This is a genomic window from Sphingomonas sp. ABOLH (assembly GCF_003951715.1).
GTDB classification, from domain to species: domain Bacteria; phylum Pseudomonadota; class Alphaproteobacteria; order Sphingomonadales; family Sphingomonadaceae; genus Sphingomonas; species Sphingomonas hankookensis_A.
Window position 1 is genome coordinate 1 of record NZ_QQWV01000013.1, and the last position, 53,688, is coordinate 53,688.

59 protein-coding genes, 2 tRNA genes and 1 pseudogene are annotated in these 53,688 nt (G+C 67.0%); 31 read left to right on the forward strand and 31 right to left on the reverse strand.

Annotated elements, in window-relative coordinates:
* From CA237_RS08345 to CA237_RS08365, 5 genes and pseudogenes are all read right to left on the reverse strand, one after another.
* Positions 1-170, reverse strand: a pseudogene (locus CA237_RS08345) (hypothetical protein); the annotation flags it as partial.
* Between the two features lie 317 nt (positions 171-487).
* Positions 488-955: a cyclic pyranopterin monophosphate synthase MoaC gene (moaC, locus tag CA237_RS08350; protein WP_269746904.1), complete on the reverse strand. Its 468-nt coding sequence runs from the start codon at positions 953-955 to the stop codon at positions 488-490.
* On the reverse strand, positions 952-1,728 hold the full coding sequence (trpC, locus tag CA237_RS08355) for an indole-3-glycerol phosphate synthase TrpC (RefSeq protein ID WP_066689797.1): 777 nt from the start codon (positions 1,726-1,728) through the stop codon (positions 952-954). The genes moaC and trpC overlap by 4 nt, the downstream gene beginning before the upstream one ends.
* Positions 1,725-2,717, reverse strand: a complete 993-nt coding sequence (trpD, locus tag CA237_RS08360) for an anthranilate phosphoribosyltransferase (protein WP_066689798.1) — start codon at positions 2,715-2,717, stop codon at positions 1,725-1,727. The genes trpC and trpD overlap by 4 nt, the downstream gene beginning before the upstream one ends.
* Positions 2,714-3,298 carry an aminodeoxychorismate/anthranilate synthase component II gene (locus CA237_RS08365; protein WP_066689799.1) on the reverse strand — a complete coding sequence of 195 codons (585 nt, stop codon included), beginning with the start codon at positions 3,296-3,298 and terminating at the stop codon, positions 2,714-2,716. Before CA237_RS08365 ends, trpD begins: the two co-directional genes overlap by 4 nt.
* A 112-nt stretch (positions 3,299-3,410) precedes the next feature.
* On the opposite strand from CA237_RS08365, the gene CA237_RS08370 reads away from it, so the two are divergent.
* On the forward strand, positions 3,411-3,815 hold the full coding sequence (locus tag CA237_RS08370; protein WP_066689800.1) for a hypothetical protein: 405 nt from the start codon (positions 3,411-3,413) through the stop codon (positions 3,813-3,815).
* A gap of 4 nt (positions 3,816-3,819) precedes the next feature.
* On the opposite strand, the gene CA237_RS08375 is transcribed toward CA237_RS08370, so the two are convergent.
* From CA237_RS08375 to CA237_RS08390, 4 genes are read right to left on the reverse strand one after another with little or no spacing between them, the layout of a single operon-like run.
* On the reverse strand, positions 3,820-4,980 hold the full coding sequence (locus tag CA237_RS08375; protein ID WP_066689801.1) for a GGDEF domain-containing protein: 1,161 nt from the start codon (positions 4,978-4,980) through the stop codon (positions 3,820-3,822).
* Positions 4,981-5,039: 59 nt separating this feature from the next.
* A complete protein-coding gene (locus CA237_RS08380) occupies positions 5,040-5,189 on the reverse strand; it encodes a DUF2256 domain-containing protein (protein WP_084401491.1) in 150 nt (49 codons plus the stop codon).
* Positions 5,189-6,289 carry a 3-dehydroquinate synthase gene (gene aroB, locus CA237_RS08385; RefSeq protein ID WP_066689802.1) on the reverse strand — a complete coding sequence of 367 codons (1,101 nt, stop codon included), beginning with the start codon at positions 6,287-6,289 and terminating at the stop codon, positions 5,189-5,191. The genes CA237_RS08380 and aroB overlap by 1 nt, the downstream gene beginning before the upstream one ends.
* Positions 6,286-6,837: a shikimate kinase gene (locus CA237_RS08390; RefSeq protein ID WP_066689803.1), complete on the reverse strand. Its 552-nt coding sequence runs from the start codon at positions 6,835-6,837 to the stop codon at positions 6,286-6,288. Before CA237_RS08390 ends, aroB begins: the two co-directional genes overlap by 4 nt.
* A gap of 91 nt (positions 6,838-6,928) precedes the next feature.
* Here CA237_RS08390 and CA237_RS19635 point away from each other — a divergent pair, with 91 nt between their 5' ends.
* From CA237_RS19635 to CA237_RS08405, 4 genes are read left to right on the forward strand one after another with little or no spacing between them, the layout of a single operon-like run.
* Positions 6,929-7,066 carry a hypothetical protein gene (locus CA237_RS19635; RefSeq protein ID WP_164523848.1) on the forward strand — a complete coding sequence of 46 codons (138 nt, stop codon included), beginning with the start codon at positions 6,929-6,931 and terminating at the stop codon, positions 7,064-7,066.
* Positions 7,047-8,861: a hypothetical protein gene (locus CA237_RS08395; protein ID WP_066689804.1), complete on the forward strand. Its 1,815-nt coding sequence runs from the start codon at positions 7,047-7,049 to the stop codon at positions 8,859-8,861. The genes CA237_RS19635 and CA237_RS08395 overlap by 20 nt, the downstream gene beginning before the upstream one ends.
* Positions 8,861-9,766, forward strand: coding sequence for a tyrosine-type recombinase/integrase (locus CA237_RS08400; protein WP_066689805.1), 906 nt, complete (start codon positions 8,861-8,863; stop codon positions 9,764-9,766). Before CA237_RS08395 ends, CA237_RS08400 begins: the two co-directional genes overlap by 1 nt.
* 11 nt (positions 9,767-9,777) lie before the next feature.
* Positions 9,778-10,725, forward strand: coding sequence for an acetyl-CoA carboxylase carboxyltransferase subunit alpha (locus tag CA237_RS08405; RefSeq protein WP_066689806.1), 948 nt, complete (start codon positions 9,778-9,780; stop codon positions 10,723-10,725).
* 84 nt (positions 10,726-10,809) lie between these two features.
* Here CA237_RS08405 and CA237_RS08410 read toward each other — a convergent pair whose 3' ends face one another.
* Positions 10,810-10,977, reverse strand: coding sequence for a Flp family type IVb pilin (locus tag CA237_RS08410; protein WP_055793027.1), 168 nt, complete (start codon positions 10,975-10,977; stop codon positions 10,810-10,812).
* Between the two features lie 129 nt (positions 10,978-11,106).
* Positions 11,107-11,298, reverse strand: coding sequence for a Flp family type IVb pilin (locus CA237_RS08415; RefSeq protein WP_066689807.1), 192 nt, complete (start codon positions 11,296-11,298; stop codon positions 11,107-11,109).
* 102 nt (positions 11,299-11,400) lie between these two features.
* On the opposite strand from CA237_RS08415, the gene CA237_RS08420 reads away from it, so the two are divergent.
* A complete protein-coding gene (locus CA237_RS08420) occupies positions 11,401-11,769 on the forward strand; it encodes a (deoxy)nucleoside triphosphate pyrophosphohydrolase (protein WP_066689808.1) in 369 nt (122 codons plus the stop codon).
* Here CA237_RS08420 and CA237_RS08425 read toward each other — a convergent pair.
* Positions 11,766-12,605 carry a class I SAM-dependent methyltransferase gene (locus CA237_RS08425; protein WP_232307935.1) on the reverse strand — a complete coding sequence of 280 codons (840 nt, stop codon included), beginning with the start codon at positions 12,603-12,605 and terminating at the stop codon, positions 11,766-11,768. The genes CA237_RS08420 and CA237_RS08425 overlap by 4 nt on opposite strands.
* Before the next feature lie 45 nt (positions 12,606-12,650).
* On the opposite strand from CA237_RS08425, the gene CA237_RS08430 reads away from it, so the two are divergent.
* Genes CA237_RS08430 through CA237_RS08445 form a run of 4 tightly spaced genes read left to right on the forward strand, consistent with a single transcriptional unit; the run spans position 12,651 to position 14,917 of the window.
* Positions 12,651-13,382 (forward strand): ComF family protein, encoded by a 732-nt coding sequence (locus CA237_RS08430; protein WP_066689809.1) that lies wholly within the window; start codon positions 12,651-12,653, stop codon positions 13,380-13,382.
* 31 nt (positions 13,383-13,413) lie between these two features.
* Positions 13,414-13,668, forward strand: a complete 255-nt coding sequence (gene grxC, locus CA237_RS08435; protein WP_066689810.1) for a glutaredoxin 3 — start codon at positions 13,414-13,416, stop codon at positions 13,666-13,668.
* On the forward strand, positions 13,665-14,492 hold the full coding sequence (locus CA237_RS08440) for a carbon-nitrogen hydrolase family protein (RefSeq protein WP_084401495.1): 828 nt from the start codon (positions 13,665-13,667) through the stop codon (positions 14,490-14,492). The genes grxC and CA237_RS08440 overlap by 4 nt, the downstream gene beginning before the upstream one ends.
* Positions 14,489-14,917: a DUF1178 family protein gene (locus CA237_RS08445; RefSeq protein ID WP_066689811.1), complete on the forward strand. Its 429-nt coding sequence runs from the start codon at positions 14,489-14,491 to the stop codon at positions 14,915-14,917. Before CA237_RS08440 ends, CA237_RS08445 begins: the two co-directional genes overlap by 4 nt.
* A 289-nt stretch (positions 14,918-15,206) precedes the next feature.
* Here CA237_RS08445 and CA237_RS08450 read toward each other — a convergent pair.
* From CA237_RS08450 to folE, 3 genes are all read right to left on the reverse strand, one after another.
* Positions 15,207-15,283: transfer RNA gene (locus CA237_RS08450), tRNA-Arg, on the reverse strand.
* Between the two features lie 46 nt (positions 15,284-15,329).
* Positions 15,330-15,890, reverse strand: coding sequence for a hypothetical protein (locus CA237_RS08455; protein ID WP_066689812.1), 561 nt, complete (start codon positions 15,888-15,890; stop codon positions 15,330-15,332).
* Between the two features lie 35 nt (positions 15,891-15,925).
* Positions 15,926-16,549 carry a GTP cyclohydrolase I FolE gene (folE, locus tag CA237_RS08460; protein WP_066689813.1) on the reverse strand — a complete coding sequence of 208 codons (624 nt, stop codon included), beginning with the start codon at positions 16,547-16,549 and terminating at the stop codon, positions 15,926-15,928.
* A gap of 202 nt (positions 16,550-16,751) precedes the next feature.
* Between folE and CA237_RS08465 the strand changes: the two genes are divergently transcribed.
* The 4 genes from CA237_RS08465 to CA237_RS08480 all read left to right on the forward strand — a co-directional run bounded on the left by CA237_RS08465 (position 16,752) and on the right by CA237_RS08480 (position 21,237).
* Positions 16,752-19,415, forward strand: coding sequence for a TonB-dependent receptor (locus tag CA237_RS08465; protein WP_126013697.1), 2,664 nt, complete (start codon positions 16,752-16,754; stop codon positions 19,413-19,415).
* 159 nt (positions 19,416-19,574) lie between these two features.
* The gene (locus tag CA237_RS08470) at positions 19,575-19,847 is read left to right on the forward strand and encodes an SWIB/MDM2 domain-containing protein (protein ID WP_055761337.1); all 273 of its coding nucleotides are present in this window, start codon (positions 19,575-19,577) and stop codon (positions 19,845-19,847) included.
* A 215-nt stretch (positions 19,848-20,062) separates the two neighbouring features.
* Positions 20,063-20,509, forward strand: coding sequence for a hypothetical protein (locus CA237_RS08475; RefSeq protein WP_066689816.1), 447 nt, complete (start codon positions 20,063-20,065; stop codon positions 20,507-20,509).
* Positions 20,506-21,237 (forward strand): TorF family putative porin, encoded by a 732-nt coding sequence (locus CA237_RS08480; RefSeq protein ID WP_066689817.1) that lies wholly within the window; start codon positions 20,506-20,508, stop codon positions 21,235-21,237. Before CA237_RS08475 ends, CA237_RS08480 begins: the two co-directional genes overlap by 4 nt.
* A 321-nt stretch (positions 21,238-21,558) precedes the next feature.
* Here the strand turns inward: CA237_RS08480 and leuA are convergent, their stop codons facing one another.
* The 6 genes from leuA to miaA form a co-directional block, all read right to left on the reverse strand.
* Positions 21,559-23,235 (reverse strand): 2-isopropylmalate synthase, encoded by a 1,677-nt coding sequence (gene leuA, locus CA237_RS08485; protein ID WP_066689818.1) that lies wholly within the window; start codon positions 23,233-23,235, stop codon positions 21,559-21,561.
* Between the two features lie 224 nt (positions 23,236-23,459).
* Positions 23,460-24,065 carry a YceI family protein gene (locus CA237_RS08490; protein WP_066689819.1) on the reverse strand — a complete coding sequence of 202 codons (606 nt, stop codon included), beginning with the start codon at positions 24,063-24,065 and terminating at the stop codon, positions 23,460-23,462.
* A 356-nt stretch (positions 24,066-24,421) separates the two neighbouring features.
* Positions 24,422-25,441: a ketol-acid reductoisomerase gene (gene ilvC / locus CA237_RS08495; protein ID WP_066689820.1), complete on the reverse strand. Its 1,020-nt coding sequence runs from the start codon at positions 25,439-25,441 to the stop codon at positions 24,422-24,424.
* 53 nt (positions 25,442-25,494) lie between these two features.
* Positions 25,495-26,010, reverse strand: a complete 516-nt coding sequence (gene ilvN / locus CA237_RS08500) for an acetolactate synthase small subunit (protein ID WP_055756359.1) — start codon at positions 26,008-26,010, stop codon at positions 25,495-25,497.
* 113 nt (positions 26,011-26,123) lie between these two features.
* Positions 26,124-27,869, reverse strand: coding sequence for an acetolactate synthase 3 large subunit (locus CA237_RS08505; protein ID WP_066689822.1), 1,746 nt, complete (start codon positions 27,867-27,869; stop codon positions 26,124-26,126).
* A gap of 85 nt (positions 27,870-27,954) precedes the next feature.
* Positions 27,955-28,893, reverse strand: a complete 939-nt coding sequence (miaA, locus tag CA237_RS08510; protein WP_206432963.1) for a tRNA (adenosine(37)-N6)-dimethylallyltransferase MiaA — start codon at positions 28,891-28,893, stop codon at positions 27,955-27,957.
* Here miaA and serB point away from each other — a divergent pair.
* Positions 28,886-29,764, forward strand: a complete 879-nt coding sequence (gene serB / locus CA237_RS08515; RefSeq protein WP_066689824.1) for a phosphoserine phosphatase SerB — start codon at positions 28,886-28,888, stop codon at positions 29,762-29,764. The two genes, miaA and serB, sit on opposite strands and share 8 nt — an antisense overlap.
* A gap of 4 nt (positions 29,765-29,768) precedes the next feature.
* On the opposite strand, the gene CA237_RS08520 is transcribed toward serB, so the two are convergent.
* Positions 29,769-30,680, reverse strand: coding sequence for an SPOR domain-containing protein (locus tag CA237_RS08520; RefSeq protein ID WP_066689825.1), 912 nt, complete (start codon positions 30,678-30,680; stop codon positions 29,769-29,771).
* A 155-nt stretch (positions 30,681-30,835) separates the two neighbouring features.
* Between CA237_RS08520 and CA237_RS08525 the strand changes: the two genes are divergently transcribed.
* From CA237_RS08525 to CA237_RS08535, 3 genes are read left to right on the forward strand one after another with little or no spacing between them, the layout of a single operon-like run.
* Positions 30,836-31,543: an AAA family ATPase gene (locus tag CA237_RS08525; RefSeq protein WP_066689826.1), complete on the forward strand. Its 708-nt coding sequence runs from the start codon at positions 30,836-30,838 to the stop codon at positions 31,541-31,543.
* 4 nt (positions 31,544-31,547) lie between these two features.
* Positions 31,548-31,943 carry a hypothetical protein gene (locus CA237_RS08530; protein ID WP_066689827.1) on the forward strand — a complete coding sequence of 132 codons (396 nt, stop codon included), beginning with the start codon at positions 31,548-31,550 and terminating at the stop codon, positions 31,941-31,943.
* On the forward strand, positions 31,940-33,241 hold the full coding sequence (locus CA237_RS08535; RefSeq protein WP_066689828.1) for an SPOR domain-containing protein: 1,302 nt from the start codon (positions 31,940-31,942) through the stop codon (positions 33,239-33,241). The genes CA237_RS08530 and CA237_RS08535 overlap by 4 nt, the downstream gene beginning before the upstream one ends.
* 40 nt (positions 33,242-33,281) lie before the next feature.
* Here CA237_RS08535 and CA237_RS08540 read toward each other — a convergent pair whose 3' ends face one another.
* Genes CA237_RS08540 through CA237_RS08555 form a run of 4 tightly spaced genes read right to left on the reverse strand, consistent with a single transcriptional unit; the run spans position 33,282 to position 37,087 of the window.
* A complete protein-coding gene (locus CA237_RS08540; protein WP_066689829.1) occupies positions 33,282-34,484 on the reverse strand; it encodes an amidohydrolase family protein in 1,203 nt (400 codons plus the stop codon).
* A complete protein-coding gene (locus CA237_RS08545; protein WP_066689830.1) occupies positions 34,481-35,470 on the reverse strand; it encodes an aspartate carbamoyltransferase catalytic subunit in 990 nt (329 codons plus the stop codon). The genes CA237_RS08540 and CA237_RS08545 overlap by 4 nt, the downstream gene beginning before the upstream one ends.
* A 40-nt stretch (positions 35,471-35,510) precedes the next feature.
* Positions 35,511-35,981 carry a Holliday junction resolvase RuvX gene (gene ruvX, locus CA237_RS08550; protein ID WP_066689831.1) on the reverse strand — a complete coding sequence of 157 codons (471 nt, stop codon included), beginning with the start codon at positions 35,979-35,981 and terminating at the stop codon, positions 35,511-35,513.
* Positions 35,978-37,087 (reverse strand): DUF3089 domain-containing protein, encoded by a 1,110-nt coding sequence (locus CA237_RS08555; RefSeq protein WP_066689888.1) that lies wholly within the window; start codon positions 37,085-37,087, stop codon positions 35,978-35,980. The genes ruvX and CA237_RS08555 overlap by 4 nt, the downstream gene beginning before the upstream one ends.
* Before the next feature lie 107 nt (positions 37,088-37,194).
* Here CA237_RS08555 and gatC point away from each other — a divergent pair, with 107 nt between their 5' ends.
* Genes gatC through CA237_RS08575 form a run of 5 tightly spaced genes read left to right on the forward strand, consistent with a single transcriptional unit; the run spans position 37,195 to position 41,236 of the window.
* Positions 37,195-37,482 (forward strand): Asp-tRNA(Asn)/Glu-tRNA(Gln) amidotransferase subunit GatC, encoded by a 288-nt coding sequence (gene gatC / locus CA237_RS08560; RefSeq protein WP_066689832.1) that lies wholly within the window; start codon positions 37,195-37,197, stop codon positions 37,480-37,482.
* Entirely contained in the window at positions 37,482-38,963 is a 1,482-nt protein-coding gene (gene gatA, locus CA237_RS08565; RefSeq protein WP_066689833.1) for an Asp-tRNA(Asn)/Glu-tRNA(Gln) amidotransferase subunit GatA, read from the forward strand. The genes gatC and gatA overlap by 1 nt, the downstream gene beginning before the upstream one ends.
* Entirely contained in the window at positions 38,954-39,130 is a 177-nt protein-coding gene (locus CA237_RS19640; protein WP_164523849.1) for a hypothetical protein, read from the forward strand. The genes gatA and CA237_RS19640 overlap by 10 nt, the downstream gene beginning before the upstream one ends.
* A 1-nt stretch (position 39,131) precedes the next feature.
* Positions 39,132-40,610: an Asp-tRNA(Asn)/Glu-tRNA(Gln) amidotransferase subunit GatB gene (gene gatB, locus CA237_RS08570; RefSeq protein WP_126013699.1), complete on the forward strand. Its 1,479-nt coding sequence runs from the start codon at positions 39,132-39,134 to the stop codon at positions 40,608-40,610.
* A complete protein-coding gene (locus CA237_RS08575) occupies positions 40,607-41,236 on the forward strand; it encodes a peptidylprolyl isomerase (RefSeq protein ID WP_084401498.1) in 630 nt (209 codons plus the stop codon). The genes gatB and CA237_RS08575 overlap by 4 nt, the downstream gene beginning before the upstream one ends.
* A 141-nt stretch (positions 41,237-41,377) precedes the next feature.
* On the opposite strand, the gene CA237_RS08580 is transcribed toward CA237_RS08575, so the two are convergent.
* A complete protein-coding gene (locus CA237_RS08580) occupies positions 41,378-41,596 on the reverse strand; it encodes a hypothetical protein (protein ID WP_126013701.1) in 219 nt (72 codons plus the stop codon).
* Between the two features lies 1 nt (position 41,597).
* The gene (locus CA237_RS08585; protein ID WP_066689836.1) at positions 41,598-41,828 is read right to left on the reverse strand and encodes a hypothetical protein; all 231 of its coding nucleotides are present in this window, start codon (positions 41,826-41,828) and stop codon (positions 41,598-41,600) included.
* Between the two features lie 137 nt (positions 41,829-41,965).
* On the opposite strand from CA237_RS08585, the gene CA237_RS08590 reads away from it, so the two are divergent.
* The 5 genes from CA237_RS08590 (at position 41,966) to clpX (ending at position 46,897) form a co-directional block, all read left to right on the forward strand.
* Positions 41,966-42,050, forward strand: a tRNA-Leu gene (locus tag CA237_RS08590).
* A gap of 67 nt (positions 42,051-42,117) precedes the next feature.
* Positions 42,118-43,734 carry a trigger factor gene (gene tig / locus CA237_RS08595; RefSeq protein ID WP_066689837.1) on the forward strand — a complete coding sequence of 539 codons (1,617 nt, stop codon included), beginning with the start codon at positions 42,118-42,120 and terminating at the stop codon, positions 43,732-43,734.
* A 105-nt stretch (positions 43,735-43,839) separates the two neighbouring features.
* Complete coding sequence (locus CA237_RS08600; RefSeq protein WP_066689838.1) at positions 43,840-44,778, forward strand: glycosyltransferase family 2 protein; 939 nt, start codon at positions 43,840-43,842, stop codon at positions 44,776-44,778.
* Between the two features lie 94 nt (positions 44,779-44,872).
* Positions 44,873-45,502 carry an ATP-dependent Clp protease proteolytic subunit gene (locus CA237_RS08605; protein ID WP_055756397.1) on the forward strand — a complete coding sequence of 210 codons (630 nt, stop codon included), beginning with the start codon at positions 44,873-44,875 and terminating at the stop codon, positions 45,500-45,502.
* 129 nt (positions 45,503-45,631) lie between these two features.
* Complete coding sequence (gene clpX, locus CA237_RS08610; RefSeq protein WP_066689839.1) at positions 45,632-46,897, forward strand: ATP-dependent Clp protease ATP-binding subunit ClpX; 1,266 nt, start codon at positions 45,632-45,634, stop codon at positions 46,895-46,897.
* A gap of 7 nt (positions 46,898-46,904) precedes the next feature.
* Here clpX and CA237_RS19645 read toward each other — a convergent pair whose 3' ends face one another.
* Complete coding sequence (locus tag CA237_RS19645; RefSeq protein ID WP_157092716.1) at positions 46,905-47,054, reverse strand: hypothetical protein; 150 nt, start codon at positions 47,052-47,054, stop codon at positions 46,905-46,907.
* A 79-nt stretch (positions 47,055-47,133) separates the two neighbouring features.
* On the opposite strand from CA237_RS19645, the gene CA237_RS08615 reads away from it, so the two are divergent.
* A complete protein-coding gene (locus tag CA237_RS08615) occupies positions 47,134-47,832 on the forward strand; it encodes an HAD family hydrolase (RefSeq protein ID WP_126013703.1) in 699 nt (232 codons plus the stop codon).
* A 68-nt stretch (positions 47,833-47,900) separates the two neighbouring features.
* On the forward strand, positions 47,901-49,067 hold the full coding sequence (locus CA237_RS08620; protein WP_232307936.1) for an ionic transporter y4hA: 1,167 nt from the start codon (positions 47,901-47,903) through the stop codon (positions 49,065-49,067).
* Here CA237_RS08620 and CA237_RS08625 read toward each other — a convergent pair.
* A complete protein-coding gene (locus tag CA237_RS08625) occupies positions 49,051-49,263 on the reverse strand; it encodes a hypothetical protein (RefSeq protein WP_241215452.1) in 213 nt (70 codons plus the stop codon). The two genes, CA237_RS08620 and CA237_RS08625, sit on opposite strands and share 17 nt — an antisense overlap.
* Before the next feature lie 26 nt (positions 49,264-49,289).
* Entirely contained in the window at positions 49,290-50,969 is a 1,680-nt protein-coding gene (locus CA237_RS08630; RefSeq protein ID WP_066689842.1) for a M1 family metallopeptidase, read from the reverse strand.
* Positions 50,970-51,063: 94 nt separating this feature from the next.
* On the opposite strand from CA237_RS08630, the gene lon reads away from it, so the two are divergent.
* The gene (lon, locus tag CA237_RS08635; RefSeq protein WP_126013705.1) at positions 51,064-53,547 is read left to right on the forward strand and encodes an endopeptidase La; all 2,484 of its coding nucleotides are present in this window, start codon (positions 51,064-51,066) and stop codon (positions 53,545-53,547) included.
* The last annotated feature ends 141 nt before the right edge of the window (positions 53,548-53,688 follow it).

Genomic DNA, 53,688 nt, shown 5'->3' on the forward strand with positions numbered 1-53,688 from the left:
TCGGAACGGGCAAGCGTGCGCAGCATCGAGCTGTCCTGAATGGCGGCGGTCGACACCTGTCCGTCGATCAGCGTGGCGCGCAGATAGTCCTGGCGCGGGCCGTTGGCGGGGAGCGGGTGGGCGAGCGCGAGGACGCGGGTCTGGGCTTCGGCGACGGGGAGGAGGGTCATGCGCTTGGCCTTATGGCTTACAGGGCGGGTGGCAGTCACTCTTCGTCACCTCGGACTTGATCCGGGGTTCCGCTTTCTCTCTCGATAGAAGTAAGAAGCGGGACCCCGGGTCAAGCCCGGGGTGACGTTGGGGGTGGGGTTGGTTGTGCGTTCGCCGTGGTCTGCTCGATGGTCGATAGAATGTGAGCCGCGGTCGATCGATTTTCTCGTCGTCATTCGCGCGAAGGCGGGAATCCATAGGCGCTGGCAGTGAGGATTATCAGCGGCGTTGCGTCTATGGATCCCCGCCTTCGCGGGGATGACGATAATGGGGGTGCTCAGCCTCTTACCCAGTCTCCCGACTTGCCGCCCTGCTTTTCCAACAGGCACACGCCGTCGATCACCATCGCCTTGTCGATCGCCTTGGCCATGTCATAGATGGTGAGGAGTGCGGTAGAAGTAGCTGTCAATGCTTCCATTTCCACGCCGGTCTTGCCGTCGGTGGCGGCGGTGGCGGTGACGCGGATCGCGTCTTCCTCGAACGCGAAGTCGACCGAGGCCTTGGTCAGTGGCAGGGGGTGGCACAGCGGGATCAGGTCGCTGGTGCGCTTGGCGGCCATGATGCCGGCGACGCGGGCGACGGCGAGGACGTCGCCCTTCTTTACCAGCCCGTCGCGGATCGCGGAGAGGGCGTCCGGCGACATGGCAATGCGGCCGGTGGCGACGGCGACGCGGCGGGTCGGGGTCTTGTCACCGACATCGACCATGCGGGCGCTGCCATCGGCGTCGAGATGGGTGAGGCTCAAGCGATCATCGCCCGCGTCGCAGCCTCGACATCGGCGTGCCGCATCAGCGCCTCACCGATCAGGAAGCAGCGGACGCCGTGCTGCGCCATCGCGTCGAGATCGGCACGCGACGTGAGGCCGCTTTCGGCGACGAAGGTGCAGCCGGCGGGCGCGTGGCCGACCAGTTCATAGGTTCGCTCAAAACTGACCGTGAAGTCCTTCAGATTGCGGTTGTTTACGCCAATCAGTCGCGACTTCAGGTTCAGCGCGCGGTCGAGTTCGGCGCGGTCGTGGACCTCGACCAGCACGTCCATACCGCGTTCGATCGCTGCCGCCTCGATCTCCGCCATCTGGGCGTTGGAGAGCGCAGCGACGATGATCAGGATCGCGTCGGCACCCAGCGAACGGGCCTCGGCGACCTGCCAGGGGTCGACGTTGAAGTCCTTGCGCAGGACCGGCAGGTCGCATGCCTGCCGGGCGGCGACCAGATAGTCGTCGGCCCCCTGGAAATACTCGACATCGGTCAGGACGGAGAGGCAGGCGGCACCGCCGGCCTGATAGGCGCGGGCATGGGCCGGGGGATCGAAATCGGGGCGGATCAGGCCTTTGGACGGGCTGGCCTTCTTGATCTCGGCGATCAGCGCGTGGCCGGGCTTGGCGTCGAGGGCGGCGCGAAAGCCGCGTGGCGCCGTTTGCTCGGTCGCGCGGGCGTCGAGGGCGGCGATGCTGGCGCGGGCACTGCGGTCGGCGACCTCGGCGCGCTTGGTGGCGAGGATTGTGTCGAGCATCGTCATGCGTAGGCGATCCATTGGTCGAGCAGGCGGTCGGCCGCGCCCGAATCGATGACCTCGGCGGCGCGTTCGGCGCCGTCGCGCAGGTCGGTGGCGGTGTCGGCGATCAGCAGCGCGGCGGCCGCGTTGAGTAGGACGGCGTCGCGATACGGGCCTTTTTCACCGCGCAGCAGGGCGCGCAGGGCTGCGGCGTTATGGACCGCGTCGCCGCCGCGGATCGCGCTGATCGGATGGCGGGTGAGGCCGGCATCCTCGGGCACGATGCGGTCGGCCATGGCCATGCCGACCGGCACGACGATGGTCGGACCGGCGCCGGAGATTTCGTCCAAGCCCTCCTCGCCCGACACGATCAGCGCGGTTTCGGCGCCCAATAGCTCCATCGCCTCGGCATAGACGGTCGCGTAATCGGGGCGGGCGATGCCGATCAGCTGGCGGGTGGTGCGCGCCGGATTGGCGAGTGGGCCCATGAGGTTAAAGATGGTGCGCCGCCCGATCCGCTGGCGGATGGGGGTGATGCGCTTCATCGCCGGATGATGGTTGGCGGCGAAGAGGAAGGCGATGCCGATGTCGTTCAGCGTCGACTCCGCCAACGCACCCGCCGCCCCCATGTCGAGCCCGAGCGCTTCGAGGGTGTCGGCGGCACCGGCCTTGCTGGAGGCGGCGCGGTTGCCGTGCTTGGCGACCGGTACGCCGCTGGCTGCGACGACGAGGCTGACGGCGGTGGAGACGTTGAGGGTGTGGTGGCCGTCGCCGCCGGTGCCGCAGACGTCGATCGCACCCGCCGGGCCGTTTATCGGGATCATGCGGTGGCGCAGCGCGCGGGCGGCCTCGGCAATCTCGATGCTGGTTTCGCCGCGGATGGCGAGGTCGGTCAGGAAGGTGGCGATGGCGTCGTCGGATACCGTGCCGTCGAGGATCGCGGCGAAGGCTTCGGCCGCGCTCTCGTGGCTGAGCGGCGTCGAGGGGTCGGGGAGCAGCGTGGTGACGGTCATGCCGGCACCGTCGCGGCGATGCCGGCGTCGTTCAGGAAATTGGCGAGCATGGCGTGGCCATGTTCGGTGGCGATGCTTTCCGGGTGGAACTGCACGCCGTGGATCGGCAGGGCGCGGTGGCGGAAGCCCATGACGCTGCCGTCCGACGCGGTGGCGTTGACCGCCAGCGTATCGGGAATGTCGGTGACGATCAGCGAGTGATAGCGGGTCGCGGTGAAGGGCGTGGGCAGGCCGGCAAAGACTCCGGTGCCGTCATGGTCGATCGGCGAGGTCTTGCCGTGCATCAGCCCGCCGCGCACGACTTTCCCGCCGAAATGCTGGCCGATCGCCTGGTGGCCTAGGCACACGCCGAGCAGCGGGCGCTGCGCATCGGCACAGGCGGCGACGAGGTCGAGCGAAACCCCTGCTTCGGTCGGGGTGCAGGGGCCGGGCGAGATCAGGAAGCCCTGCGCGTTGCTGGCCAGCGCCTCCGCCGCGCTCAGGTTGTCGTTGCGTTCGACGCGGACCTCGACACCCAGTTCCATCAGGTAATGGACCAGGTTCCAGGTGAAGCTGTCGTAATTGTCGATGACGAGGATCATGGCACCGCCATAGCGTCCTGCGGGCGCGGTGCAACGGCCACAAAAGCTCATGCGTTCAGGTGCTGGTCATCGGGGCGGTCCGCTTAGTGGGTGGCTTGCAGGAGATACGGGTATGGCGCGTTGGGTTTTGGCGGGACTGGCATTGGCGTTCGCGGCGCCCGTGCTGGCGCAGGATGCCCCCGCCGACCCGCCGCAGCGCGTGCGCAATGCCACCGTCTATGGCGACGAAGCCTGTCCCAAGCCGAGCAGCGACGACGAGATCGTGGTGTGCGCGCGGCTGGGCGAGAATGAGCGCTATCGCATCCCCAAGCGGTTCCGGAACCCGCCGGACAAGTCGTCGGCGGGTGCCAGCTGGGCGATGCGGGCGGACAGCGCGATGGAGGAGGCGCGGATCGGGCGGCCGAACAGCTGTTCGGTGGTCGGGACCGGCGGGCAGACCGGCTGTACCCAGGCGATGCTGCGCCAATGGTTCGCGTGGCGCCGCGACCAGCAGGCGCAGGAACGCGCCATTCCGTAACGGATCAGGCCGCGTCGCTCACCCGGCCGACGTCGGGGCCGTAGCGCCGCAGCCGGCCCGAACGCTTCGCGGCGTAGAGCGCGGCATCGGCGCGCTGGCGCAACTGGTCGAGGGTGTCGGCGTCTTCGGGAAAGCAGGCATAGCCGAGGCTCGCCCCGACATTGGCGCGTGCGGTGTCGTCCATCGCATAGCTGCGCGCGGACAGGGCGTGGTGGAGCCGTTCGGCCAGTCGCCCGGCGTCGGCGACGGTCAGGCCGGTGACCGCGACCAGGAACTCGTCACCGCCCAGCCGTGCGATCAGCGCCTCGTCCGGAGCGGCCTGGCGCAGGCGTTCGGCGACCTCGACCAGAACGCGGTCGCCCGCGGCGTGGCCGTAGCGATCGTTGACCGGCTTGAACCGGTCGAGGTCGATACAGTGGAGCGCCAGCGAGCCCTGCGGCGCATTCATCATGCCGCGCAGGATATCGTCGAGGCGCTGGCGGTTGACGAGGCCGGTTAGCGGGTCGTGGCCGGCGAGGTGGCGATGCTGTTCCGCGACCTGCAGCGACAGCGAAAGCATCCGCCCGAAACTGCCCAGCAGCGCCCGCACGCCGATGAAGAACGGAATGGTCATCGGCAGCAGCAGCCACAGCAATGGATCGCCGGACATCGCGAGGCCGAGCTTGAACGGCAGATCGCACAGCATCACCATCAGGGTGGCGAGGCGCGGCATGGCATAGTTGCGCGCGCAGATCGGTGCGGTCAGGCCGAGGATGAAGGCCATGGTGACGATCAGCAACGGTTTGTCGTCGGTCAGGGCGATGGTGAACGCCATTACCCCCTGCAACGCCGCCCAGGCGATCGACCAGCGGATCGCCGGATCGATCGCAGGCACGTGTCCCGCGCTATCGGCGCGGCGGGCGCGAAAGATGGTGCGCAGCCGCACGCCGAGCACGACGATTTCGCACAGCACCAATATCCAGAAGATCGACTGCCCGGTGCGCAGTGCAGCAGTGACGCTGACCATCAGGCTGGCCAGCGCGGCCATGACGACGACCGACGGCGTGGCCAGCACGGCGGCATAGACGGAGGGCCGCGCCGCGTCGGGAACCGGCACGACGGGATCGCCAAGCCATGCGAGCGCCGGGTTACCGCCGGCGAGGCGCGCCTGTCGCTGATGGTTCATGCCGTTGATCCCGAACGCGGTCGATCAGACGGGATAGCCGGTAATTAACTGTAATTTCGTTAATTCGCCTTGCCCGTCCGGCGGCAGCGGTCGGAACAATAGACGACATTGTCCCAGTCGCGCGCCCATTTCTTGCGCCATGCGAACGGGCGTTCGCACACCGGACAGACTTTGGTGGGAAGGTCGCGCTTGGCGACACCCTGCGGCATCAGCGGGGGCAGCGGTCGAGGAAGGTGGCGACCTGTTGCAGGTCGACCGAGCGGTCGAGATAGGTCTGACCGATGCCGCGCGCGAGCAGGAACGGCAGCGTGCCGCCCTCCCGCTTCTTGTCGTGCAGCATGTGGCCGACCAGCGTTTCGCCAGAGGCAGTGATACCGGCGGCGGCAATCCCGTCGGGCAGGCCGGCGTCGCGCAGATGCCGCGCGACCCGATCCGCATCCTCGGCGCGGCACAGGCCCTGTTCGGCGGAGAAGGCGAAGGCGAGCGCCATGCCGGCGGCGACCCCCTCACCATGCAGCAGCGATCCGTCGAAGCCGGCTTCGGCCTCCAGCGCATGGCCGAAGGTGTGGCCGAGGTTGAGCAGCGCTCGGGTGCCGGTCGTCTCGCGCTCGTCGGCGCCGACGATCCTTGCCTTGGCCGACACGGAACGGGCGATGGCATGGGCGCGGGCCAGCGGATCGCCGAGCAGCAGCACGGTGCCGTTCGATTCGCACCACGCGAAGAAGTCGGGATCGTCGATCAGGCCGTATTTCACGACCTCGGCATAGCCGGCGCGGACTTCGCGGGGCGGCAGCGTGTCGAGCGTGGTCGGGTCGATCAGCACCAGTGCGGGCTGATGGAACGCGCCGACCAGGTTCTTTCCGGCGCGGGTGTTGATCCCGGTCTTGCCGCCGACCGACGAATCGACCTGTGCCAGCAGGGTCGTCGGCACCTGTACGAAGCCGCAGCCGCGTTTCAGGATCGATGCGGCGAACCCGACCAGATCACCGATCACGCCGCCGCCCAGCGCGACGATATGGTCGCCGCGCTCGACACCCAGCGCCAGCAGCGAATCGAGCAGCAGTTCCAAGGTCGCCCAGCTCTTCGAGCCTTCGCCCGCCGGAATCTCGATCGCTTCGCTGGCGATGCCGGAGGCTGTCAGCGACGTGCGCAGCGTGGCGAGGTGCATCGGCACCTGCGCATCGGCGACGATCACCATCCGCCTTCCGCGCGCGATCGGCCCCAGATAGTCCCCGGCCCGCGCCAGCACGCCGTCCTCGATCACGATGTCGTAGCTGCGGTCGCTCAAGGGAACGGTGATGACGGTCATTGGCCGATGGCTTTCAGGATGGCGGAGACGGTGGCGTCGTGCGGCGCGTGCTGGCTGACGATATGGATCGGCGCAAGGGCGTAGACGGGGTTCCGGACGCGGGCGAGTTCGGTCAGTACCTTTTGCGGGTCCTTGCCGCGCAGCAACGGGCGGGTGTCGCGGCGGCGGACCCGTTCGGCAAGCACGGCGGGCGAGGCGTCGAGCCAGATCGCCAGCGCCTGTCCCAGGATCAGTTCGCGGGTTTCGGGCTGCATGAACGCGCCGCCGCCGGTCGCGATCACCTTGGGCGAGCCATCGATCAGCCGGGCGATGACCCGCCGTTCGCCGTCGCGGAAATGATCCTCGCCGAAGCGTTCGAAGATTTCGGCGATGGTCATGCCGGCGGCATGTTCGATTTCGTTGTCGGCATCGACGAAATCGAGCTTCATCCGCTGCGCCAGGCGGCGGCCGACGGTGGATTTGCCCACGCCCATCAACCCGACCAGCACGATCGGGCGGCCGGTCCAGCGAGGGGCGGGGTGGGGCAGGGAGTCTTGAATTTGCAGCATTGCGGGAGGGGCTATACAGCCGCCCCGCCGATCGGGCAAAAGGCGCGTCGCCGTCTTTTTCCTGGCCAAAATATTCGGGACGATTTGATCCATGTCGCGTTCGCTTGTCATTCTTCTCGTCGTCCTCGTCGCGCTGGTCGCGGGCATGTTCGTTCTGGCGGGACGTTCGACCGAGCAGCAGCCGACCCAGATCGAAAAGGCGGTCTCGCTTGAAAACCTCGCCAACTGACCGGTTGCGCGTCGGGATCGCCGCTGCCGCGCTGATCGCGGTCGCGGTGCCGGCGATCGGACAGGACGTGCCCGAATCGCTGTTGCCGCCCGGCTTCGGCGATGCGCCGGCCCCTGCACCCACGCCGACCCCGCGCGCCAGCCCGCGCCCGACCGCGCCCGGCGCGCCGAACTTCGCGCCGGCCGCGCCGATCGTGCAGCCCTTGCCGGGCGTGCCCGGCGTCCCGGGGGGGACCCCGACGCCGCAGCCCAGCGCGTCCGCGACGCCGAGCCCGATCAGCCCAGAGGCGCTTCGGCAATATGAACTGCCGGATTATGCGCGCCGTTCGACCGCCAGCATCGGCATCGCCGGACGGGGCGGGGCGTTCGACGGCAAGGCCTTCGGCACCGGCGACGGGCCGTGGCTGCAACGGATCATGCGCTCGCTCGATGCGCCGGTCGTCTCGCGCTGGGTCTCGATCGGGCTGCGTCGCGCGCTGGTGTCCGACACCGCCACCCCGGCGGGCGTCGATGGCGCGGACTTCGCCGCCGAGCGGGCATGGCTGCTGGTGCGGATGGGCGAGGCGGCACCGGCCCGCGCGCTGGTGCAGTCGGTCGATATCGACAACTATACCCCCAAGCTGTTCCAGATCGCGATGCAGGCGATGCTGGCGACCGGCGATCCGGGCGGGCTGTGTCCGCTCACCGCACCGGCGATGCAGGTGTCGAACGAACGCGGCTGGCGACTGGCCAATGCCATCTGCCTCGGCCTGAAGGGCGAAGCGCGCGAGGCCGGGCGGATCGTCGATCAGGCAAGGCGGCAGGCGCCCGGTGGCGGCGCGATCGACGTGGCGCTGGCGGAAAAGCTGGTCGGCAAGGGCGCGCAGGGCCGCCGCGCCGCGACGATCGAATGGGATGGCATCGACCGTCTGACCGCATGGCGATACGGCATGGCCGCCGCCAGCGCGACGCCGGTGCCCGCCGGGCTGTTCGGCGGGGTCGGGCCGCAGGTCCGCTACTGGCATGCCACCGCGCCGCAATTCGCGCCGAACGTCCGGCTGGCGGATGCCGATCTGGCCGCTGCGCAGGGCGTGTTGTCCAGCGAGGCGCTGGTCGACCTCTATGCCCAGCTGTCGAGCGACGAGGATGCGACGAGCACGCAGACCGCGCTCGCCACCGACCTTCGCACCGCCTTTACCGGGAACGATGCGGGGCGGCTGGCGATGCTGCGGCAGTTCTGGGAACCGGCAATCACCACCGAGCTGGGCTATGCGCGCCGGGTGCTGACCGCGCGGGCGGCGGCCATGATCGCGCCGGTCGCGGATCATGCGGGCGATGCCGATCAGCTGATTGCGTCGATGCTGACCGCCGGACTGGATCTGCCAGCGCTGCGGTGGCGCGGGATCGTTCCCGTCGGCAGCGACGGCTGGGCGATGCTGACGGTCGCCGATCCGATGGGCCGGTCGGTCGCGCCGGGTACGGTGTCGGACTATGCGGGGCAGAATGCCCGCAAGGGGCAGTTGCTGTTCGCGGCGCTGGCCGGGCTGGGGCGCCTGCCGCGCGACCAGGTGGCGGCGATGGCGCGCGACCTGAACGTCGCGGTCGGGGCGCGCAACGCGTGGACCGATGCGATCGACCGGGCGGGCGTGAATGGCGAGGGCGGCACGGTGCTGCTCCTCGCCGCGACCGGCATGCAGACCCGCGACTGGCGCGGGGTGCCGGCCGAGGCGCTGTTCCATATCGTCGCGGCACTGCGTGCGGCGGGGCGCGAGGGCGAGGCGCGGATGATCGCGGCGGAAGCGATCGCGCGGTCGTGATGGCGCCCGGCAGCGACCGGGTGCTGATCGACCGCTTTCTGGAGATGATGGCGGCGGAGGCGGGAGCGGCGCGCAACACGCTGTCCGCCTATCGCACCGACCTGTCGCTGGCGTCCGAGGTGTTGGGCGGGCGGCTGTCGGGGGCGGATACGCAAGCGATCGGGCGGCTGGCCGATGGCTGGGCGAGCCTTGCCAAGGCGACGGTCGCGCGGAAATCGGCGGCGCTCCGGCGGTTCTTCGCGTTTCTGGCGGAGGAGGGGCTGCGGGCGGACGATCCGGGGGCGGCCTTGCCCCGGCCGGGCACGTCGCGCGGATTGCCCAAGACGCTGTCGAGCCGCGACATCGATGCGATGTTCGCCGCGATCGACGCGCGGATCGCGCGGGTGCCGCCCGACCGTAACGACCTGCGCCTCTCGGCCCTGTTCGAGCTGCTCTATGGATCGGGCTTGCGCGCGACCGAGCTGGTGTCCCTGCCGCGCGGGATCATTGCGCCCGACCGGCCGTACATGATCCTGAAGGGCAAGGGCGGGCGCGAGCGGATGGTGCCGCTGTCGGACCGGGCGCGTGCCGCCGTGGCGCGGTGGCGGGCGCATGTCCCGGCGGACAGCCCGTGGCTGTTCCCGTCGGGCAAGGGGCATCTGTCGCGGATGCGGCTCTACCAGATCGTCCGCGCGCTGGCCGGGGAGGCAGGGATCGCCCCCGACCGGATCAGCCCCCACGTGCTGCGCCATGCCTTTGCCACCCATTTGCTGGAGGGCGGGGCGGACCTGCGCGCGCTACAGGCGATGCTGGGCCATGCCGATATTGCCACGACCGAAATCTACACCCATGTCGATGCTTCGCGGCTGGTGCAGCTGGTCGGCGAACTCCACCCGCTGATTGACGCCGGGCGGACACGGCCATAGGGCGCGGAACCATGGCTACCTTCCTTGATTTCGAAAAACCCATCGCCGAGCTGCAGGCGCGCATCGACGAACTGCGCGATACCGCCGCCGATGGCGAGCTGGACATCGCGACCGAGATCGGGCGGTTGCAGACCAAGTCCGACCGGCTGCTGCGCGAAACCTATGCGAAGCTGACCCCGTGGCAGAAGACGCAGGTCGCGCGGCATCCCGAACGCCCGCATTTCAAGCATTATGTGGCGGCGCTGGTCGAGGATTTCATGCCGCTGGGCGGCGACCGCGCCTTTGCCGACGATCAGGCGATCCTGGGCGGGATCGGCCGGTTTCGGGGCCGTAAGGTGATGGTGATCGGCCATGAAAAGGGCGACGACACCGCGACCCGGCTGCGCCACAATTTCGGCATGGGCAAGCCCGAGGGCTATCGCAAGGCGATCCGCCTGATGCAGCTGGCCGACCGGTTCGGTCTGCCGGTCGTCACGCTGGTCGATACGTCGGGCGCGTTTCCCGGCATCCAGGCCGAGGAGCGCGGGCAGGCCGAAGCGATCGCGCGCTCGACCGAAGCGGCGCTGAACCTGGGCGTACCGATGGTATCGGCGATTTTGGGCGAGGGTGGATCGGGCGGCGCGATCGCGCTGGCGGCGGGCAATCGCGTGCTGATGATGGAGCACGCGGTCTATTCGGTGATTTCGCCCGAAGGCTGTGCGTCGATCCTGTGGCGCACTGCCGACAAGGCACCTGAAGCGGCCGAGGCGATGCGGGTGACGGCGCAGGACTTGAAGACGCTGGGCGTGATCGACCGGATCGTGGCCGAACCGCTAGGTGCGGCGCATCGCGATCCTGCCGCAGCGATCGCGGCGCTGGGCGATGCGATCGATGGCGAGCTGAGCGAACTGGCCGCGCAGCCGGCGGTCGCGCTCAGGCAGTCGCGGCGGCAGAAGTTCCTGGCGATGGGGCGGCTGTAACGGCGTTTGTCGCCAGTTACGCGGGCAAACAAAAAGGGCGGCGGGACCCCCGTCCCGCCGCCCTCTTCGCGATTGTGAAGTGTCTTACGACGCCTTCATGTTCGACGTGACGTTGCCGAAGGTCAGCTTCAGCTGGTTGCCGAGGCCCTGCATCGCGGCGATGGCGGCGACGGCGATCAGCGCTGCGATCAGGCCGTATTCGATGGCGGTCGCGCCCTTGCTGTTCTTCAGGAAGGTACGGATCTTCTGCATAATCTGCTCCATGGTTCTGCGTGCTTCAATTCCCGGTCGTTCGAAACCAGGTTCCGTTCGACAGGAGCAGAGTAACGGGAGCGCGGTTGACAAAAGTTTAAAGGAATCCTTGCGGAATCACTATGATGGTTAACCGCGCGGTCCGGTTTCGGTAACGTTGTGTGCCACGCCGTTCCACATGGCGCTGGTCGTCTTTCCCAATTGGGCGACGACGGCGATAAGGCCGATTACGATCAGCGCGAGGATCATGCCATATTCCACGGCGGTCGCACCGCGCCGGTCCCGCCACAGGCTGCGCAACGAGCGCAGAGTTGAACGCATGACGGATGACTCCTGTTGAACGTCGCCCCCATCCCTAAGCCCGACGAGGTTAAGAAAGTGTCGTCCAACCCGGCCCCGATATTACTGGTAACCGCCGCCGCGATGATCGACGCCGACGGGCGCGTGCTGGTGCAGCAGCGTCCGCCGGGCACGGCGATGGCGGGGCTGTGGGAATTTCCCGGCGGCAAGGTCGAACCGGGCGAGACGCCGGAGGCGGCACTGGTCCGCGAACTGGACGAGGAACTGGGGATCGTCGTCGATCACCAGTGCCTCGCCCCCGCCGCCTTTGCCAGCGAAGCGCTGGGCGAGCGGCATTTGTTGCTGCTGCTCTATGCGCTGCGCAAATGGAACGGCAGGCCGGTCGCGCGCCATGCGACCGCGCTGCAATGGCTGCGCCCGGTGCAGCTGCACGCGCTGCCGATGCCGCCGGCCGACCGTCCGCTGATCGGCCTGCTGGAGGCGTTGGTCTAGCGCGGTTCCGGCGGGCGGAGCGTGTCGGCGAGCGAGGCAGTGGCGCTGCCGCGACGGGCGGGTTGCGGCTGGCTGGGGGCGGGTGCCCAACCGGTCAGGTAGATGACCTCGAATTGTTCCGCCGTACGGCCATCGGCATCGGCACGCTCGGCAAAGGCGGATGCGGCGCCCATGAGGCCCGCCCGGCCGAGCGGGGCCGGCTCCAGCAGCCCGGTCGCCCCCATGCCGCGCAGGTCGTCGACCAGCTTGCCCAGTCCCGAATAGCGTACGGTCAGCGTCTCCGAATCGGCGACCGGCAGCGCGAAGCCGGCGCGGACCAGCAGGTCGCCGGCCGATCGCAGGTCGATTTGCGGATGGACCCGGGCCGCCGGGCGATCCGCCTCTGCGGCCAGCAGTGACTGGCGCAGGGTGGCGAGGCTGTGGCCCCCGGTAAAGGCGGCGAGGAACAGGCCGTCGGGGCGCAGGCTGCGGCGGATCAGCGTCAGCGCGCCGGGCAGGTCGTTGACGCTGTCGAGCACGCCGACCGAGACCACGAGGTCGAACGCGCCATCGGCGAAGGGCAGGCGATCCTCATCACCCTGCACGCCGCCCGCCGCACGGGCGAAGGCGAAACCGGGATCGAACCGCACCACGCGCGCGCCGGGCGGCGGGGTGAAGGCGGCGTCGGCGCATCCCAGGTCGAGCACGTCCGAAAAGCTGCGCGTCACCGCCTGCAACCGGTCCTCGACCCCCTCCAGCATATAGCGGTGGAGGAAGTCGGCGCGGGCGAAACCGGGCTGGGCGCGGTCGCGGTGGAGGCGGCGGCGCGGGCGGGCGAAAAGATCGGGGGCACTCACGCGGCGCCTTGTGCCGGGCGGCGGGCGCGGCGACAAGGGCAAGCGATGCGCCTTGCCACCATACCCGTCGCTGCGATCGCGCAACTGGTCGCCCTGGCACTGCCGCCGCGTTGTCCGGGGTGCGGGGTGGTGGTGGAGGCGGACCATCGTTTCTGTGCAGGCTGCTGGTCGGGGCTGCGGTTCCTGGGCGATCCGGCGTGCGCGGCTTGCGGGACGCCGCTGCCGATCGACCAGGGGCCGGGAATGCGCTGTGCGCCATGCCTGAGCCAACCGCCGGTGCATGACGGAGTGCGGGCGGCGGTCGCCTATGGCCCGGTGGCGCGCGACGTTGCGCTGAAGCTGAAATATGGCGGGCGGCTGGCATTGGCGACGACGATGGCGCGGCTGATGTGCCGGCACCTGCCCGACGATGCCGATTGCCTGATCCCGGTGCCGCTGCACCGGCGGCGGCTGTGGACGCGCGGCTATAACCAGTCGGTGCTGATCGCGACCGCGCTGGCGGGGATGCGCGGCGTACCAGTACTGCGCGATACGCTGCGGCGGACCCGCGCCACGCCGCCGCTGCGGGGCATGAACGGGCGGGCGCGGGCGAAAATGGTGCGCGGTGCCTTCGTCGTGGCCGATCCGGCGGTCGTGGCGGGAAAGCGAATCGTGCTGATCGACGATGTCCATACCAGCGGAGCGACGATCGATGCCTGTGCGCTGGCGCTGCGGCGGGCCGGCGCGGCGCGCGTCACGGCGCTGTGCTGGGCACGGGTCGTCGGAGCGGATGATTGACAAGGCGGCGGTGCGACCACAACTGGGACGCATGGCAAGCATCATCATCTATACCAAGGCGTTCTGCCCCTATTGCACGCGCGCCAAGCGGCTGCTCGATGAGAAGGGCGCCGCCTATGACGAGATCGATATTACCATGGGCGGGGCCAAGCGGCAGGAAATGCTGGCAAAGTCGAACGGCCGGACGACCGTGCCGCAGATCTTCATCGGCGACACCCATGTCGGCGGATCGGACGACCTTGCCGCGCTGGAGCGGGAAGGCAAGCTGGACGCGCTGCTGGCGTGACGAAGCTCGCCCTGCTGCAGATGACCGCCGGCATCGATCCCGATGCCAATGCGGCGGTGCTGGTCGATGCGATCGAACAGGCGGCGGGCGAGGGGGCGGTGATGCTGTTCACGCCCGAAATGTCCGGGCTGATCGACCGCGACCGCGAACGGGCAGCGGGGTCGATCGCCACCGAAGGTGAGGACCGGGTGTTGCACGCGGTCTGCGATGCGGCGGCGCGGACCGGCCTATGGGTGCATCTGGGGTCGCTCGCGATCCGGCGCGAGGATGGTCGGCTGGCCAATCGCGCCTATGTGATCGACGGCAGCGGCGCGATACGCGCGACCTATGACAAGCTGCATCTGTTCGACGTGACGTTGCCCAGCGGCGAAAGCTGGCGCGAGTCGGCGAGTTATGCGCCGGGCGAGCGCGCCTGTGTGGTCGCGACGCCGGCAGGGGCGATGGGACTGTCGATCTGCTACGACATGCGCTTTCCCGACCTGTTCCGGGCGATGAGCGATGTCGGGGCGACGATCCTGTCGGTGCCCGCCGCGTTCACCGTACCGACCGGACAGGCGCATTGGCATGTGCTGCTGCGTGCGCGAGCGATCGAGGCGGGGGCGTTCGTGGTCGCCGCGGCGCAGACCGGCCTCCATCAGGACGGCCGCGCGACCTATGGCCATTCGCTGGTCATCGACCCGTGGGGCAAGGTGCTGCTCGACATGGGCCAGGCGGCCGGGATCGGTTATGTCGACGTCGATCCGGAGCAGGTGACAGCGGTGCGGGCGCGGGTGCCGGTGCTCGACCATCGCCGGGCGATCCCGCCGGTCGAGATCGCCAAGTGATCGTTTTCGACCTGCGGTGCGGCAACGCGCATGTGTTCGAGGCGTGGTTCGCGTCGAGCGACGCCTATGCCGGGCAGCGCGAACGCGGGCTGATCCATTGCCCGATGTGCGACGACGCCCGAATCGAGAAAGCGGTGATGGCGCCGAACATCGCGCCCAAGGGCGACCGGCCGGCGGGGCCGCCGCCCGAAGCGATGAAAGCCGCGCTGGCGGCACTGGCGAAGGCGCAGCGCGAGGTTCTGGCGGGAAGCGAATGGGTCGGCACCGCCTTTGCCGACCGGGCGCGGGCGATGCATGTCGGCGACGCCGATCCGGCACCGATCCATGGCCAGGCGACGCGGGAAGAGGCGAAGGCGCTGGCGGAGGAAGGCGTGCCGATCGCGCCGCTGCCGCTGCCGGTGGTTCCGCCCGAGCGGGCAAATTAGGCCATTTTCCGCCAAACCGTCGCCCCGAAAGTCCATCCGTTTGCTTCGAGCGAAGGTTCGAGCCTGTCGAGAACCGTAGTCGAGAAGGGGGTGCCCCAGACATGAAGTTCTCGACGGACGCTTCTCGACAAGCTCGAAGCTGCTCGAACCGAACGGACTTATTGGCGGGCGGATCACGTCGTTGGCGCGGGCGGTTTAGCTTGTATCCGCCCGCCACGCGTTTGCTTCGACAGGCTCGAAGCTGCTCGAACGGAACGGATTCCCCGAGGGACGGTGGCAACGGTAAATCTGGTGGCCTCGGAGGGACTCGAACCCCCGACGCCCGCTTTAGGAAAGCGGCGCTCTGTCCAGCTGAGCTACGAGGCCAGGCGGTCGCTGTAGAATGCCCTCGGCCGCGACGCAATCGGGTCGATCAGCTGCCGCATTCCCAGCGCCCGCCGCGATAGACGCGTTCGCCGCCATCGGCGGTCCGCATGGTCAGCGTCGCGGGCCATTGCCGGGTCGAATCCGCCGCCGGATCAGCCCGGTCGGCGGGGCGTTCGACCGTGAACGACACTTGGTCGCCGGCAAGGATGCCGCCGTCCTCGACCGCCTCGCGGCCCGGCGTTGCGGCGGTGATCCGACGCAGGCGTTTGTCGAACCTGACCAGTCCGTCGCCCTGGTCGCGGACGAACAGCAGGACCGGGCCGCGCGGCACGGTGCGGAACGAACAGCCAGAGCCGAGCAACTCCTTTTCGGCGAAGTCGGCATAGACCATCGGCTGCAATTCCGGTGCTGCGTGGGGCGCCGGCGTATCGGGCAGCCCCCGTGCCGGAGGCGGCGCCGCCGCGAACTGGGCGTTCGTCGCCGGATCGACGCCTCCTACCGATCCGACCGGAAGCACGCCATCGGCCGCATTGGCAGCGGCGGGCGGGTCGGCCGAGCAGGCGGCAAGCGACGCTAGGCCAAGCAGGAAGGCGAGGGGGCGGATCATCGCGTTGCAACGTCCCGCGCGGCGCGGGCGTTCCGTCAGCCGCGCCCGATCAGCGCCAGCACTTCCTTGCGGCTGCGTTCGTCGTCGCGGAACACGCCCATCATCCGGCTGGTCGTCATGGTGACACCCGGCGTGCGCACCCCGCGCGAGGTCATGCAGCCATGCGTCGCCTCGATCACCACCGCGACACCGCGCGGGCGCAGGCCGTTCCAGATGCAGTCGGCGACTTCCGCCGTCAGCCGTTCCTGCACCTGCAACCGCCGGGCATAGCCGTGGAGTACGCGGGCAAGCTTCGAAATGCCGACGACATGGTCCTTGGGCAGATAGGCGATGTGCGCCTTGCCGACGATCGGCGCCATATGATGTTCGCAGTGCGACTGGAACGGAATGTCGCGCAGCAGCACGATCTCGTCATAGCCGCCCACTTCCTCGAACACGCGTTCGAGATGGTGTGCGGGGTCCTCCGCATAGCCCTGCGTATATTCCTTCCACGCGCGCGCGACGCGCAGCGGCGTGTCGAGCAATCCTTCGCGATCGGGATCGTCGCCGGTCCAGCGGATCAGGGTGCGGATCGCGTCAGCGACATGATCGGGAACGGGAATTTTGGGCGCGGGGCCGACCAGTTCGCCGCCATCGGCATCGTCGTTCGCGTCACACATGGTTCTGTTCCATTCCCGATCTTCGACTTTTTGCAGCCGACCGGGGCGATCCCCTGCGGCGCCGTACTGTGGCTTCCATACCCGTTCGCCGATGAAAGCGTAGGTCGGATGCAGGTTGCCCGTTGACGCGGCTTAGATGCTTCGTCACCAAATGCAACATGCATAGCCGGACGATATCGGCAGCTGAGGAAGAGGGGATGCCATGAAGAAGTTCCATCTGCTGACCGCGACAGCCCTGTCCCTGGTCGCGGGCGCCGCGCCCGCGCTGGCGCAGACGACGCCGACCGCGCCGGTCGAGACGCCGACCGCGCCGGCTGCGCCCGGTGACGCTACGGCACAGGCCGATGACGATTGGGGGAACGAGATCATCGTGACCGCCAACCGCCGCGCCGAACCGATCCAGGACGTGCCGATCGCGGTCACCGCGGTCAATGCGCAGCTGCTCGACGATGCCGGCGTGCGCGATATCCGCGGCCTCGAACAGCTCGCTCCCTCGCTTCAGACGACGACCGGCCAGTCGTCGGCGACCGCGACCTCGCTGTCGATTCGCGGCGTCGGCACGGCAGGCGACAATCCCGGCTTCGAACCGGCGGTCGGCGTGTTCATCGACGGCGTGTTCCGGTCGCGCGCCGGCATCGCCATCGCCGAGCTGCCCGAAGTCGAACGAGTCGAGGTGCTGCGCGGGCCGCAGGGAACGCTGTTCGGCCGGAACACCTCGGCCGGCGCGCTGTCGGTGACGACCGCCATGCCGAAGTTCGACCTGGGCGGCTATGTCGAGGGCGAGTATGGCAATTTCAACGCCTATGAGCTGAAGGGCGCGCTGACCGGGCCGGTCAGCGAACAGCTCGCGCTGCGCGTCGACGGCGGCTATCGCAAGCGCGACGGCTATATCGAGGACGTCAATTTGGACCGCGCGTTCAACGACATCAACCGCTGGTATGTCCGCGGTCAGGCGCTGTACGACACCTCGGCGTTCAGCTTCCGCCTGATCGGCGATTACTACAAGACCGACGAGCAATGCTGCGGCGTGGTCAGCGGCACGCGGGGGCCGACGGCCGCCGCGATCCAGGCGATCGCCGCGCAGCAGGGTCGCACCGGCATCTACACCGGCGCCCCGTCCGAGCGGAAGATGGCCGCCTCGCCCAACCGCGACTATAAGGAAGCGGTGCGCGACTGGGGCGTGTCGGGTGAGATCAACGCCGATATCGGTGAGTTGAAGCTCACCTCGATCAGCGCCTATCGCGACTTCCGCGTGCTACGGAACCAGGACATCGATTATTCGGGCATCGATCGCGCCTATCGCGATGGGTACAAGTCGTCGCTGCGCGATATCACGCAGGAACTGCGGTTACAGGGGCAGCTATTCGACGGGAAGCTCGATTTCCTCGTCGGCGGCTTTTACCTGAACGAAAAGCTGAACCTGCGCGACACGGTGCGGCTGGGCAACGATGCCAACCGCTATGTCGACACGCTGCTGGCGGGTGTGCTCGGCGCGCCGCCGTCGGCCGGCGGTATCGGGCGGCAGGCGCAGTTCTACGGCAGCTTCAACGTGCCGACCTTTACCCAGCTGGTGACGTCGCTGCGTGGCGGGGCGGCCCTGCCGACCGGGACCGTGCCGCTGTTCGGGCAACTGCTCTATGCCCAGAGCGCGGCGTTGCAGCAGGCGGCGCCTCCGGGATCGGCACTGTTCAACTATCTGAACACGCCGCTGACCCCGAACGTCGCGGGACAAGGCAACAATAACGACGATTTCCAGGTCGATACCAACGCCTTCGCGCTGTTCACGCACAACATCATCAACGTCAACGACAAGCTCTCGCTGACGCTGGGCCTGCGCTACAATTACGAGCGCAAGGAGCTGGCCGCGTCGATCAACAGCAATCCGGCGGCGTGCGGCTTCTTCCTCGGCAACGATCCGCGAGCGGTGACCTATCGCAACCTGATCCGTCAGGCGAGCCCGGCGCTGTTCCAGAACCTGTTTCTGCTCAGCTGCAATCCGGCGGTGTCGAGCGAGTTCAACGGCAATTACAGCCATGACCGGTCGGAAAGCCGCCTGACCGGCACCGCCAAGCTCGCCTACAAGTTCACGCCCGACGTGCTGGGCTATGCCAGCTATGATCGCGGCTTCAAGTCGGGCGGCTACAATCTCGACCAGGCGAGCTTCAACACTCGCGTCCTGGGCGGTGACGGCGCACAGGCGACCGATCTGGAGTTCGGCGCGGAAACGGTCGACAGCTACGAACTGGGCCTGAAGACCAGCGTGACGCGGCAATTCTCGTTCAACGCGGCGTTCTTCTACCAGAAGTTCAAGGGGCTGCAGTCGCTGATTTTCGCGGGCAACAGCTTCGTCGTGCAGAACGTGCCCAAGTCGACGGCGAAGGGCGTCGAGCTGGAATCGCTGATCCAGCCGATCCGCGAGTTGAGCTTCCGCCTGGGCTATACGCTGCTCGATGCGTCCTATGATGCCGACAACAATTTCGCCGGCACGCCGCTCCAGAACCAGAATGGCCGCCAGTTCCTGAACCAGCCGCGCAACGTCGTGACGGTCGCGGCGACGTGGACCCCGCGCCTGACCGACAACCTCAACGCGCTGTTCCATGTCGACATGCGCTACAACAGCGACGTGTCGATCGTCCGCGACGGCACCGGTGCGACGACGGTCGGCAATGACGGCTATCCGCTGCTGAACGGCAAGATCGGCGTTGCGACCGACGATCGCAGCAAGCAGCTGGAATTCTTCGTGGAGAATATCACCAACCAGTATTTCAACATTTCCGGCTTCGCGATCCCCGAACAGACCGGCACCTATGGCGTCTATCCCGCCATGCCGCGCTTCTACGGGGTGCGCGCCCGGTTCGGCTTCTGAGCCGGTCGGGACGGAAAATGACGGTCGCGGAGGAAATTTCGTGCGGTTGACGGTACGGTTTGTCGCAATTCCCCCGCGACAAGCGGTTCGGAACCTTGCATAACCATCGACCTGCCGCGCCCGCGAGGCGCGGTTTGCAGGGGGATTAGGAGGAATATTATGGCCAAGGAAACCACGACGACCGGCGGCGCCCGGGGCGGAATCGCGAAGCCGGTGACGCCGTCGGCCGATCTGGCGAAGATCACCGGTTCCGACCCGCTGCCCCGCAGCGAAGTCGTCAGCAAGATGTGGGAATACATCAAGAAGCACGACCTGCAGAATCCGAAGGACAAGCGCGAGATCCTGGCGGACGAAACGCTGGAAAAGCTGTTCGGCAAGAAGTCGTGCTCGATGTTCGAAATGAACAAGCTCCTCAGCGCGCACATGAAGTGACCGGTTGGCGCCGGACCCGGCGCCGCCTGTTCAGCGATACGCCGTCCGAAGGAGTGCCTTCGGACGGCGTTTTCGTTTCGTAACAAAGCGTTGCCGGCACGAAAACCGGAACGCGCTTGCCGTGTCATCGGTTATGTACGTATCGGACGAAAGTCCGAAACGGTCATCGGCCACCATAGGCCGAGGCCATCCGCAGCAGGACAAGGAGATAGGACATGACGTTCGGGTTGGTCGGGCTGTTGCTGGGAGCGGCGATGGCGGCACCGAATGGTGACATTGCGCACAGCGCACGGATCGATCACCGCACCGGTGCGGTACATTCCGACTATACCGCCGATGTGCAGGTGACCCATCAGCAGATCGGCACGGTCGGGGTCGGCGGTCGTCCGTCGACTCTGCGCTGCCTGTGGCGCGCGGGGCTGGTCGTCGAGCGGCAGGCGCGCCATGAGTCGGGATCGACGCTGGCGCGATCGTTCACCCATGACAAGGTGATCGAAGGCAGCCGGCCGGGCTGGTGCAGCGCACAGAAGACGGCGATCGCGCAGGAAGTCGCGAGCCGCAACGATGCGTTGCAGGCGCGACTGGTCCAGCTGGCACAGGAAGACCATCCGGTGCTCCATGCCGAGATCGACCGGATGCACGGGACGATGCAGGCCGGATGATCGGACGGATCGGATGGGGCGTCGCGTCGCTGCTGGTGACGGCAGCGGCGCAGGCGCAATCGCTGCCGTCGGTCGGCGTCGAGGCGACGACCGACGAACGGCGTCGCGGCTTGAGCTGGAGCGAGGGCAAGGCGTCGATTTCGGGCGATGCCGCGCTGACTTTGGGCATGATCGAACTCGATGCCCGCGTGTCGGCGCTGCGCGGGTCGGTGCGGCATGATGGCGCCGATGCGGTCGCCGATCTGGGTGCGGCGATCGTCACCGATGTCGGGCCGTTCCAATTGCGCGGGCGGGCGATCGGCCACGTCTTTGCCGGCGCGGAGCAGGGTATGGATTATGCCGAGTTCGGCGGCGACGCGCGCTACACGCTGGGGCCGGTCGAACTGACTGCCGGCGCGCTCTACGCCCCGCCGCAGCGTGCGATCGGGGGCAGCAACCTGTATCTGTCAGCACAGGCGGTGGCGGGCATTCCGATGACGCCGTTCACGTTGGTCGGCGGGATCGGACGGTCATCCGGTGCGGTCGATGATGCGCTGCGCGCTGACCGGTTGCGGCCGGGCGGGACCTATGTCGATTGGCGGCTGGGCGTGGAGCACACGACCGGTCCGCTGACGCTGGCGCTCGATTATGTCGGGACCGACCTGAACGACGATCGCGGGGTGACGTCGATCGGCGATCGACCGCATAGCGGCGACCGGATTCTGGGACGGGCGCGGTTCGCGTTTTGAGCTTGTGATAGCGCTGGGCCGATCCAGACCGCATCGTCACCCCGGACTTGATCCGGGGTCCCTCTTCTTCTTCGGCGGTTGATAAGAAAGCGGGACCCCGGATCAAGTCCGGGGTGACGGTGTGGGGTTTTACTGGTGTCGCGAACCTCATGTCGGGCGACCACCGACAAGTACTCGCCGGGGTTACTGACCACTACCACGTCGCGCTCGACCAAGTAACCGTATCCCCGCGCAGGCGGGGATCCAGAGCCAAGGTCGCAGAAGGTCGTGTTTGTGACCCTGGATCCCCGCCTGCGCGGGGATACGACGATGGACGGAGACTCAGTCCCGCATTGTCGCGTTGGCGGCACTCAAAGCGGCGCGGACGGTGGCGGTGGCGACGTCGCCATCGATGCCGACCCCGAATAACCGCCGTCCATCAGACAGGCTGCATTCGAGATAGGCCGCCGCCTGCGCATCGGCGCCATGGCCGATAGCGTGCTCGCTGTAATCGACCACATCCATGTCGATGCCGCCCTCCTCGCGCAGCGCGGCGAGCAGGCCCGACAACAGCCCGTTGCCCTTGCCCGAGATCGAACGTTCCTCACCATCCAGCCGGACACGACCGACGAAGGTACGCGGCGGGCCACCCCCGGGCGCATGGGTTTCGGCATAGTCGATCAGCGCATAGCGATCCTTACCCTGCGGCAGATAGGCGTCGTGGAACGCGGACCAGATGTCGGCGGCGTTGAGCTCGCGGCCCAGCCGGTCGGCCATCGCCTGCACATGGCGGCTGAAATCCGCCTGCAACCGCTTGGGCAGTTTCAGGCCCTTGTCCTGTTCCAGCACCCACGCCACGCCGCCCTTGCCCGACTGCGAATTGACGCGGATGACCGCTTCATAGCTGCGGCCGAGATCGGCGGGGTCGATCGGCAGATAGGGGACTTCCCACAGCCCGTCGTTGCGCACCGCCTGCGCCGCCATGCCCTTCTTGATCGCGTCCTGGTGGCTGCCCGAGAATGCGGTGAACACCAGATCACCGGCATAGGGCGTGCGCGGATGGACCGGCAGCTGGGTGCAGTAATTCACCGTGTTCACGACCTCGTCGATGTCCGAGAGGTCGAGCTGCGGATCGACGCCCTGGGTGTAGAGGTTCAGCGCGACGGTCACGAGGTCGCAATTGCCGGTGCGTTCGCCGTTGCCGAGCAGGCAGCCCTCGACCCGGTCGGCGCCCGCCATCAACCCGAGTTCCGCCGCCGCAACGCCGGTGCCGCGGTCGTTGTGGGTGTGGAGCGAGATGACGACGCTGTCGCGGTTCGGCACGTTGCGGCAGAACCATTCGATCTGGTCGGCATAGACGTTGGGCGTCGCCGCCTCGACGGTGGCGGGCAGGTTCAGGATAAGTGGTTTGTCCGGGGTCGGCTGCAGCACGTCCATGACCGCCGCGCAAACCTCGACCGAGAAATCCAGTTCGGCGGTCGAGAAGGTTTCCGGGCTATATTCGAAGCGCCAGTCGGTGTTAGGACGCTTGGACGCTTCGTCGCGCAGCACCTTCGCACCGTTCACCGCGATCTCGCGGACTTCTGAGCGTTCCATGCCGAACACGATCCGCCGCCACGCCGGGCTGACCGCGTTGTAGAGGTGGACGATCGCCTGTTTCGCGCCGTCGAGGCTTTCGAAGCTGCGCTCGATCAGGTCGCGGCGCGATTGCGTCAGGACCTGCACCCAGACGTCGTCGGGGATGCGATCCTGCTGGACGAGGCCCGAGATGAAGTCGAACTCGGTGGCACCGGCCGATGGGAACCCGACCTCGATCTCCTTCAACCCGACCTTTACCAGCAGATCGAAGAAGCGGTTCTTCTTCTCCGCGCCCATCGGGTCGATCAGCGCCTGATTGCCGTCGCGCAGGTCGGTCGACAGCCAGCGCGGGGCGGCGGTGATCGTGCGCGACGGCCATTGGCGGTCGGGCAGGTTCACGGTCGGAAAGGGGCGGTATTTGGTCGAAGGATCGCGCAACATGACGTCTCAGCCTGTCTTGGGCGCGCGGTGATTGCGCGCCAGTATCTGCCGGAAAGGGTGTGATACTCCCTCAGGGCAGGCGCACGCCGGTGCGATCCTGCCCTAAGGGCGGCTAAGTCGCAGAAGGATGCGGCGTCCGAACATGGCGGCTGTGTGGCGTGGCCCCGCGCAAATGTCCAGAGCCGATGCGGGCCGCAGGCGATTGCCCGCAACCCGCACGAAGGTCAGGCGGCGACGAACGCGGCGTTGATCGTCAGGTCGACCTTGTCCGACACGACCGGGGCAGCCATGCCGAGGCCGAAGTCGCTGCGGTTGATCGAGCCGGTCGCAGTGAAGCCGACATTCTTCTTCTTGTTCATCGGGTTCTCACCGGCGCCCATGAAGCGGACGGTCAGCTGGACTGGCTTGGTCTGGCCCTTGATCGTCAGGTTGCCGGCCAGCATCCAATGGTCGCCCATCGGCTGGACGCGGGTCGACACGAACTTCGCGGTCGGGTGGTTGGCGACGTCGAAGAAGTCCTTCGACTTCAGGTGCTCGGCGAATTGCGGGCTGGTGACGGTCAGCGACTTGGCGATGTCGAAATCGATCGACACCTTGGTCGCGGCCGGGTTCTTCGGGTCGAAGGTCGCGGTGCCGCCGGTCGCGCCGAACAGGCCGTCGAGCATGGTGAAGCCCATATGGTTCACGCGCCACGCGACCTGGGTGTGCGCGGTGTCGACGGTGTAGTTGCCGGCAGTCACGCGCGACTTGTCGGGGGCGCCCGGCATCTGGGCGACGGTCGGGGCAGCGACCGCGAACAGGGCGGCGGCGAGGATCAGGGGGGTGCGCATGGAAAGCTCTCCGGTTGAGGCGAAGTCGGAATGCCGCCGTTGTCGGGCGGGCCGGGCTTCGGGTCAAATACCGGATGCGAAACGATCGGTTTCGGTTTGGGTGCCGTGGGTTGGGCGGTGGGTACGTTGGTTGCCGTCATCCCGGCGAAGGCCGGGATCCACGGACGCGGGACAGTCGGGATTTATCGATACCACCCGACACCATGGATTCCGGCCTTCGCCGGGATGACGTTGGGGCAAGATCGCCGCCCGCCCGTCGGTCGCGGCAAAGCCGCGCTCCGAAGGGCGGGCTTTGTCGCACCGGCCGGTCTGGCGCGTGCCGACCGTAGCAGTGCTACGGTCAGGGCGCGCTGCGACTAGTTCTTGGTCTGATCGACCAACTTGTTCGCGCCAATCCATGGCATCATCGCGCGCAGTTCGGCACCAGTCTTCTCGATCGGATGCGCCGCCGCCTGCTTGCGCGCGGCCTTCAGCTCGGGCTGGCCGGCGCGGTTGTCGAGCACGAAGTTCTTCACGAAGCGGCCCGACTGGATGTCGGCCAGCACGCGCTTCATTTCCTTCTTCGTTTCGTCGGTGATGATCCGCGGGCCGGTGACGATGTCGCCATATTCGGCGGTGTTCGAGATCGAATAGCGCATGTTGGCGATGCCGCCCTCATACAGCAGGTCGACGATCAGCTTGGTTTCGTGGAGGCATTCGAAATAGGCCATTTCGGGGGCGTAGCCCGCCTCGACCAGCGTTTCGAACCCGGCCTGGATCAGGTGGGTCACGCCGCCGCACAGCACGGCCTGCTCACCGAACAGGTCGGTTTCGCATTCCTCGCGGAAGTTCGTCTCGATGATACCCGAACGGCCGCCGCCGACACCCGATGCATAGGCGAGCGCGATGTCGTGCGCGTTGCCCGACGCGTCCTGATGGATCGCGACGAGGCAGGGCACGCCGCCACCCTTCACATATTCGCTGCGCACCGTATGGCCTGGTCCCTTGGGCGCGATCATGATGACGTCGACATCGGCACGCGGCTCGATCAGCCCGAAATGGACGTTGAGGCCGTGCGCGAAGGCCAACGCCGAACCGGGCTTCAGGTTCGCATGGATGTCGTCGGCATAGATCGCGGCCTGATGCTCGTCGGGCGCGAGGATCATGAGGATGTCGGCCCATGCGGCGGCTTCCGCGTTCGGCAGCACCTTGAAGCCCGCACCTTCGGCCTTGGCGGCGCTCGCCGAACCGGGACGCAGCGCGATGGCGACGTTCTTCACGCCCGAATCGCGCAGGTTCTGCGCATGGGCATGGCCCTGCGAACCGTAACCGAGGATCGCGATCTTCTTGTCCGAGATCAGGTTCAGATCGGCGTCGCGATCATAATAGACACGCATGTGGGTTCCCTTTCGATAGGTTGGCGTCGTCCGGTTCGGCGACGCGAATGGATTCAGGCGGCCTCTCGTCCGCGGGCGATGGCGGCGATGCCGGTGCGAGCGACCTCGACCAGACCGACCTCGGCCATCAATTCGGTGAACTTGTCGATCTTTTCGATCGATCCCGTCACCTCGAACACGAAACTCGATACCGTCGCATCGACCACGCGGGCGCGATAGACCTCGGCGAGGCGCAGCGCCTCGATCCGATGCTCGCCGGTGCCGACGACCTTGACCAGCGCCAGCTCGCGTTCGACATGCGCACCCTGCACGGTCAGGTCGACGACCTTGTGCACCGGGACCAGCCGATCGAGCTGCGCGATGATCTGTTCCATCACCGACGGCGACGCGCTGGTGACGATGGTGATGCGGCTGACCGCCTTGTCGACGGTGATCTCCGACACGGTAAGGCTTTCGATGTTGTAGCCACGGCCGGAGAACAGCCCGGCGATGCGCGCCAGGATGCCGGGTTCGTTGTCGACGAGCACGGCCAGCGTGTGCCGTTCGGTCTGTTCGGTCTTGATGTGCATGTTCGTCCCTGTTCCTCGGGCGTTGCCGAGAGCAGCGTTCCGCTTGTGGCGATCCCCCTCCACCGCTCTGCGAGCGGTCCCCCTCCCCGCGGAGCGGGGAGGATCTTGAAGGGTTACACCAGCGCCTTGGCCTCGTCGTCCATTTCGCCCGAGACTTCGTTCGCCTGCAGGATCATGTCGGTATGCGCCGCCCCGCTGGGGATCATCGGGAAGCAGTTAGCGAGCTTCGCCACCATGCAGTCGACGATCACCGGGCCGTCATGGTCGAGCATCGCCTGGATACCGGCTTCCAACTCGTCCGGATGCTCGATGCGAATGCCCTTCCAGCCATAGGCCTCGCCCAGCTTCACGAAATCGGGCAGCGAGTCCGAATAGCTGTTCGAATAGCGCGAGCTATAGGTCAGCTCCTGCCACTGGCGGACCATGCCCATATATTCGTTGTTCAGGATGAAGATCTTGACCGGCAGGCGATACTGCGTCGCGGTCGCCAGCTCCTGAATATTCATCTGGATCGACGCCTCGCCGGCAATGTCGATGCACAGTGCCCCCGGATTGCCGAGCTGAGCGCCGATCGCCGCGGGCAGGCCATAGCCCATCGTGCCGAGACCGCCGCTGGTCAGCCACTTGTTGGGCGCTTCGAAACCGAAATGCTGCGCGGCCCACATCTGGTGCTGGCCGACCTCGGTCGACACGATCGGCGCGCGATGCTTGGTCGCCTCGTACAGCGCCCGGATCGCCCGCTGCGGCATGATTTCCCTGGTCGATTCCGGGAAATCGAGGCAACGCTTGGCGCGCCAGCCGTCGATCTTCGCCCACCATGCCGACAGGTCGGGCTTGGGATGCTGGCGCGACTTCCAGACGCGGATCATGTCCTCCATCGCATGGCCCGCATCGGCGATGATGCCAAGGTCGGCGCGGACGATCTTGTTCACGCTGGAACGATCGATATCGATATGGACCTTGCGGCTGCGCGGGGAAAAGGCGTCGAGCCGTCCCGTCACCCGGTCGTCGAAGCGCGCGCCGATGGCGACGACCAGATCGGCCTCGTTCATCGCCATATTGGCTTCATAGGTGCCGTGCATGCCGAGCATCCCCAGCCATTGCGGGCTGGAGGCGGGCAGGGCGCCCAGACCCATCAGCGTCGAGGTGACCGGGGCACCGCTGATCCGGGCAAGTTCGCGCAGCAGCTGTGACGCCGCCGGCCCCGAATTGATGATGCCGCCGCCGGTATAGAGCACCGGCCGCTCCGCCGCGGCGAGCATGTCGACGACCTGTTCGATCTGCGCGCGGTCGGCCTTCACCTTCGGGCGATAGGTCTTGTGCTGGATCGGGCCGGGCTTGGTATAGCGCGCGGTCGCGACCTGCACGTCCTTCGGGATGTCGATCACGACCGGACCGGGACGGCCGGCGGTGGCGATATGGAACGCCTCGTGGATGACATGGCCGAGCTTGGCCGGGTCCTTCACCAGGTAGTTATGCTTGCAGCAGTGGCGCGTGATGCCGACGGTATCGGCCTCCTGAAACGCGTCGGTGCCGATCAGGCCGGTGGGCACCTGCCCGGTGATGACGACCATCGGGATCGAATCGAGCAGCGCGTCAGTGATGCCGGTGATCGCGTTGGTCGCGCCCGGACCGGAGGTGACGAGCACGACGCCGGGCTTGCCGGTGGAGCGGGCATAGCCCTCCGCCGCATGGGTCGCTGCCTGTTCGTGACGGACGAGGATGTGCTTGATCCGGCTATGTTCGAACAACGCGTCATAGATCGGCAGCACCGCGCCGCCGGGATAGCCGAATACGACTTCCACGCCGAGGTCGACGAGGGCCTCGACCAAAATGGCGGCTCCACTCTTCTCAGGCATGGGTCTTCAACTCCTCACTATTTCGCGGGCGCAATAGCACCGTTGGAGCGGCGTCGCTAGCCGCATGAAATATTCGTGTCAACCATCAATTACGTAATAAAGTGTCTAAATGACCGGCAAGTGCGTATTTTTCGGTTTCGCTCGTGCGAAGCCAGTCGGCGGGTGGCTGGTTCCGGAACCAGGTATATTGCCGTTTCGCATATTGCCGCGTCGCGAAGCGGGCGGCGGTGAGCGCTTCGTCGCGGGTGGACCCGCCCCTTTGCCAGCGGGCGATTTCCGCCACGCCGATCGCCCGGCGGACCGGCGCGTCCGGCGCGATATCGCTGCGGGCCAGCAGCGCTGTGACCTCCTCGACCGCGCCGCCATCGAACATCTGCGCCAGTCTGCGGTCGCAGCGTTCGGTCAGCCAGTCGCGGTCGGGCAGCAGCAGCATCGCCGACAGCGCGATCCGGTGCCCGATGCCGCCGATACGGTCGCGCTGCCAGTCGGCCAGCGTCCGGCCGGTCGAGCGGACGACTTCGAGGGCGCGCGCGATCCGGGTCGTGTCGGTCGGGTTCAGCCGGGCCGCCGCTGCCGAGTCCTCGCGCTGCAAGGCCTGCGCCGCCTGATCGGTCGGCAGTGCGCGAACCGCCTGCCGGATCGCCGGGTCGATATCGGGCACCGGGGCGATGCCGTCGATCAACGTACGCAGATACAGGCCGGTGCCGCCGACCAGCACCGGCAACTTGCCGGCTTCATGGGCGGCCTCGGTCTCGGTGGTCGCCTGCTGCGACCATAAGGCGGCGGAATAGGGCGCGGCACCGTCGATATGGCCGAACAGGCGGTGCGGCACCTGCGCCTCCTCGTCGGTTGAGGGACGGGCGGACAAGATACGCAGGTCGCGATAGACCTGCGCGCTGTCGGCGTTGATGACCACGCCGTCGTGTCGCCGTGCGATCTCGATCGCCAGCGCGGACTTGCCGCTGGCGGTCGGGCCTGCGATGAGCGCGACCCTCGGACGTTCAGGAGACTTCGCCATGTTCATCGCCACGCTGATAGCAGCCGAACTCGCCGCGGGCGATGTTTCCGCAGCGGCGGACCGGCTTGACATGGTCGGGTGTCATGTCGAGGGCTGGAGCTGGATCGACGAGGGTCGCGCCGCCGACATTCGTTTTGCGAGCGAGGTCGCCGCAGCGCGCCCTGCGCTGGAGGGCGTGTTCAACCGGACCGATGTGGCGGTTCAGGCGGCCGCCAACCGCGAAAAGTCTCTGCTGGTCGCCGACATGGACTCGACGATTATCACCGTCGAATGCATCGACGAACTCGCCGATTATGCCGGGATCAAGGCGGAAATCGCCGAGGTGACCGAGCGGGCGATGCGCGGCGAACTCGACTTCGCCTCCGCGCTGGACGCGCGGGTGGCGTTGCTGGAGGGGCTGGAGGAAGCGGCGATCCAGCGGTGCCTCGACGAACGGGTCAAGCTGATGCCCGGCGCGAGGACCTTGATTCAGACGATGCGCGCGCGGGGAGCGACGACGATCCTCGTGTCGGGCGGCTTCACCCGCTTTGCCGAGCCGGTCGGAACCGAACTGGGCTTTCACCGCATGATCGCCAACCGCCTGCTGATCGAGGACGGAAAGCTGACCGGCAAGGTGCGCAAGCCGATCGTCGATGCGACGACCAAGGAAGTGACACTGCTCGCCGCGATCGACGAACTCGGCATCGATCCGGCCGCGACACTGGCGGTAGGCGATGGCGCCAACGATCTGCCGATGATCCGCCGCGCCGGGCTGGGCGTCGCCTATCATGCCAAGCCGATCGTCGCGGCGGAGGCGGGCGTGCGGATCGATCATAACGACCTGACCGCGCTGCTCTATATCCAGGGGATCGCACCCGCCGACTGGGCGGCGGGCTGACCGCTCAGCGCTTCACGGCCACGCAGGGCGTCGGGCGGATCGCGGCGCAAGCGCGGGTCGCCTCCGCGCTGCTGGCGAACGGGCCGACCTGCAGCCGAGTATTGGCGCCGGCCGCTTCATAATAGGGCTGGCGACCGGCGAACTTGTCCGACACGCTGCTCCACAGGCGGCGGGCATTGCCGGCATCCTTGAACGCGCCGAGCTGCACCCGCCAGCCGCCATCGCGGATCGCTGTCGGCTTGGCGACGGGGGCGGGCGGTGCCTTGGCTACAGGCGCTGCGCGCGGCGTGGGGGCGGGCGTCGGGCGAGCGGCCGGCGTGGTCGGTTGTGGCTGGACGGCAGTCAGCCTCGGCCGCCCGGCATTACGCTCCAGATCACGGGCCATCGCCAGCGCCGCCTGCCGGTCGGGCAGCGGCACATAGCGATCCATCTCCGCCAGCGTCGCTGCGGCCTGCGGCAGGCCGGCCGACGACGCCCGCGTCATCAATGCGTAGGCGCGCCGCCAGTCCTTCTTCACGGCATCGCCGTTGAACAGCATCGTCCCCAGCACGAACTGACTCCGCGCCTCCCCCCGCTGCGACGATTTTTCGAGCCATTTGACGGCATCGGCGCGCTTGCCGTTCTGGAACAGGATCAGGCCGTAATTATCCTCCGCCTGGCGGTGCCCCTGCTGCGCGGCGAGCGCGTACCAGCGTTCGGCCTGCGCCATGTCCATCGGCACGCCGCGGCCGAGCTTGTACGCCTGGCCCAAGTTGAACTGCGCATCGGCATCGCCGGCGGCGGCCGGCTGCTGCCATTCGCGGACCGCCGTCGCCCAGTCGCCACGGGCCCAGGCATCGACTCCGGCCTTCACATCCGCTCCCGCCGCCGTCGACAGCAGCGCACCTGCCAGTGCCAGCCCAACCATCACGCGCATCACGATCCCCTCTGCGTCCGTCCGCCATTCCCTATCAGCGGTTTACCATGATCGGAATGCCTTTCGCATCGGTGGCATGGGAAGCGGCGCGTTAACCGGTTCTTATCCGCCGCCATGGCATCGGGGTGCGGAGATTACGGGGAGACGGTGGCGCGATGCGCGTATTGGCGGTGGCTTCGCAAAAGGGTGGTTCGGGCAAGACGACCTTGTCCGGGCATCTGGCCGTGCAGGCCCAACGCGCGGGCGCCGGGCCGGTGGTGATGATCGACATCGATCCGCAGGGGTCGCTGGCGGCATGGTGGAACGAACGCGTCACCGACGAACCGGCCTTTGCGCAGACCATGGTTGCGCGCCTTGCCGCCGACCTCGAAACGCTGCGGTCGCACGGGTTCAAGCTGGCGGTGATCGATACACCGCCCGCCATCACCATGGCGATCCAGAGCGTGATTGCGGTCGCCGAGTTGATCGTTGTGCCGACTAGGCCCAGCCCGCACGACCTGCGCGCGGTGGGGGCAACCGTCGACCTGTGCGACCGCGCGGGAAAGCCGCTGGTCTTCGTCGTCAATGCTGCGACGCCTGGTGCGCGGATCACGACCGAAGCGACGATGGCACTGTCGCAGCACGGCACGGTCGCGCCGGTGACGATTCATCACCGCGTCGATTTCGCATCGTCGATGGTCGATGGCCGTACGGTGATGGAGATCGATCCGGCATCGAAGTCGAGCGCCGAGATTGAGGCCCTGTGGCTCTATATCCAGGATCGCTTAGAGAAGAATTTCCGCCGGACGGTCTTCGCCGTGCCGACGATGCCGACCGCGATGCGCGTACCCGCCGGCGGGTTCGGGCGGCGGGGGCAGGGGTGAGCGGATGACGACGCCGCGCCCCCCCGCCCAGATTAACTCGTCGCTGCTGGCGCGCAAGGGCGAGGCACGCCCGGCCATGCGGCCGCACGGCACCGGTCCGGACAGCCGCGATGGCGACGATCTGGGCTGGAACGATCTGGGAGAGGCGTTGCCTCCGGTGCTGCGCGAGCGTTCGAAGCTGCACGCGCTGCCGACACCCCCCGCACCGGCCACCGAATCGATCATGCTCGACCTCGACCCCGACCGGATGCTCCGGCTGAAGCTGGCGGCGACGGTGCGCAACGTTACCCCGGAAGCCTTCGTGCGCGATGCGCTCGATCGCTCCCTCCCGTCGGCATCCGACATCGCGGCGCTGGTGCAGCGCCTCGCCCCCGATGGGGCAACAAAGGGCAAGCCATGAAGACGCATCTCCTGGTATCGATCGGCCTCGCCACGGCCATGCTGGGCGGATCGCTGGCGCTGGTCGGCGGCGGCACCATCGCGGTCGCGTCGTCGGAGGACGGCCCGGCACGCAAGTTCGCAGTGAAGGCGACCAAGGCGTTGACCAAGCGTCGCGCGGCCGATGCGGTCACCTTCGCCGAACAGGCGGTGGCGTTCGCGCCGCGCGATGCGGCTTATCGCGCGTTGCTCGGTCGCGCCTATCTGGCCGCCGGCCGGTTCGCATCGGCCACCCAGGCATTTACCGACGTCCTGACGCTCAACCCCGCCGATGCGAAGGCCGCGCTCAATCTGGCGCTGGCGCAGACGGCGACCGGCGAATGGGTCGCGGCGCGCGAGACGCTGACCGCCCATGCCGCGCGGATTTCGCCGGCCGATCGCGGCCTGGCGCTGGCACTGGCGGGCGATCCGGCAGGCGGCATCGCGTTGCTCAGCGAAGCGGCGCGCGACCCGGCGGCGACGGCGACCGTGCGGCAGAATCTGGCGCTGGCGCTCGCGCTCGACGGGCGCTGGGTCGATGCGCGCACCGTGGCCTCGGTCGATATGCCGCCGGCGCAGGTCGATCAGCGGCTGATGGAATGGGCGGCATTCGCCCGGCCCGAACATGCGGCGCAACAGGTTGCGGCGCTGCTGGGCGTGACGCCGTCGCCGGACCGGGGCCAGCCGGTGCAGCTGGCACTGGTTGAACCTGCGGCTGCGGCGTCGGTCGCGCTGGCGCAGGCCGATCCCGTGCCCGAAGTCCCGGCGGCAGTCGTCGCGGTCGAGCCGGTCGGCGATACCCCGATCGTGCCCGCCGTCGCGGCACCGGTGCAGGTCGCGGCGGTCGCCCGTCCGGCCATCACCTTCGCCCCGCGTCGCGAGATCGTGCAGGCGCTGCCCGGTAGCTATCGGCGGCAGGAGCAGCCGGTTCGGATGGCAGCGCGCTCGACGCCGCGACCGGTCCGGGCCTCCGCGCCCGCGACGGCCACCGGCAACTATTATGTGCAGCTGGGGGCATTCGACAATGCCGGCGTCGCGCGCAACGCGTGGAAGCGGATGAGCCGCAACGTCCCCCGTCTCGCTGCGCTGGCGCCGCAGGGGATGCAGGCCAGCGTTCGCGGGGCGAGCTTCTACCGCCTGTCGGTCGGTGGCCTTGCCCGCAACGACGCCACGGCGCTGTGCGGCAGCATACGCGCCAAGGGCGACCGCTGCTTCGTGCGGACCCATGCCGGCGAACAGCTGGCCAGCTGGGCCCGCCCCGAGCGGCTGGCCTCGCGCTAACCCTTTCCGAGCCTCTCCCAGGAGGAGGCGGCGCGTTCCGTTACAGGAACGCGCCGCCTTTCATCACGCGTACTGCGCGGCCCTGCACCGGCAGGCCGTCGAACGGCGTGTTCGCGGCCTTGCCTGCCAATGCGTCGGCACGGACCTGCCACGGGGCATCCTGATCGACGACGATCAGGTCCGCCGGCGCACCGATGGCGAGCGTGCCCGAGTCGAGGCCCAGAAGCTTGGCGGGGTTGTACGACAACAGGGCGAACAACCGGTCGAGCCCGATCAGTCCATCGCGCACCAGCCCGAGCCCCAGCGGCAACAGAGTCTCCGCACCGGCCATGCCCGGCTCCGAATCGGCGAAGGGCAGGCGCTTTGCCTCCGGTCCGCGCGGATCATGGCCCGAACACAGCACGTCGATCGTCCCATCGGCCAGCGCGGCGCCCGCCGCCTGCCGGTCGCTCTCGCTGCGCAGGGGCGGGGAGAGGTGGGCGAAGGTGCGGAAATCGCTCATCGCGATGTCGGACAGATAGAGGTGCGCCGGAGTGATGCCGCAGGTAACCCGCACCCCGCGCCGCTTGGCCGCGCGGACCAGGTCGAACCCGGCCGCCGTCGTCACCTGCCGGAAATGCAGCCGCGCGCCGGTCTCCTCGGCCAGCATCACGTCACGCGCGATCGCCAGCGCTTCGGCCATCGCCGGTGCCGCGGGCAGGCCGAGCCGCGTCGCGGTCTCACCCGCGGTGGCGACCGCATCCCCGGCCAGTCCGCCATCCTCGGCATGGGCGATGACGACCAGACCGCAATCGCGGGCATAGGCCAGCACCTTGCGCATGACGCCGCTGTCGCCGATCCAGCGCCGGCCGGTCGCGACCGCGCCCGCGCCCGCTTCGGCATTGATCGCCATTTCGGCAAGGTCCGTCCCGCGCAGCCCCTGCGTCGCGGCGGAGATCGGGTGAATCCACAGGTCGGGCTTGCCCATATAGGCCGCGCGCGCGACGATGCCCGGATCGTCGAGCACCGGCGCCTGATCCGGCATCAACCCGACGCGGACGATGCCGCCGGCGCGAAACGCGGCAGTGTCGATTCCGAATACGCCCAGATCGACGATGGCGGGCGCGATCAGCTTGCCCGACACGTCGATCGTCTCGGCACCGTTCGCATCGGCGACGATGTTCTCGCCGGCGACCAGCAGGTCGCGCGCGGCGATCCCGTCGACCGGACAGACGAGCGTGCCGCCAGTGAACTGCTTGCTCATGCCCAGCCCTCCACGCCACGGCTACGCCGGGTCAGTACGTCGAGACAGGCCATGCGGACCGCCACGCCCATTTCCACCTGCTCGGTGATCGTCGACCGCTCGGAATCGTCGGCGACGTCGCTGTTAATCTCGATCCCCCGGTTCATCGGCCCCGGATGCATCACGATCGCATGCGGTTCGGCGCGTTTCAGCCGCTCGCGGGTCAGGCCGTAGCGCAGATGATATTCGCGGGTCGACGGGATGAAGCCTCCGTTCATCCGCTCATTCTGCAACCGCAGCATCATTACCACGTCGGCACCTTCGAGTGCGGCATCGAAATCGGTGAACGGGGTTACGCCCATCGATTCGATCGCGTGCGGCATCAGCGTGGCTGGCGCCACGACGCGCACCTCGGCAGCCAGCGTCGTCAGCGCCAGGATGTTGGAGCGCGCGACGCGACTGTGGAGGATGTCACCGCAGATCACGACCCGCTTGTGCGCGATTTCGCCCAGCCGGCGCCGGATGGTCAACGCGTCGAGCAGCGCCTGCGTCGGATGTTCGTGCCAGCCGTCACCGGCGTTCAGCACCGGGCAGTCGACTTTGTCGGCGATCAACTGCACGGCGCCGGACGAACTGTGACGGATGACGATGACGTCCGCGCGCATCGCGTTCAGCGTGACGGCGGTGTCGATCAGCGTCTCGCCCTTCTTCACGCTCGACTGGCCGGCATGCATGTTGACCACGTCCGCGCCCAGCCGCTTACCCGCGATCTCGAAAGACAAAAGGGTGCGGGTGCTGTTTTCGAAGAAGGCGTTGATCTGCGTCACGCCCTTCAGTCGCTGGTCGCCGGGTGCCCGGCTGCGATTGGCGTCGATCCATTGCTCCGCCTCGTCGAGCAGGAACAGGATTTCATGGGGCTGCAATCCCTCGATCCCGGTCAGGTGCCGATGCGGGAAAACGGCGCCGCCATCAATCATGGCGGCGGGGCGGTGGTCTGAAATAGGCATCGAGGCGACCGGTTAGGCCGCGCCGCGCGCCCTTGCAAGCTCAGGCTAGCGGGACATTCACCAGAGCGTCGATCGCGCCTTGCAGGATGTAGGCGGCGGCGAGCTTGTCTACCCGCTCCGCGCGTTTTGCGCGGCTGAGGTCCTCGGCGATCATCTGCCGCTCGACCGCGACCGTCGACCAGCGTTCGTCCCACAGAAAGATCGGCAGATTCAAATCGTCGAGGTTGCGGGCGAAGGCGCGGACCGACTGTGTACGCGGCGAATCGCTGCCGTCCATGTTGAGCGGCAGGCCGATGACGATGCCGCGCACCGATTGCTGGCGGATCAGCGTGGCCAGTTGTGCCTTGTCGGCGGTGAATTTGGTTCGGTTCACCAAAATAGCCGGGCTGGCGAAGCTCCACCCGGCATCGCACAGCGCGGTGCCGATCGTTTTCGTGCCGACATCCAGCCCGATCAGCCGACCGCCTTCGGGCAGCGCGTCGCGAAAGACGGCGCGGTCTTCGGTAATCATTTTACCCTCCACGCCGCGAGCCGGCGCAACGCGTCGGCGCGGACATTCGCCCAGAACAGGCTGTAGTCGTAGACGTGCCAGTTGTTACCCGGCAGCACATAGGGGCCGAGGTCGGGCGGGTTGTCACCGATCGACAGGAATCCGCGCGGCCCGCAGGCTGCGGGCACCAGCCCCGGCGTCATCGTCGCGTTCTGCAGCGACTTATCCGGGATCAGCGTGCCGAGATTGGCGCTGGCCGGCGCCTGCGCATCGGCGGTGCCGGTCAGCGGATTGGTACAGACCATCGGCGTTTTCGCTCGCGGGCGGCCGTCGAACCCGGTCGATGCGTCATATTGTTCAAGGATCAGCGACGGATCGGCCGGTTCGGCGAAGCTCTGCCACGACAGCAGGCACCGGGCCTGATCGGCGGTCGTGCATTCGGGAAGGCCGAGCGCGACGATATCCGTCACCTTCGATACCGGCCAGCCAACGACATAGGCCGCGACGATCCGTCGGGCGAGCAGCGTGCCGGCGACCTTTTCTCGCAGCAGCCGGGTCAGGTGCAGCCCGCCCTGGCTATGGCCGGCGAGGATGATCGGCCGCTTCGGATCGATTTCCTCGACGAACCGGTCGAACGCCGATTCGATGTCGTGATAGGCGAGGTCGAGTGCCTGTTCCGCCGCATCTTCGCTGGTCAGGAACGCGCCGAAGGTCGCCTGGCGATAGCGCGGCGCCCAGACGCGTCCGGCGGCGGTGAAGGCGCTGGCCTGCCCGCGCAGGAAGATGCGCGCGCGGTCGTTGGTCTCGGCGTCGTCCAGCACCGCATTCCAGCGGTCGGTGCCGACGAACGATGTCGGGTGGATGAAGAAAATCTCGGCCCGGCCCGGCGGCGTCGGCTGCACCCCCGGCGGCAACCAGTCGACCGGCGTATTGGTCAGCCCTGGCCGTGCGAACCACATCGTCTTGTCGGCATAGAGTCGCGACGGAATGGTCGGTTCGGTCCGGAACGCAACGCTCGGCACCAGCGCGCGGCGCAGCAGGTCGTTGCCGAACATGCGATAGGCTACGGCGCCGGCGATGACGAGGACGATCAGCGTCGCCACAATGTACAGAAATTTGCGCGCCAATCCGAACTCCACCGTCAGTCGGCGCACCGATGCGGGATGGCGCGGCCGGGTGCAACTGCTTTGCGGGTGCTTGTGGGGGGCGTGCCGGGATGCTAGCCGCCCTTCCCATGTCCGTCGAACCTGCAACCGTCAAACGCGTGGCCGGCCTTGCCCGTATCGCGATCACCGATGCCGAAGCCGAAAAGCTCGCACCTGAACTCGGCAACATTCTCGGCTGGATCGAGCAACTGGGCGAGGTCGATACCCAGGGCGTCGAGCCGATGACCGCGGTCATCCCCAACCATCTGCGCCTGCGCGACGATGTCGTGACCGATGGCGACGTCCGCGACAAGGTACTCGCCAATGCGCCGCAGGGCGAGCATGGCTTTTTCACCGTTCCGAAAGTGATCGAATAGTGTCGAACCTGACCGACCTTGGCGTCGCCGCGATCCGCGACGGCGTGCGCAGCGGCGATTTTTCCGCCCGCGATGTCGCCGACGCGTTCATCGACGCGGTCGCCGCTGCGAAGCCGCTCAACGCCTTTCTCGTCGAAACCCCCGACCATGCCCGTGCCGCCGCGAAGGTGGCCGACGATGCCCGCGCCGCTGGCGAGACGCTCAAGCCGCTGGCCGGCGTGCCGATCGGCATGAAGGACTTGTTCTGCACGCAGGGCGTCGAGACGACGGCGGCAAGTGGTATCTTAAAAGGCTTCGTGCCTCAGTATGAATCGACGGTTTCCGGTAACTTGTGGAATGCCGGGGCGGGGATGCTGGGCAAGCTGAACCTCGACCAGTTCGCGATGGGATCGTCCAACGAAACCAGCGCGTTCGGCAACGTCATCTCGCCGTGGCGGCGTCCGGGCGACACCGCGCCGATGGCGCCGGGCGGATCGTCGGGCGGGTCATCCGCGGCGATCGCGGCGCGGCTGTGCCCGGCGGCGACCGGCACCGATACCGGCGGTTCGATCCGCCAGCCCGCCGCGTTCGTCGGCATCACGGGCATCAAGCCGACCTATGGCCGCTGCTCGCGCTATGGCGTCGTCGCGTTCGCCTCCTCGCTCGATCAGGCCGGGCCGATGGCGCGCGACGTCCGCGACTGTGCGATCATGCTGGAGGCGATGGCCGGGTTCGATCCGAAGGACTCGACCTCGCTCGACCTGCCCGTGCCGGCGTGGGAAGCGGGGCTGAACGCCGACCTGCGCGGCAAGCGGGTCGGCATCCCCAAGGAATATCGCGTCGATGGCATGCCGGCGGAGATCGAGGCGCTGTGGCAGCAGGGCATCGAATGGCTGAAGGATGCGGGGGCGGAGATCGTCGAGGTCTCGCTGCCGCACACCAAATATGCGCTGCCGGCCTATTACATCATCGCGCCGGCCGAAGCGTCGTCGAACCTTGCCCGCTATGACGGTGTGCGGTTCGGTCAACGCGTGCTGCCTGATGGCGCCGGCCTGCAGGACATGTACGCCGCCACCCGCGCCGCCGGTTTCGGCGACGAGGTGAAGCGCCGGATCATGATCGGCACCTATGTGCTCTCGGCTGGCTTCTACGACGCCTACTACACGCAGGCGCAGAAGGTGCGGACGCTGATCGCGCGCGATTTCGAACAGGCGTGGGAACAGTGCGACGTGCTACTGACCCCGACCGCGCCATCGGCGGCGTTCGCGCTGGGGGAAAAGAGCGCCGATCCGATCGCGATGTATCTGAACGACGTCTTCACCGTGCCGTCGTCGCTGGCAGGCCTGCCGGCGATGAGCGTGCCGGGCGGCGTCGACAAGGACGGACTGCCGCTGGGGTTGCAGATCATCGGCAAGCCACTGGACGAACAGGGCGTGCTGAACGCAGGCCTTGCGATCGAGCAGCGCGCCGGCTTCGTCGCCCGTGCGGACAAATGGTGGTAGTTGTCGAACTGCTGATCGAGGCGATCGGAGCGGTGGTGGAAACTGCCATCGATCTGATCCCCGATGGGAAGTCGAAGACGAAGCACACGATCTCCGACGGGCCGACACCGGTCCCGAGGAGCGAAATGGAACAGCGGCCGCCGACCGGCCCGTATGAAGAGCGATGACATGAGCGATTACCGCATCCGTGGTGCCACCGGCGACTGGGAGGTCGTGATCGGCCTCGAAGTCCATGCGCAGGTCACGTCGAACGCGAAGCTGTTCTCCGGCGCGGCGACCGCCTTCGGTGCCGAGCCGAATACGCAGGTAAGCCTTGTCGACGCGGCGATGCCCGGCATGCTGCCGACCCCGAACCGCGAATGCATCCGGCAGGCGGTGCGGACCGGCATGGCGATCGATGCGGTCATCAACAAATGGTCGCGCTTCGACCGCAAGAATTATTTCTACGCCGATCTGCCGCAGGGCTATCAGATCAGCCAGCTCTATCATCCGTTGGTCGGCGAAGGCGTGGTCGAGATCGTGCTGGACGAGAAAGACCCGAATAGCGTGCCCAAGGCGATCGGCGTCGAGCGCATCCATGTCGAGCAGGATGCCGGCAAGCTGATGCACGACCAGCATCCGACGCGGTCCTATGTCGACCTGAACCGATCGGGCGTGGCGCTGATGGAGATCGTCAGCCGGCCGGACATGCGTTCGCCTGCCGAAGCAGGCGCTTATTTGTCGAAGCTGCGCACGATTCTCCGCTATGTCGGGTCGTGCGACGGCAATATGGACCAGGGGTCGATGCGCGCCGACGTCAACGTGTCGGTCCGCCGTCCGGGCGAGGAATTCGGCACGCGGACCGAGACGAAGAACGTCAACTCGGTACGCTTCGTCATGGCCGCGATCGAATATGAAGCGAACCGGCAGGTGGCGGTGTTGGAGGATGGCGGCCGCATCGTGCAGGAAACGCGCCTGTTCGATCCCGACAAGGGCGTGACCCGGTCGATGCGGTCGAAGGAAGACGCGCACGACTATCGCTACTTCCCCGATCCCGATCTGCTGCCGCTCGAACTGGACGATGCGTTTCTCGAGGAATGTCGTGCGTCGCTCCCCGAGCTGCCCGATGCCAAGCGCAAGCGCTATGAGAGCGAGCTCGGCCTGTCGGCGTATAATGCCGCGGTGCTGACCGCCGAGGTCGAAACGGCGCGCTGGTTCGAGGCGCTGCTGGCCGAAGGCGGTTCGGACGTGCCGGCAAAGTCGGCCGCCAACTGGTTGATTTCTGACCTGTATGGCGCGCTCAATCGGCTGGGCAAGGGCATCGGCGACAGCCCGGTGTCGCCGGCGCAGGGCGCGGAACTGCTCAAGCTGGTGGCCGACGGTACGCTGTCGGGTACGCTGTCGAAGCAGGTGTTCGAGATCATGCTCGAAACCGGGCAGGGGGCGAATGCGATCGTCGAGGAACGCGGGCTCAAGCAGACCAGCGACACCGGCGCGATCGAGGCGGTGATCGCCGCGGTCATGGAAAAGAACGCCGACAAGGTCGCCGACTATCGCGGCGGCAAGGACAAGCTGTTCGGCTTCTTCGTCGGGCAGACGATGAAGGCGATGGGCGGGAAGGCCAATCCCGGCGTCGTCAACGACCTGCTGAAGAAGGCGCTGGGATGATGCAGACGACGAGGCGCGCGCTGCTGGTGGTGCTGGCTTGGGCCGGGCCGGCGTTGGCACAGACGCCGGCGCCGCAACCGGGCGCCGAACCGCCGCTGCCGCGCGTCGCGATCGTTACCACCGCCGGCACCCTGACCGTCGAGGTCGAGGTGAAGCGCGCGCCGATCACGGCGGCCAATTTCCTGCGCTATGTCGACCAGAAGCGGCTCGATGGCGTCAGCTTCTATCGCATCGTGAAGGTCGGACCGGAGTTCGGCTTCGTCCAGTTCGGGCCGCATACCGATGCGAAGAAGTATCTGCCGCCGATCAAGCATGAGCCGACGACGCTGACCGGGCTGTCGCATACCGACGGCACGCTGTCGGTCGCCCGTCTAGGGCTGGGAACGGCGCGCGGCGAATTCACCATTTCGGTCGGGGATCAGCGCCGCGCGTTGGATGCCGCACCGGGCGTGCCGGCGGACGGGCAGGGCTATGCCGCCTTTGCCCGGGTCGTCGACGGGCGCGACGTGCTCGTGAAGATCCTCGATACTCCGGTAGATCCGACCAAGGCGAGCAACGGTGCGTTCAAGGGCGAAATGCCCGCTGCGCCGGTGAAGGTCATCACCGCGCGGCGGGTGCTGAAGTAGGCCTGTCTTCTTGTACGCGTCATCCCGGCCCTGAGCCGGGGTCCCGCTTCGTTCGCCGTTTGCAGTAGAAGCGGGACCCGGGAGCAAGTCCGGGGTTACGATTGCGCTGGAACGATCGACCCTTGTCGATCAGTACGGGCGTTACTGTCCGTCGCCCTCCTGATTGCGGACGACCCCGCCCGACCCGCCGGCCGTATCGGGCGACACGGTGGGTTCGGTCGGCGAGGTCGCCCCGCTGTCGGTTCCGCCGCGTTCGACATCGCCATTGACGGCATCGACCGCCTTTTCGATATCGCTGCGACGATCGGTATCGTCCTGCGGGGCGCTGTCGGGGTGAATGCTGCGATCGCGGTCGCTCATGTCAGTTTCCTCCCATGACCGGCTGGCCGGGAACGGGCGTCACGCCCGGATCGCCGCCGGGCAGCGGGCTGGGCACGTCGATATCGGGACCGGGTACGTCGATTTCCGGCGGCGGGGCGGTCGGTTGGCCGGGTTCGGTCTGCGGCGCCGGCTGTTCGGGCGGCGGGGTGGTCGGCGCTACGCCCGGTTCGGGGGCGGGCGTTTCGGCGGGGATCGGCGGTTCGACGGGCATGGAAAGTCTCTCCTTCTCGCACTCCAACGTCCGCCGCGCGGACGGGTTGCGGTGCTCATACAACTCTGCGAAGCGTGGCGACTTGCCCCGACGCGCATGGCTGCTATAGACGCGCCCGTGCCGGCGGCGTCCGCTCGGCGGGCGTGGCGGAACTGGTAGACGCGCTGGATTTAGGTTCCAGTATCGAAAGATGTGGGGGTTCGACTCCCTTCGCCCGCACCAGTGACGCCGCCAGCGCCTGTCGAAGCTGGAGCCGCTCCATTCGATTCTTTTGACGAAAGCCGTGAGAATGCAGACTGTCGAGACGTTGAACGAGGGCCTCAAGCGCGCCTACACGCTGACCATCACCGCTGCCGATATCGACGCGAAGGTCGATGCCGAAGTGAAGCGCGTCGCGCCGACCGTGAAGATGCCCGGCTTCCGCCCCGGCAAGGTGCCCGCGAACCTGATCCGTAAGATGCACGGCGAAGCGCTGTCGCAGGACGCGCTGAACAGCTCGATCCAGGACGGTATCCAGACGCTGATCGCCGAGCAGAAGCTGCGCCCCGCCACCGCGCCGCAGGTCTCGCTGGAAGGCGACTATGCACCGGGCAAGGATGCGGCCGTAACCGTGTCGCTCGAAGTGCTGCCCGACGTGCCGGCCCCGGCGATCGATGAGATCAAGCTGGAGCGCCTGACCGTTCCCGCTGACGAAGCCGTGGTCGACCAGCAGCTCGAGCAGCTCGCCAGCAACAACAAGCGCCACAACGACGCCGAGGAAGGCCATGAAGCCGCCACTGGCGATCTGGTCGTGATGGATTTCGTCGGCAAGGTTGACGGCGTGGCGTTCGACGGTGGCACCGGCGAAGGCATGGCGATCGAAATCGGTTCGGGTCGTCTGATCCCCGGCTTCGAAGACCAGCTGATCGGCGTGAAGAAGGGCGACGAGAAGACGATCAACGTCACCTTCCCCGACGATTATCAGGCCGAAAACCTGAAGGGCAAGGCGGCGACCTTCGACCTGAAGATCACCGACGTGAAGGTGCCCGCAGAAGGTGGCCCGGACGACGAGTTCGCCAAGTCGCTGGGCCTCGAAAGCCTCGAACAGCTGCGCGGGCTCATCAAGGGGCAGGTCGAGCAGGAACTGAACGGCCTGACCCGCACCCACATGAAGCGCAAGCTGCTCGACCAGCTGGCCGCCGGCCACGACTTCGACGTTCCGCCGTCGATGGTCGAAGCCGAGTTCGACCAGATCTGGGCCCAGCTGCAGCACGAAGCCGGCCACGAAGCCGATCCGGAAGCGGCCCGTGCCGAGCTGGAAGCCGAGCGTGACGATTATCGCCAGATCGCGGTGCGCCGCGTTCGCCTCGGCCTGCTCCTGTCCGAAATCGGCCAGAAGAACGGCATTGAGGTCAGCCAGCAGGAAATGCAGCGCCTGATCATGCAGGCCGCGCAGCAGTACGGCCCGGAAGATCGCCAGCGCTTCATCCAGTATGTGCAGCAGGAGCCGATGGCCGCCGCGCAGCTGCGTGCCCCGCTGTACGAGGACAAAGTCGTCGACTTCCTGTTCGGCAAGGCTGAGATCACCGACCGCGAAGTGACGCGCGAGGAACTGGAAGCCGCGATCGAGAGCGAGGAAGGCGCGGTGCCGCATGTGCACGGCCCGGACTGCAACCACGATCACGATCATGACCATGCGAAGCCGGTGAAGAAGGCTGCCAAGGCCAAGCCGGCCGCCGAAGCATCGGCGGAAGGCGAAGCTGCCACCGACGCGGAAGCGCCGAAGAAGAAGGCTCCGGCGAAGAAGGCTCCGGCCAAGAAGGCGGAAGCCGCTCCGGCCGAAGCCGCCGAGGGCGAGGCCGCTCCGGCCCCGGCCAAGAAGCCACGCGCCAAGAAGAAGGTCGAAACCGAAGCCAGCGAAGACTGATCGGTCGATCCTGATGCGAAAGGGCCGTCCACTCCCACGAGGAGCGGGCGGCCTTTGCATGTCGGGCGCTTGCTTTCGGCGGCGTCCGGTGTTGTACGCAGGGCCATGTCCACGACCGTTGCCGTCCTGCTGCCCTGCTACAACGAAGAAGCCGCGATCGGCGCGACGGTCGCGGGGTTTCGCGCGGCGCTGCCAGATGCGACCATCTATGTGTATGACAACAACTCTTCGGACCGCACGATCGAGGTCGCCCGTGCCGCCGGGGCGGTCGTGCGCAGCGAGCGTATCCAAGGCAAGGGCGCGGTCGTGCGGCGGATGTTCGCCGATGTCGATGCCGATATCTATGTCATGGCCGATGGCGATGCGACCTATGACGCGGCCGCCGCGCCGGAACTGGTCGCTAGACTGCTCGACGAGCAGCTCGACATGGTGGTCGGGCAGCGGGTGAGTGAGGCTGCGCTGGCGTACCGGCGGGGCCATCGTTTCGGCAATGCGATGCTGACCGGGATGCTGGCGCGGTTGTTCGGGCGCAGCTTCACCGACATCCTGTCGGGATATCGCGTCTTCTCGCGGCGATTCGTGAAGAGCTTTCCGTCGCTGTCGGCCGGCTTCGAGATCGAGACCGAGATCAGCGTCCACGCGCTCGAACTGCGGATGCCGGTGGCGGAGGTGACGACCCGCTATTTCGCCCGGCCGGAAGGGTCCGCGTCGAAGCTGTCGACCTATGGCGACGGGTTCCGCATCGCGCGGACCATCGCGACCCTGTACCGGATCGAGCGGCCCTTGTGGTTCTTCGGCGCGATTGGCCTGTTGCTGGCGCTGATCGCGGTCGTGCTCGCGGTGCCGATCGTCATTACCTATCTGCATACCGGTTTAGTGCCGCGATTCCCGACGGCGATCCTCGCGACCGGGCTGGTCATCCTTGCCTCACTGTGCCTCTTTTCCGGCCTGATTCTCGACACGGTTGTGCGGGGGCGGCGGGAGGTGCGGCGGCTGGCCTATCTGGCGCATCCGGCACCGGGCAGCGGGTGGATCGCACGCTAACCATCATTCCGGGGGCGTAGCGATGCGCTGGCCCCTTGCGCGCTCAGTCGGGAGCGCCGATGTAGGGCGTCGAAACCTACTCAGCGGGAACCCAATGCTAGATATTCACGACGGCCTCGTCCCCATCGTCATCGAACAGTCGAGCCGCGGGGAGCGCAGCTTCGACATTTACTCGCGCCTGCTGCGTGAACGGATCGTGTTCGTGACCGGCGGCGTCGAGGACCACATGGCTTCGCTCATCACCGCCCAGCTGCTGTTCCTCGAATCGGAAAATCCGAAGAAGGACATCTGGATGTACATCAACTCGCCGGGCGGGGTGGTGACGGCCGGCATGGCGATCCACGATACGATGCAGTATATCCGCCCGCGCGTCGGCACGGTCTGCATCGGGCAGGCAGCGTCGATGGGCAGCTTCCTGCTAGCCGCCGGTGAGCCCGGGATGCGCGTGGCGCTGACCAACGCCCGCATCATGATCCACCAGCCTTCGGGCGGGGCGCAGGGCATGGCGTCGGACATCCAGATCCAGGCGAAGGAAATCCAGCGCATCAAGGACCGGATGAACGCGCTGTATGTGAAGTACACCGGCAAGCCGCTGGAAGAGATCGAGCGTGCGATGGACCGCGACACCTTCCTCGAAGCGGAGGAAGCCAAGGCGTTCGGTCTGGTCGACCAAGTGTTCGACAAGCGTCCGGGCGCGCCGGAAGAGGCGACCCCGGCCGCATAAGCGGTTGCCCCGCCCGACGGCCTATCCGGCGGCTCGGGCGGGTAAACTTTTAATGCATTGCCGGATACAAGCCTGTGTGTATCCTGACGGGCGGAAAGACGCGTCACAGCGGCGCGGGAGATGATTTGAATGACGAAGCTCAGCGGCGGCGACTCCAAGAGCACCCTGTACTGCTCGTTCTGCGGCAAGTCGCAGCACGAGGTGCGCAAGCTGATCGCGGGTCCGACCGTGTTCATCTGCGACGAATGCGTCGAACTGTGCAACGACATCATCCGCGAGGAAACGAAGTCGGCACTGGTCGCCAAGAAGGATGGCGGGGTCCCGACGCCGCAGGAAATCTGCAACGTGCTCGACGATTACGTCATCGGGCAGAAGCAGGCGAAGCGCGTGCTGTCGGTCGCGGTGCACAACCACTATAAGCGGTTGAACCACGGTCAGAAGGGCGCCGACGTCGAACTGGCGAAGTCGAACATCCTGCTCGTCGGGCCGACCGGTTGCGGCAAGACGCTGCTCGCACAGACGCTGGCGCGCATCCTCGACGTGCCGTTCACCATGGCCGATGCAACGACGCTGACCGAAGCGGGCTATGTCGGTGAGGATGTCGAGAACATCATCCTGAAGTTGCTCCAGGCATCCGACTATAATGTCGAGCGGGCGCAGCGCGGAATCGTCTATATCGACGAGATCGACAAGATCAGCCGCAAGGCCGAGAATCCGTCGATCACGCGCGACGTGTCGGGCGAGGGCGTGCAGCAGGCGCTGCTCAAGTTGATGGAAGGTACCACCGCGTCGGTGCCGCCGCAGGGTGGGCGCAAGCATCCGCAGCAGGAATTCCTTCAGGTCGACACGACGAACATCCTGTTCATCTGCGGTGGCGCGTTCGCGGGTCTTGAAAAGATCATCGCCGATCGTCTGCAGGGCAAGTCGATCGGCTTCGGTGCCTATGTCGCGGCGCCGGAGGAACGCCGTACCGGTGAGGTGCTGCGTCAGACCGAGCCCGAAGATCTGCTGAAGTTCGGCCTGATCCCTGAATTCGTCGGCCGCTTGCCGGTGATCGCGACGCTCGAAGACCTCGATGTCGCGGCGCTCATCAAAATCCTGACGGAGCCGAAGAACGCACTGGTCAAACAGTATCAGAAGCTGTTCGACATGGAGGGCGTGAAGCTCGGCTTCAACGAGGAAGCGCTGGTGTCGGTGTCCAAGCGGGCGATCGAACGCAAGACCGGCGCGCGCGGGCTTCGTTCCATCCTCGAAGGCATATTGCTGGACACGATGTTCGACCTGCCGTCGATGGACGGGGTGGACGAGGTCGTCGTCGACAAGGACGTGATCGAGGGCCGGAAGGAACCGGTTCGTGTCTATGCCGAAAAGAAGAAGGCGGGCGACGCCGCGTAAGCTGCGATCAGCCGGTTTGTAGGGCGGGCGTCGGGAAACCGGCGCCCGTTTTGCGTTCTGGTTCGCCAGCCAGCCAGCCGGCCATCGTCATTCCGGCGTCGGCCGGAATCCATTGTGTCGGGCGTTTACGATCTGCTTGCGACGTCGCCGCGTCCATGGATTCCGGCCTACGCCGGAATGACGATGGGGAGGTGCTATGACTTTCCTCGCCACCCTCCGCCCGCTATCCAGCGTCCATGCCGATCGATCTTATCTGCCTCGATGCCGACGACACGCTCTGGCACAATATGCGCCATTTCGAGGAGGCGCATCACGCCTTCACCGCAATGCTTCGCCCGTTCGCGGCCGCCGGTGTCGCGCTCGAAACGCTCGACGCCTGCGAGGCGCGCAACCTAAAACTCTATGGCTATGGTGCCAAGGGATTCACGCTATCGATGATCGAAACGGCCCTCGAACTGGGCGGGGATCGTTTGCCGAGCGGCGTGATCGCCAACATACTGGCCGCCGGACGCCGGTTGCTGGCGCATCCTGTCGAGTTACTGCACGGGATCGAGGCGACGCTGGATGCGCTGTCGCAGCGCGGACGACTGGTGTTGGTCACTAAGGGCGACCTGCTGCACCAGGAAGCGAAGCTCGCCGCATCGGGCCTTGGCGACCGCTTTGCCGGGATCGAGATCGTCAGCGACAAGACGACCGAGACGTTTACGCGGCTGTTCGACCGCTATGGCGCGACACCCGAGGCAGCGGTCATGGCAGGCGATTCGATGCGCTCCGACGTTCTGCCCGCCCTGTCGGCCGGGGCATGGGCCGCGTATGTTCCGCAGCCGCTGGCCTGGGCGCACGAGGCGGGTGAGCCGCCGATCGACCATCCCCGCTTTCGCCAGTTGCCCGATCTGGCGGCGCTGCCCGACTGGATCGACTCGATCGGCCGCTAAATGCCTGCGCCCGATGGAAACATCGCGCGCCCGAAGCATTGGCTTTGCGTAACGATCAGGGAGCGATGATGTCGGCGGCACGAGACCATGAAGCGGCGATGGCGGCGGAATTCGAGGAAACGCTGGTCAGTCCGGCGACCAAACGTGCGCTGCTCGACCGTACCGCGCTGCCATGGTGGTCGACGGTCATTCCGGTGCTGGGGCTGGTTGCGATCCTGCTGAACCTGGCGAAAGTGGGCGGGATCGGTGCCGGTCTTGCGGCAGCGATCATGATCGGTTGCGTGATCGCTGCCGTCCATCACGCCGAGGTGGTCGCCCACAAGGTCGGCGAACCGTTCGGAACGCTGGTGCTGGCGGTCGCGGTGACGGTGATCGAGGTTTCGCTGATCGTATCTTTGATGTTGTCCGGCTCGGGGGACGTTGCGACGCTGGCGCGCGATACGGTGTTCGCCGCGATCATGATCATCCTGAACTTCATCGTCGGAATCTGCCTGCTGGTCGGCGGTATTCGTCACCACGAGCAGCGGTTCGTGCTGCGCGGGGTCAGCGCCGCGCTGTCGGTGCTGGCGGCGATGGCGGTGATGTCGCTCGTCCTGCCCAATTATACGTCGAGCGTGCCTGGGCCGACACTGTCGCCGTCGCAGCTTACCTTCGTCGCGATCATCTCGGTCATTCTCTATGCCACGTTCGTGATGGTGCAGACGGTGCGGCACCGCGACTATTTCCTGCCGGCGACCGATGGTTCGCTGCCCAAGGACGCCCACGCCGAGCCGCCGAGCGCCGGAACCGCCTGGATCGCGTTCGGCGCGTTGCTGATCGCGCTGGTGGGGGTGGTGCTGCTGGCGAAGGATTTGTCGCCGACGATCGAAGCGGCGGTGCTGGGGGCGGGGTTGCCGCTGGCGGTCGTCGGCATTCTGATCGCGGCGCTGGTGCTCGCGCCCGAGAGCCTGGCGGCGGTGAAGGCCGCGCGTAAGGACCGGCTTCAGACCAGTCTCAACCTCGCCATGGGATCGGCTCTGGCGACCATCGGGCTGACCATCCCCAGCGTCGCGATCGTGTCGCTGGTGATGGGCTGGCCGTTGTCGCTGGGCATCGATGCCAAGTCGATGGTGCTGTTCGCGCTATCGTTGCTGGTGTCGACGCTGACGCTCGGGAACGGGCGGACGACGGTGCTGTCCGGCATCGTCCACCTGACAATTTTCGCCGCCTATCTGTTCATCACGATCGTTCCGTGATCGCCCGCTGCCGGGCGGCGAGGGCCAGCCCGGCAGCGATCTGTGCGACGCCATAGGCCCGGCGCAGGGTGGGGCGACCGATAAAGGGGCGCACCAGCCACTGCGCACCGCCGGCGCGTTCCTGCCACAGCGCGATATGGCGACTGGGCTGCAACAGGCCGAGCAGCCCGTCGCCGATCATGAAGGTCGCGGCCATTTCGGCAGCGCGTCTGGATAGCTGGGTCATGGGGTGGCAACGCGCGGCGCCTGCATCCGTTCGATCGCCGGGGAACGCCGCAACAACCAAGCCATAGGGTCGATCACGACATGGGCGTCCTGCGGCACCGCGATAGCGCCCGAGCCGCCGGTCATCGGCAGGGTGTGGCGGACGCCATCGACTTCGACCTCGACCGGCAGCGGGAAGGGGCCGTCGCCCGGCACCTGCCAGCGCAGCATCAGCGCGGTCTCGCTGCGCTGCTCGATCAGATCGGGCAGGGCGGCCTGTCGCAGATAGACGTCGAAGAACCAGCCGAAATCCTTCCCCGTTTCCTCCGCCACCGCCGTTTCAAATTCGCGCGTCGTGGCAAAACGGGGCGTGAAATTGCCCGGTTTCGGATCGGGGCGGCCATAGACCAGCCGACGCGTCGCCGCGAAGAAAGCGCGGTCGCCGATCAGGTGGCGCAGGCTGTGCAGCATCCACGCGCCCTTGAAATAGACGTCGGTGCCGGGGCCGGTCTCGCCGTTGACCTCACGCGTGGTCCGTGAACTGCCCGATACGATCGGCGCGCGATTGGCGACGCGTTGCCGCTGGATCAGCAGCATCGACAAATAGCGCGCGTCGCCTTCCCGCCATTTGCCGTAGAGCGGCTGCATGTAGGACGCGAATGCCTCGTGCAGCCAGAAATCGTCCCAGTCGGCGGCGGTCATCTGGTTGCCGAACCATTCGTGGCTGAATTCGTGCTGGAACAGCCAGTCGAAGCCTTCGGGCGCCGGTTTGTAGCCGTTGCCGTATGCGTTGATCGTCTGATGCTCCATGCCGAGATAGGGCGTTTCGACCACGCCGACCTTCTCGTCGCCGAACGGGTAGGGGCCGATGGTCGATTCGAAGAAGTCGAGCGTCGGGGCGAACTCGGCGAACAGCTGCTTCGCCTGCTCGTCCTTCCCTTCCAAATGCCAGAAATGCAGCGGGATGACGTTGCCGAAGCGGCTGCGATACTCGCCCTTGATCTCGCGATACGGGCCGACGCTGATCGCCAGCGCATAGGGATTGGTCGAACCGGCATGCCAGTGCCAGGTGGTCCGGCCATCGGGCAGCCGGTCGATCCCGCGGAGCACGCCATTGGCCGGGGCGGACAGACCGGCCGGGACGGTCAGGTGCAGGTCAACGGCGGCGGGTTCACCGGCGGGAAAGTCGAGGCATGGCCACCACAGGTCGCAGCCGGTATCCTGCGCGGTGGTGCCGAACCAGGGCTTGCCCTTCCATTCGCTCCAGACGAAGCCGTCATCCCATGGCGCGCGCTTCGCAACCCGCGGACTACCGGCATAGCTGATCTCGATCGTGGTGCGTTGTCCGGCGACAAGCGGGGTGTCGATCACCACCTGTCCGCCCGCTTGGCGCCAGCGGGCGCGATCGAGCGGGCGGCCGTCGACGCGAATCGACCGGACGGTCAGCACATCGTCGAGGTCGATCGGAATGCGAGGCACCGCGGCATTGGCGGCGAGGGTCAGCGTCGCCCGTGCCGACAACATCCGCCGCGCCGGCAACGCCTCGATCGCCAGATCGGCATGCGCCAGCCGCAGTGCGGCGCGATCGGCGGCGATGGGGCCGCCCGATCGCAAGGTCATCGGATGGACCGGCGGCACCGTTTCGGTCGGCGCCACCTGCAACGCGGCGGCCAGCGCCAGCGCAAGCGATACCGTCATGGGTCAGTGTGCCTGCGAACGGAGATTGATGGCGCGGCAATTGCCACCATATAAGGTCGTGGGTCCGGCGCTTCGGCCGGGTCGTGGAGTGTCCATGTCCGAGATTACCAATTCCGTTTCGTCCGAGCCGCTGAAGCTGCCGGTATTGCCGCTGCGTGATATTGTCGTGTTTCCGCACATGATCGTGCCCCTGTTCGTCGGGCGCGACAAGTCGGTCGCGGCGCTTGAGGCCGCGATGGCGGGATCGAAGGAAATCTTCCTCGTGGCGCAGCTCGATCCCGGTGATGACGATCCGGCGCGCGAGGACCTGTATGATGTCGGCGTGTCTGCCGAAGTCATGCAGATGCTGAAACTGCCCGACGGCACGGTTCGTGTGTTGGTGTCGGGCAAGGCGCGCGCGACCCTGACCGAGCTCGAATCGGTCGACAATTATCTGGTCGCGACAGTCACGCCGGCCGAAGCGGACGACACGACGCTGGAAGATGCAGATGAGGGCATGGAGGAGCGCGTCGCCGAATCGGTTGCTCAGCCGAGTGCCGAGCTGAAGGCGCTGATGCGGTCGGTGGTCGACCAGTTCGAGAATTACGCCAAGCTCAACAAGAAGCTGCCGGCGGAAACCGCGGTGCAGCTGTCCGAGCTGGACGATCCCTCGCGCCTTGCCGATGCGATTGCCGGTAACATCGCGGTCAAGGTCGCCGACAAGCAGGCACTGCTGGTCGAATCCGATCCGCACAAGCGGCTGGAGATGGTGTTCGCCTTCATGGAGGGCGAACTGGGCGTGTTGCAGGTCGAGAAGAAAATCCGCAGCCGCGTGAAGCGCCAGATGGAGAAGACGCAGCGCGAATATTATCTGAACGAGCAGTTGAAGGCGATCCAGCGCGAACTCGGCAACGAGGGCGAGGATGGCGACGGCGACGAGATCGCCGAGCTGACGCAGAAGATCGCGACGCTGAAGCTCAGCAAGGAAGCGCGGACCAAGGCGACGTCGGAGCTGAAGAAGCTCAAGACGATGGCGCCGATGAGTGCCGAGGCGACCGTCGTGCGCAACTATCTCGACGTCCTGCTGGGCCTGCCCTGGGGCAAGAAGTCGAAGCTGAAGAAGGATATCGCGGTCGCGCAGGACGTGCTCGACCACGACCATTACGCGCTGGAAAAGGTCAAGGACCGCATCGTCGAATATCTGGCGGTGCAGGCCCGGACCAACAAGCTGAAGGGGCCGATACTGTGCCTCATCGGCCCGCCGGGGGTCGGCAAGACCAGCTTGGGCAAGTCGATCGCGAAGGCGACGGGGCGGGAGTTCATCCGCCAGTCTTTGGGCGGCGTGCGCGACGAAGCGGAGATTCGGGGCCATCGCCGCACCTATATCGGGTCGCTGCCGGGCAAGATCGTCACCAACCTGAAAAAGGCCGGCGCGTCGAACCCGCTGTTCCTGCTCGATGAGATCGACAAGCTGGGTCAGGATTTCCGCGGCGATCCGGCATCGGCGCTGCTCGAGGTGCTCGACCCCGAACAGAATGCGAAGTTCAACGATCATTATCTGGAGATCGACATCGATCTGTCGGACGTGATGTTCGTGTGCACCGCGAACACGCTGAACCTGCCGCAGCCGCTGCTCGACCGGATGGAGATCATCCGGCTGGAAGGCTATACCGAGGACGAGAAGGTCGAGATCGCCGAGCGGCACCTGGTCGCCAAGCAGGTCGATGCGCATGGGTTGAAACCGGGCGAGTTCGAACTGACGCAGGACGGCCTGCGCGATCTGATCCGTTTCTACACCCGCGAAGCCGGTGTCCGCACGCTGGAGCGCGAGATTGCGAAACTCGCCCGCAAGGCGCTGCGCCGCATGCTCGAAGGCAAGGCGACGTCGGTCACGGTCACCCCGGACAACCTGTCCGAGTTCGCCGGCGTCCGCAAATATCGCTTCGGCGTGGGCGAGGAAGAGCATCAGATCGGTGCGGTCACCGGTCTCGCCTGGACCGAGGTCGGTGGCGAACTGCTGACCATCGAAAGCGTCACGGTGCCGGGCAAGGGGTCGGTCAAGACGACCGGCAAGCTAGGCGACGTGATGAAGGAATCGGTCGAGGCGGCGTGGAGCTACGTCAAGGCGCGCTCGCCTGGCTATGGCATCAAGCCCAGCCTGTTCCACCGCAAGGATGTCCATATCCACCTGCCCGAGGGCGCGGTGCCGAAGGACGGCCCGTCGGCCGGCATCGGGCTGGTCACGTCGATCGTGTCCACGCTGACCGGCGTGCCGGTGCGGCGGGAGGTGGCGATGACCGGCGAGGTGACGTTGCGCGGTCGGGTACTGCCGATCGGCGGTCTCAAGGAAAAGCTGCTCGCGGCGCTGCGCGGCGGGATCACCACGGTGCTGATCCCGGTCGAGAACGAAAAGGATCTGGCGGAAATCCCGGCCAACATCCGTTCGGGGCTGGAGATCATTCCGGTCGCGCATGTCGACGAGGTGCTGCGCCTGGCGCTGACCGAGCCGCTGACCGCGATCGACTGGACCGAGGCAGACGATCTGGCGGCACAACCGCCGGTCCCGGTACCGGGCATCGGCGAGTCGCGCCCACATTGATGAGGATGGGGGTGGCCAATGGCCGCCCCCGTCCGATCCTGATGTACGTTTGCCGGACGATGGCGTGCAAAGCACCGGATTGCACTAATGCGTCCAATTTGCTTTGACAGCCCGCGTTCGAGCGGCCTTATTGCCGCTTTC

Excerpts from the sequence above, each read along its gene's own strand:
- CA237_RS19640 (WP_164523849.1), top strand. The coding sequence starts at position 38,954 with ATGGTGGTAGTTGTCGAACTGCTGATCGAGGCGATCGGAGCGGTGGTG.
- aroB (WP_066689802.1), bottom strand. The coding sequence starts at position 6,289 with ATGACCGTCATCACCGTTCCCTTGAGCGACCGCAGCTACGACATCGTG.
- miaA (WP_206432963.1), bottom strand. The coding sequence starts at position 28,893 with ATGAACATGGCGAAGTCTCCTGAACGTCCGAGGGTCGCGCTCATCGCA.
- CA237_RS08600 (WP_066689838.1), top strand. The coding sequence starts at position 43,840 with ATGTCCACGACCGTTGCCGTCCTGCTGCCCTGCTACAACGAAGAAGCC.
- CA237_RS08625 (WP_241215452.1), bottom strand. The coding sequence starts at position 49,263 with ATGGCCGCGACCTTCATGATCGGCGACGGGCTGCTCGGCCTGTTGCAG.
- CA237_RS08430 (WP_066689809.1), top strand. The coding sequence starts at position 12,651 with ATGCGCCTTGCCACCATACCCGTCGCTGCGATCGCGCAACTGGTCGCC.
- clpX (WP_066689839.1), top strand. The coding sequence starts at position 45,632 with ATGACGAAGCTCAGCGGCGGCGACTCCAAGAGCACCCTGTACTGCTCG.
- CA237_RS08470 (WP_055761337.1), top strand. The coding sequence starts at position 19,575 with ATGGCCAAGGAAACCACGACGACCGGCGGCGCCCGGGGCGGAATCGCG.
- CA237_RS08615 (WP_126013703.1), top strand. The coding sequence starts at position 47,134 with ATGCCGATCGATCTTATCTGCCTCGATGCCGACGACACGCTCTGGCAC.
- CA237_RS08620 (WP_232307936.1), top strand. The coding sequence starts at position 47,901 with ATGTCGGCGGCACGAGACCATGAAGCGGCGATGGCGGCGGAATTCGAG.
- CA237_RS08370 (WP_066689800.1), top strand. The coding sequence starts at position 3,411 with ATGGCGCGTTGGGTTTTGGCGGGACTGGCATTGGCGTTCGCGGCGCCC.
- CA237_RS08455 (WP_066689812.1), bottom strand. The coding sequence starts at position 15,890 with ATGATCCGCCCCCTCGCCTTCCTGCTTGGCCTAGCGTCGCTTGCCGCC.
- gatB (WP_126013699.1), top strand. The coding sequence starts at position 39,132 with ATGAGCGATTACCGCATCCGTGGTGCCACCGGCGACTGGGAGGTCGTG.
- gatC (WP_066689832.1), top strand. The coding sequence starts at position 37,195 with ATGTCCGTCGAACCTGCAACCGTCAAACGCGTGGCCGGCCTTGCCCGT.
- CA237_RS08605 (WP_055756397.1), top strand. The coding sequence starts at position 44,873 with ATGCTAGATATTCACGACGGCCTCGTCCCCATCGTCATCGAACAGTCG.
- lon (WP_126013705.1), top strand. The coding sequence starts at position 51,064 with ATGTCCGAGATTACCAATTCCGTTTCGTCCGAGCCGCTGAAGCTGCCG.
- tig (WP_066689837.1), top strand. The coding sequence starts at position 42,118 with ATGCAGACTGTCGAGACGTTGAACGAGGGCCTCAAGCGCGCCTACACG.
- CA237_RS08535 (WP_066689828.1), top strand. The coding sequence starts at position 31,940 with ATGAAGACGCATCTCCTGGTATCGATCGGCCTCGCCACGGCCATGCTG.
- CA237_RS08400 (WP_066689805.1), top strand. The coding sequence starts at position 8,861 with ATGGCGCCCGGCAGCGACCGGGTGCTGATCGACCGCTTTCTGGAGATG.
- ilvC (WP_066689820.1), bottom strand. The coding sequence starts at position 25,441 with ATGCGTGTCTATTATGATCGCGACGCCGATCTGAACCTGATCTCGGAC.
- CA237_RS08365 (WP_066689799.1), bottom strand. The coding sequence starts at position 3,298 with ATGATCCTCGTCATCGACAATTACGACAGCTTCACCTGGAACCTGGTC.
- CA237_RS08490 (WP_066689819.1), bottom strand. The coding sequence starts at position 24,065 with ATGCGCACCCCCCTGATCCTCGCCGCCGCCCTGTTCGCGGTCGCTGCC.
- CA237_RS08415 (WP_066689807.1), bottom strand. The coding sequence starts at position 11,298 with ATGCGTTCAACTCTGCGCTCGTTGCGCAGCCTGTGGCGGGACCGGCGC.
- CA237_RS08475 (WP_066689816.1), top strand. The coding sequence starts at position 20,063 with ATGACGTTCGGGTTGGTCGGGCTGTTGCTGGGAGCGGCGATGGCGGCA.
- CA237_RS08380 (WP_084401491.1), bottom strand. The coding sequence starts at position 5,189 with ATGCCGCAGGGTGTCGCCAAGCGCGACCTTCCCACCAAAGTCTGTCCG.
- leuA (WP_066689818.1), bottom strand. The coding sequence starts at position 23,235 with ATGTTGCGCGATCCTTCGACCAAATACCGCCCCTTTCCGACCGTGAAC.
- CA237_RS08585 (WP_066689836.1), bottom strand. The coding sequence starts at position 41,828 with ATGCCCGTCGAACCGCCGATCCCCGCCGAAACGCCCGCCCCCGAACCG.
- CA237_RS19635 (WP_164523848.1), top strand. The coding sequence starts at position 6,929 with ATGTCGCGTTCGCTTGTCATTCTTCTCGTCGTCCTCGTCGCGCTGGTC.
- folE (WP_066689813.1), bottom strand. The coding sequence starts at position 16,549 with ATGTGTGACGCGAACGACGATGCCGATGGCGGCGAACTGGTCGGCCCC.
- CA237_RS08630 (WP_066689842.1), bottom strand. The coding sequence starts at position 50,969 with ATGACGGTATCGCTTGCGCTGGCGCTGGCCGCCGCGTTGCAGGTGGCG.
- CA237_RS08580 (WP_126013701.1), bottom strand. The coding sequence starts at position 41,596 with ATGAGCGACCGCGATCGCAGCATTCACCCCGACAGCGCCCCGCAGGAC.
- CA237_RS08545 (WP_066689830.1), bottom strand. The coding sequence starts at position 35,470 with ATGCCTATTTCAGACCACCGCCCCGCCGCCATGATTGATGGCGGCGCC.
- serB (WP_066689824.1), top strand. The coding sequence starts at position 28,886 with ATGTTCATCGCCACGCTGATAGCAGCCGAACTCGCCGCGGGCGATGTT.
- ruvX (WP_066689831.1), bottom strand. The coding sequence starts at position 35,981 with ATGATTACCGAAGACCGCGCCGTCTTTCGCGACGCGCTGCCCGAAGGC.
- CA237_RS08530 (WP_066689827.1), top strand. The coding sequence starts at position 31,548 with ATGACGACGCCGCGCCCCCCCGCCCAGATTAACTCGTCGCTGCTGGCG.
- CA237_RS08375 (WP_066689801.1), bottom strand. The coding sequence starts at position 4,980 with ATGAACCATCAGCGACAGGCGCGCCTCGCCGGCGGTAACCCGGCGCTC.
- trpD (WP_066689798.1), bottom strand. The coding sequence starts at position 2,717 with ATGACCGTCACCACGCTGCTCCCCGACCCCTCGACGCCGCTCAGCCAC.
- CA237_RS08410 (WP_055793027.1), bottom strand. The coding sequence starts at position 10,977 with ATGCAGAAGATCCGTACCTTCCTGAAGAACAGCAAGGGCGCGACCGCC.
- CA237_RS08520 (WP_066689825.1), bottom strand. The coding sequence starts at position 30,680 with ATGCGCGTGATGGTTGGGCTGGCACTGGCAGGTGCGCTGCTGTCGACG.
- trpC (WP_066689797.1), bottom strand. The coding sequence starts at position 1,728 with ATGACGATGCTCGACACAATCCTCGCCACCAAGCGCGCCGAGGTCGCC.
- CA237_RS08575 (WP_084401498.1), top strand. The coding sequence starts at position 40,607 with ATGATGCAGACGACGAGGCGCGCGCTGCTGGTGGTGCTGGCTTGGGCC.
- CA237_RS08390 (WP_066689803.1), bottom strand. The coding sequence starts at position 6,837 with ATGCTGCAAATTCAAGACTCCCTGCCCCACCCCGCCCCTCGCTGGACC.
- CA237_RS08505 (WP_066689822.1), bottom strand. The coding sequence starts at position 27,869 with ATGCCTGAGAAGAGTGGAGCCGCCATTTTGGTCGAGGCCCTCGTCGAC.
- grxC (WP_066689810.1), top strand. The coding sequence starts at position 13,414 with ATGGCAAGCATCATCATCTATACCAAGGCGTTCTGCCCCTATTGCACG.
- CA237_RS19645 (WP_157092716.1), bottom strand. The coding sequence starts at position 47,054 with ATGGACGCGGCGACGTCGCAAGCAGATCGTAAACGCCCGACACAATGG.
- CA237_RS08480 (WP_066689817.1), top strand. The coding sequence starts at position 20,506 with ATGATCGGACGGATCGGATGGGGCGTCGCGTCGCTGCTGGTGACGGCA.
- CA237_RS08540 (WP_066689829.1), bottom strand. The coding sequence starts at position 34,484 with ATGAGCAAGCAGTTCACTGGCGGCACGCTCGTCTGTCCGGTCGACGGG.
- CA237_RS08465 (WP_126013697.1), top strand. The coding sequence starts at position 16,752 with ATGAAGAAGTTCCATCTGCTGACCGCGACAGCCCTGTCCCTGGTCGCG.
- CA237_RS08405 (WP_066689806.1), top strand. The coding sequence starts at position 9,778 with ATGGCTACCTTCCTTGATTTCGAAAAACCCATCGCCGAGCTGCAGGCG.
- CA237_RS08420 (WP_066689808.1), top strand. The coding sequence starts at position 11,401 with ATGATCGACGCCGACGGGCGCGTGCTGGTGCAGCAGCGTCCGCCGGGC.
- CA237_RS08525 (WP_066689826.1), top strand. The coding sequence starts at position 30,836 with ATGCGCGTATTGGCGGTGGCTTCGCAAAAGGGTGGTTCGGGCAAGACG.
- ilvN (WP_055756359.1), bottom strand. The coding sequence starts at position 26,010 with ATGCACATCAAGACCGAACAGACCGAACGGCACACGCTGGCCGTGCTC.